The 57,671-nt window shown below is 39.9% G+C and carries 50 protein-coding genes and 1 tRNA gene (2 of these 51 cut by a window edge); 26 read left to right on the top strand and 25 right to left on the bottom strand.

Translation table 11 applies throughout. The features are described from left to right. The 3 genes in view from HZB59_13715 to HZB59_13725 are tightly spaced (at most 9 nt apart) and all read left to right on the top strand, a layout consistent with a single transcriptional unit that may run on beyond the window. Positions 1-1,376, top strand: partial view of a hypothetical protein gene (locus HZB59_13715; GenBank protein MBI5022487.1) — the 3' portion only. It extends 295 nt beyond the left edge of the window; only the last 1,376 of its 1,671 coding nucleotides appear in the window; the start codon falls outside the window, past its left edge; it ends in the stop codon at positions 1,374-1,376. Beyond that, positions 1,373-2,224, top strand: coding sequence for a pantoate--beta-alanine ligase (locus HZB59_13720; GenBank protein ID MBI5022488.1), 852 nt, complete (start codon positions 1,373-1,375; stop codon positions 2,222-2,224). Before HZB59_13715 ends, HZB59_13720 begins: the two co-directional genes overlap by 4 nt. Before the next feature lie 9 nt (positions 2,225-2,233). After that, entirely contained in the window at positions 2,234-3,010 is a 777-nt protein-coding gene (locus HZB59_13725) for an NTP transferase domain-containing protein (protein MBI5022489.1), read from the top strand. 149 nt (positions 3,011-3,159) lie between these two features. Here HZB59_13725 and HZB59_13730 read toward each other — a convergent pair whose 3' ends face one another. The 7 genes from HZB59_13730 to HZB59_13760 form a co-directional block, all read right to left on the bottom strand. Further along, positions 3,160-3,822 carry a rubrerythrin family protein gene (locus HZB59_13730; GenBank protein MBI5022490.1) on the bottom strand — a complete coding sequence of 221 codons (663 nt, stop codon included), beginning with the start codon at positions 3,820-3,822 and terminating at the stop codon, positions 3,160-3,162. Positions 3,823-4,041: 219 nt separating this feature from the next. After that, positions 4,042-6,192 carry a TonB-dependent receptor gene (locus HZB59_13735; GenBank protein ID MBI5022491.1) on the bottom strand — a complete coding sequence of 717 codons (2,151 nt, stop codon included), beginning with the start codon at positions 6,190-6,192 and terminating at the stop codon, positions 4,042-4,044. Positions 6,193-6,296: 104 nt separating this feature from the next. Next, entirely contained in the window at positions 6,297-6,815 is a 519-nt protein-coding gene (locus HZB59_13740) for a hypothetical protein (GenBank protein ID MBI5022492.1), read from the bottom strand. An 85-nt stretch (positions 6,816-6,900) separates the two neighbouring features. Next, complete coding sequence (gene cydB / locus HZB59_13745) at positions 6,901-7,947, bottom strand: cytochrome d ubiquinol oxidase subunit II (GenBank protein ID MBI5022493.1); 1,047 nt, start codon at positions 7,945-7,947, stop codon at positions 6,901-6,903. A gap of 8 nt (positions 7,948-7,955) precedes the next feature. Then, entirely contained in the window at positions 7,956-9,287 is a 1,332-nt protein-coding gene (locus tag HZB59_13750; protein MBI5022494.1) for a cytochrome ubiquinol oxidase subunit I, read from the bottom strand. A gap of 160 nt (positions 9,288-9,447) precedes the next feature. After that, a complete protein-coding gene (locus tag HZB59_13755; protein ID MBI5022495.1) occupies positions 9,448-10,392 on the bottom strand; it encodes an FAD-dependent oxidoreductase in 945 nt (314 codons plus the stop codon). 13 nt (positions 10,393-10,405) lie between these two features. Beyond that, positions 10,406-10,750 carry a thioredoxin gene (locus tag HZB59_13760; protein ID MBI5022496.1) on the bottom strand — a complete coding sequence of 115 codons (345 nt, stop codon included), beginning with the start codon at positions 10,748-10,750 and terminating at the stop codon, positions 10,406-10,408. Between the two features lie 283 nt (positions 10,751-11,033). Between HZB59_13760 and HZB59_13765 the strand changes: the two genes are divergently transcribed. Then, complete coding sequence (locus HZB59_13765) at positions 11,034-11,660, top strand: hypothetical protein (protein ID MBI5022497.1); 627 nt, start codon at positions 11,034-11,036, stop codon at positions 11,658-11,660. 11 nt (positions 11,661-11,671) lie between these two features. Here HZB59_13765 and HZB59_13770 read toward each other — a convergent pair whose 3' ends face one another. The 8 genes from HZB59_13770 to HZB59_13805 all read right to left on the bottom strand — a co-directional run bounded on the left by HZB59_13770 (position 11,672) and on the right by HZB59_13805 (position 23,833). After that, positions 11,672-14,188, bottom strand: a complete 2,517-nt coding sequence (locus HZB59_13770; GenBank protein MBI5022498.1) for a TonB-dependent receptor — start codon at positions 14,186-14,188, stop codon at positions 11,672-11,674. A gap of 99 nt (positions 14,189-14,287) precedes the next feature. Next, positions 14,288-15,589, bottom strand: a complete 1,302-nt coding sequence (locus tag HZB59_13775) for an aminopeptidase P N-terminal domain-containing protein (protein ID MBI5022499.1) — start codon at positions 15,587-15,589, stop codon at positions 14,288-14,290. A gap of 1 nt (position 15,590) precedes the next feature. Next, positions 15,591-16,436: a hypothetical protein gene (locus tag HZB59_13780; GenBank protein MBI5022500.1), complete on the bottom strand. Its 846-nt coding sequence runs from the start codon at positions 16,434-16,436 to the stop codon at positions 15,591-15,593. 111 nt (positions 16,437-16,547) lie between these two features. Beyond that, positions 16,548-18,128 carry a M28 family peptidase gene (locus tag HZB59_13785; protein ID MBI5022501.1) on the bottom strand — a complete coding sequence of 527 codons (1,581 nt, stop codon included), beginning with the start codon at positions 18,126-18,128 and terminating at the stop codon, positions 16,548-16,550. 149 nt (positions 18,129-18,277) lie between these two features. Continuing rightward, entirely contained in the window at positions 18,278-19,960 is a 1,683-nt protein-coding gene (locus HZB59_13790) for a M2 family metallopeptidase (protein MBI5022502.1), read from the bottom strand. Positions 19,961-20,113: 153 nt separating this feature from the next. Further along, entirely contained in the window at positions 20,114-22,291 is a 2,178-nt protein-coding gene (locus HZB59_13795; GenBank protein MBI5022503.1) for a thioredoxin domain-containing protein, read from the bottom strand. 12 nt (positions 22,292-22,303) lie between these two features. Next, on the bottom strand, positions 22,304-23,551 hold the full coding sequence (locus HZB59_13800) for a hypothetical protein (protein ID MBI5022504.1): 1,248 nt from the start codon (positions 23,549-23,551) through the stop codon (positions 22,304-22,306). 209 nt (positions 23,552-23,760) lie between these two features. Then, positions 23,761-23,833: transfer RNA gene (locus HZB59_13805), tRNA-Ala, on the bottom strand. 252 nt (positions 23,834-24,085) lie between these two features. Here HZB59_13805 and HZB59_13810 point away from each other — a divergent pair. The 6 genes from HZB59_13810 to HZB59_13835 all read left to right on the top strand — a co-directional run bounded on the left by HZB59_13810 (position 24,086) and on the right by HZB59_13835 (position 30,806). Then, the gene (locus HZB59_13810) at positions 24,086-24,454 is read left to right on the top strand and encodes a response regulator (protein MBI5022505.1); all 369 of its coding nucleotides are present in this window, start codon (positions 24,086-24,088) and stop codon (positions 24,452-24,454) included. A gap of 73 nt (positions 24,455-24,527) precedes the next feature. After that, on the top strand, positions 24,528-26,741 hold the full coding sequence (gene recG, locus HZB59_13815) for an ATP-dependent DNA helicase RecG (protein MBI5022506.1): 2,214 nt from the start codon (positions 24,528-24,530) through the stop codon (positions 26,739-26,741). Positions 26,742-27,004: 263 nt separating this feature from the next. Beyond that, the gene (locus HZB59_13820) at positions 27,005-28,084 is read left to right on the top strand and encodes a D-alanine--D-alanine ligase (GenBank protein ID MBI5022507.1); all 1,080 of its coding nucleotides are present in this window, start codon (positions 27,005-27,007) and stop codon (positions 28,082-28,084) included. Positions 28,085-28,092: 8 nt separating this feature from the next. Continuing rightward, the gene (locus tag HZB59_13825; GenBank protein ID MBI5022508.1) at positions 28,093-29,175 is read left to right on the top strand and encodes an ATP-grasp domain-containing protein; all 1,083 of its coding nucleotides are present in this window, start codon (positions 28,093-28,095) and stop codon (positions 29,173-29,175) included. Beyond that, positions 29,172-29,663 (top strand): GNAT family N-acetyltransferase, encoded by a 492-nt coding sequence (locus tag HZB59_13830; GenBank protein ID MBI5022509.1) that lies wholly within the window; start codon positions 29,172-29,174, stop codon positions 29,661-29,663. The genes HZB59_13825 and HZB59_13830 overlap by 4 nt, the downstream gene beginning before the upstream one ends. Before the next feature lie 3 nt (positions 29,664-29,666). Beyond that, on the top strand, positions 29,667-30,806 hold the full coding sequence (locus HZB59_13835) for a KamA family radical SAM protein (protein MBI5022510.1): 1,140 nt from the start codon (positions 29,667-29,669) through the stop codon (positions 30,804-30,806). A 7-nt stretch (positions 30,807-30,813) separates the two neighbouring features. Here HZB59_13835 and HZB59_13840 read toward each other — a convergent pair whose 3' ends face one another. Both HZB59_13840 and HZB59_13845 read right to left on the bottom strand, forming a co-directional pair. Then, positions 30,814-31,458, bottom strand: coding sequence for a response regulator transcription factor (locus tag HZB59_13840; GenBank protein ID MBI5022511.1), 645 nt, complete (start codon positions 31,456-31,458; stop codon positions 30,814-30,816). Beyond that, complete coding sequence (locus HZB59_13845; GenBank protein MBI5022512.1) at positions 31,451-33,700, bottom strand: PAS domain S-box protein; 2,250 nt, start codon at positions 33,698-33,700, stop codon at positions 31,451-31,453. Before HZB59_13845 ends, HZB59_13840 begins: the two co-directional genes overlap by 8 nt. A 307-nt stretch (positions 33,701-34,007) precedes the next feature. Here HZB59_13845 and HZB59_13850 point away from each other — a divergent pair, with 307 nt between their 5' ends. From HZB59_13850 to HZB59_13910, 13 genes are all read left to right on the top strand, one after another. Further along, positions 34,008-35,876 carry a DNA primase gene (locus HZB59_13850; protein ID MBI5022513.1) on the top strand — a complete coding sequence of 623 codons (1,869 nt, stop codon included), beginning with the start codon at positions 34,008-34,010 and terminating at the stop codon, positions 35,874-35,876. 434 nt (positions 35,877-36,310) lie between these two features. Beyond that, positions 36,311-36,790 carry a hypothetical protein gene (locus HZB59_13855; protein ID MBI5022514.1) on the top strand — a complete coding sequence of 160 codons (480 nt, stop codon included), beginning with the start codon at positions 36,311-36,313 and terminating at the stop codon, positions 36,788-36,790. Between the two features lie 53 nt (positions 36,791-36,843). Beyond that, positions 36,844-37,914, top strand: a complete 1,071-nt coding sequence (locus HZB59_13860) for a glycosyltransferase family 9 protein (GenBank protein ID MBI5022515.1) — start codon at positions 36,844-36,846, stop codon at positions 37,912-37,914. Then, positions 37,911-38,780 carry a DUF3108 domain-containing protein gene (locus tag HZB59_13865; GenBank protein MBI5022516.1) on the top strand — a complete coding sequence of 290 codons (870 nt, stop codon included), beginning with the start codon at positions 37,911-37,913 and terminating at the stop codon, positions 38,778-38,780. Before HZB59_13860 ends, HZB59_13865 begins: the two co-directional genes overlap by 4 nt. A gap of 10 nt (positions 38,781-38,790) precedes the next feature. After that, positions 38,791-39,744 (top strand): hypothetical protein, encoded by a 954-nt coding sequence (locus HZB59_13870; protein ID MBI5022517.1) that lies wholly within the window; start codon positions 38,791-38,793, stop codon positions 39,742-39,744. Between the two features lie 2 nt (positions 39,745-39,746). Further along, positions 39,747-40,733, top strand: a complete 987-nt coding sequence (locus tag HZB59_13875; protein ID MBI5022518.1) for a CPBP family intramembrane metalloprotease — start codon at positions 39,747-39,749, stop codon at positions 40,731-40,733. Further along, complete coding sequence (locus tag HZB59_13880; GenBank protein ID MBI5022519.1) at positions 40,726-41,673, top strand: phosphatidate cytidylyltransferase; 948 nt, start codon at positions 40,726-40,728, stop codon at positions 41,671-41,673. The genes HZB59_13875 and HZB59_13880 overlap by 8 nt, the downstream gene beginning before the upstream one ends. Next, positions 41,673-42,977, top strand: coding sequence for a 30S ribosomal protein S12 methylthiotransferase RimO (gene rimO, locus HZB59_13885; protein ID MBI5022520.1), 1,305 nt, complete (start codon positions 41,673-41,675; stop codon positions 42,975-42,977). The genes HZB59_13880 and rimO overlap by 1 nt, the downstream gene beginning before the upstream one ends. 13 nt (positions 42,978-42,990) lie before the next feature. Beyond that, the gene (locus HZB59_13890; protein ID MBI5022521.1) at positions 42,991-44,298 is read left to right on the top strand and encodes a GWxTD domain-containing protein; all 1,308 of its coding nucleotides are present in this window, start codon (positions 42,991-42,993) and stop codon (positions 44,296-44,298) included. A gap of 11 nt (positions 44,299-44,309) precedes the next feature. Then, positions 44,310-46,028 carry a BamA/TamA family outer membrane protein gene (locus tag HZB59_13895; GenBank protein MBI5022522.1) on the top strand — a complete coding sequence of 573 codons (1,719 nt, stop codon included), beginning with the start codon at positions 44,310-44,312 and terminating at the stop codon, positions 46,026-46,028. A 34-nt stretch (positions 46,029-46,062) separates the two neighbouring features. Next, positions 46,063-46,668 (top strand): ribonuclease HII, encoded by a 606-nt coding sequence (locus HZB59_13900; protein ID MBI5022523.1) that lies wholly within the window; start codon positions 46,063-46,065, stop codon positions 46,666-46,668. 4 nt (positions 46,669-46,672) lie between these two features. Then, positions 46,673-47,023, top strand: a complete 351-nt coding sequence (locus HZB59_13905; protein MBI5022524.1) for a YraN family protein — start codon at positions 46,673-46,675, stop codon at positions 47,021-47,023. Positions 47,024-47,201: 178 nt separating this feature from the next. After that, entirely contained in the window at positions 47,202-49,055 is a 1,854-nt protein-coding gene (locus tag HZB59_13910; protein MBI5022525.1) for a carbon starvation protein A, read from the top strand. Positions 49,056-49,207: 152 nt separating this feature from the next. Here the strand turns inward: HZB59_13910 and HZB59_13915 are convergent, their stop codons facing one another. After that, positions 49,208-49,486 (bottom strand): hypothetical protein, encoded by a 279-nt coding sequence (locus HZB59_13915; protein ID MBI5022526.1) that lies wholly within the window; start codon positions 49,484-49,486, stop codon positions 49,208-49,210. A gap of 45 nt (positions 49,487-49,531) precedes the next feature. Beyond that, positions 49,532-49,795, bottom strand: a complete 264-nt coding sequence (locus tag HZB59_13920; GenBank protein ID MBI5022527.1) for a hypothetical protein — start codon at positions 49,793-49,795, stop codon at positions 49,532-49,534. Between the two features lie 334 nt (positions 49,796-50,129). Here HZB59_13920 and HZB59_13925 point away from each other — a divergent pair, with 334 nt between their 5' ends. Together HZB59_13925 and HZB59_13930 are read left to right on the top strand one after the other, a co-directional pair. Further along, positions 50,130-50,684: a methylphosphotriester-DNA--protein-cysteine methyltransferase family protein gene (locus HZB59_13925; protein MBI5022528.1), complete on the top strand. Its 555-nt coding sequence runs from the start codon at positions 50,130-50,132 to the stop codon at positions 50,682-50,684. Then, a complete protein-coding gene (locus tag HZB59_13930; GenBank protein MBI5022529.1) occupies positions 50,662-51,177 on the top strand; it encodes a methylated-DNA--[protein]-cysteine S-methyltransferase in 516 nt (171 codons plus the stop codon). The genes HZB59_13925 and HZB59_13930 overlap by 23 nt, the downstream gene beginning before the upstream one ends. Before the next feature lie 42 nt (positions 51,178-51,219). Here HZB59_13930 and HZB59_13935 read toward each other — a convergent pair whose 3' ends face one another. After that, positions 51,220-52,392, bottom strand: a complete 1,173-nt coding sequence (locus HZB59_13935; protein ID MBI5022530.1) for a peptidase C1 — start codon at positions 52,390-52,392, stop codon at positions 51,220-51,222. Positions 52,393-52,499: 107 nt separating this feature from the next. Next, on the bottom strand, positions 52,500-52,823 hold the full coding sequence (locus HZB59_13940; protein MBI5022531.1) for a heavy metal-binding domain-containing protein: 324 nt from the start codon (positions 52,821-52,823) through the stop codon (positions 52,500-52,502). A 250-nt stretch (positions 52,824-53,073) separates the two neighbouring features. Here HZB59_13940 and HZB59_13945 point away from each other — a divergent pair, with 250 nt between their 5' ends. Continuing rightward, the gene (locus HZB59_13945; protein ID MBI5022532.1) at positions 53,074-53,859 is read left to right on the top strand and encodes a T9SS type A sorting domain-containing protein; all 786 of its coding nucleotides are present in this window, start codon (positions 53,074-53,076) and stop codon (positions 53,857-53,859) included. A gap of 187 nt (positions 53,860-54,046) precedes the next feature. Here the strand turns inward: HZB59_13945 and HZB59_13950 are convergent, their stop codons facing one another. The 4 genes from HZB59_13950 to HZB59_13965 form a co-directional block, all read right to left on the bottom strand. Next, positions 54,047-54,481, bottom strand: coding sequence for a hypothetical protein (locus HZB59_13950; GenBank protein ID MBI5022533.1), 435 nt, complete (start codon positions 54,479-54,481; stop codon positions 54,047-54,049). 202 nt (positions 54,482-54,683) lie between these two features. Further along, on the bottom strand, positions 54,684-56,570 hold the full coding sequence (pepF, locus tag HZB59_13955; GenBank protein MBI5022534.1) for an oligoendopeptidase F: 1,887 nt from the start codon (positions 56,568-56,570) through the stop codon (positions 54,684-54,686). 239 nt (positions 56,571-56,809) lie between these two features. Next, positions 56,810-57,490 carry a DUF1573 domain-containing protein gene (locus HZB59_13960; protein MBI5022535.1) on the bottom strand — a complete coding sequence of 227 codons (681 nt, stop codon included), beginning with the start codon at positions 57,488-57,490 and terminating at the stop codon, positions 56,810-56,812. A gap of 3 nt (positions 57,491-57,493) precedes the next feature. Further along, a protein-coding gene (locus HZB59_13965) for a DUF1573 domain-containing protein (GenBank protein ID MBI5022536.1) crosses the window boundary here: on the bottom strand, positions 57,494-57,671 show its end. Its footprint extends 515 nt past the window's final position; only the last 178 of its 693 coding nucleotides appear in the window; the start codon falls outside the window, past its right edge; its stop codon occupies positions 57,494-57,496.

Here is a 57,671-nt window from a genome sequence, read left to right on the forward strand (position 1 = left end):
CGCTTCCACGATATGAAGAATCGTTCGTACCGTTTCATCTTTCTGCACAAGGTTCGTTCGGGAGTTTTGCGACCCTTCATGGCAGCATTTACGCTGATTATAAAAAACATAATTGGGGATTATACGGTAACGGTGAATTGAAAACTTCGAACGGGCATGTAACCAATGCGGATGGAAAATCGATTGATCTGAATTTCAAAGCTTATGCACTCGTTGAAACCGATAACGCATTTCTAGGTTCATTCCGAACGCTTGGTGGCTTAAAATTCTACCACGATTCATACGGTTTGTACGGTATTAAAAATTCATCCGTTGATAGGTCGAGAACCGCCGTTAATTTTTCCGCAGAATTACATTCGGTAGAACGCGAATCCGGATATCTCGATTTGAACCTGTCAACTGATATTTGGTCGATCAAAGACATATATCCGTTGAACAATTTTTCCAGCTCAACGGTCTCACCTAAATTTGAAGGAACGTATGGGATCAATTTTGGACAAGTGAATCTGAATACAGGATTGCATTACCAGAGTTCATCGCTTAATTTCAATTACCCGGTTCAAACACCATCCCTGCTGAGTGTATTGATCGGCGCTCAATGGAATTTAACTCCAATTTGGAAATTAGAGTTAGGCGGATCGTTTATCGAAGGAAGTAATTCTAACGGCGGCAGTCGGACATTCATTCGTCCTTTCGCATCATTGCAATGGCAAATTGACCGAGATAGACAATTGAGCGTTTGGTTTAAACCGGAAATGAATATTGATTCATATAATGAATTGATGAATTCTAATCCATATCTTATGCGCCAAATTATAGTTAATCCCGAGGAAAGATCGGTAAATTTCGGAAGCCGGTTCTGGTACAACAGTGAATTATTTACGGTAGAAATTAAAGGCAATGCCTTGGTTTCTTCCGGCAAACCGGTTCAGGTGTCGAACCTCGGACTTGTTGATTTGGTATATGTGAATTCTGAACAATTCATTCTCAATCTGGATGGAATTGTTTATCCTACCGAACCAATTCAGATTCATCTCTCCGGTGTGTTACAGCCATCGTACGAAAGGGGAAAAAGTACTCAACTTCCGATGATACCTTTAGCAAAGATGGGTGCAAGGGGAGAGATAAGTTTAAATTACCCTGTTACACTTTGGTCGGGCATTGAATTTTGGAGCAGGCAAAATGCAACACTCAATGGTTCAACCAAATTGAAAGAAAGATTGCTTCTAAATGCGGGCGTATCAACAACGATTATTCCCCGGATTTTAATTTCTTTAGAAATTTCGAATATCTTCAACAGAAAATATGAATGGTGGAGCGGCTACATCGCTCCCGGTATATCTTTCCTTATCGACGCAAAATTTAACATCCGATGAAAATTATTGAAACAATCGGCGCAATGCAATCTGAGGCAGATGAAATCAGATTGAACCACAAGATCATCGGAGTTGTTCCAACTATGGGATATCTTCATGACGGCCATTTAAGTTTGATAAAAGTAGCGAAGCAAAATGCCGACATCATCATCGTTACAGTTTTTGTCAATCCCACTCAATTTGCACCGCACGAAGATTTTCATTCATACCCTCGCGATATTATTCGTGATGCACGATTAGCCGAAAGTGCCGGAGCCGATATTCTTTTTGTTCCATCCACGAGCGAGATCTATCAGTCTGATTTTCTAACGAAAGTAAATGTTGAATACCTTAGTGCGAAGTTAGAAGGTAAATCGAGACCGGGACATTTTCAGGGTGTGACCACGATTGTTGCGAAATTGTTTAATATAACGAAACCGCATATCGCGATATTCGGACAAAAAGATGGGCAGCAAGTTATAATGATCAAGCGAATGGTTCAGGATTTAAACTTTGGTGTTAAAATAATCATTGCTCCCACAATGCGGGAACCCGACGGACTTGCAATGAGTTCACGAAACACTTATTTAAGGCCGAGCGAGCGATCTGAAAGCACGGTTCTTTTTGCCTCTTTGAAAGAAGCTGAAAATCTGATAAATAAAGGTATACGAAATTGCTTGACCATCAAAGAGAATATGAGTAAATTGATATTGTCCAGGAAATCAGCGGATATCGATTATATTTCAATTGCCGATCCTTCAACTTTGGACGAATATGAAATACTTGAAGAAGGTCGGCAGGTGTTGATATCGCTCGCTGTTCGAATTGGAAAGACCAGACTTATTGACAATATTTTAATAAATATTTAAATTTATTGTATGCCCGAAATTCAGAAACAAAGACCATTAGCTGTTGTTATTCTTGCCGCGGGAAAAGGAACAAGAATGAACAATACTGAAAAAGCAAAGGTGATGTACGAGATTGAAGACAAACCGATGGTGGAATATGTCGTTGAACTCGCATCAACTCTCGGCGCGGCTAGAATTCTGATTATTGTCGGCTGGCAAAAACAGATGGTTATCGATCACTTCGCGAAATTAAGTTATAAGGTTGAATTTGTTGAACAGGTAGAACAACTCGGGACCGGACATGCCATTCAGCAAACAATTGACCCTCTCAAAGATTTCGAAGGTGATATTTTAGTCTTATCCGGAGATGCTCCTTTGCTCACGGAAAAAACAACTAAAGCATTGATCGGTTATCACTATTCAAGCGATGCCGTTGCTACAATCCTAACTGCCGATTTGACCGATCCAACCGGTTACGGTAGGATTGTTCACAACACAGATGGCAGTGTGAAGAAGATCGTCGAGCATAAAGACGCCACACCGAAAGAAAGAGCCATTCAGGAAATCAATTCCGGTATTTATATTTTTGATAAGACGAAACTGTTCGAATCTCTTCCGAACCTCAAACCGAATAATGTTCAAAAAGAATATTACCTCACCGATGTGTTCGAGATGTTTTGGAAGAACGAATGGTTGGTGTCTGCCGTGAAAGCGCTTGATCCTGTTGAAGTCGGCGGTATCAACGACGCGAAGCAATTAGAGGAAGCGCGTAAAATTCTTCAATCGCGGATGTCGGCTGAAAAATAATATTATTAAGTATTGGAGACATCTGAAAAAAAGCATAGCAGTCATGGTGAGCCTGTCGAACCATGACGTTTTGATTCAATTTCACGCTTCGACAAGCTCAGCGTTACAAAGTTTCTTTTTGTCAAAGAATTTTTCAGAAGCCTCTATTATTAAATCATTTCAAATTTATCAATACCGTTTTTACAAGCCGGACATTCGGTGATCTCTTCGGTCGTCTGCAAATATCCGCAGCAGGGGCAAACTTTGTATGTCAGCAAAGGCATTTCTTTTCCTTGCGTAAGAGCATAGCGTAATAGCTCTGCATGTTTTCGTTCGGCGTCTTGAACTGCGCGAAATTGTTTAACTGCTTCGACACATTTTTCGCAATCTGCCATTTTTATAAGCGTTGGATAAAGAGAATTCACGGCGAATTCTTCCATGCTTAACGCCATCTTAAGTGTTTGCCTCCAAGTTCCCACAATAATATTTTCAGCTTTAGTGGCAGCCGGTTTAATATCATGCTTTTGCATGAGGATTAAATTATTCTGTGAGTGAATTTCTTCCGAACGGAGGAGAGCACGGAACAACTTCGCAATCGAAGATAATTTATTCTTTTCTGCTTCCTGCAAAAAAGCTTTGTAAATTATAGTTCGTTGGATTGTTTTTCCGTAAACCGTTTGAAGCTGTTGAAGAGTTGCTTCTGGTTTGGATTCTTTTTTCAAAACCGCTTCTTCATTGCAGGAACAGTAAAGCACAATTATCAACGGAATAAAAAATAGTGTGGTAGTGACGAGATTGGATTGATTGGCGGATAAGATTCGAATGTGTTTCATACGATACCTCTTTCTAAGAGAAGACGATGAATTAACCCGAATTTCGTTTATTTGTAAGGCAGAGCGATCGATTCAGTAACCATTAGTAACTTAACAACCATTTTTACAAATGTCAACTCTAATTTCCATTATCTCTCAACTCCAAGTAATTTAAATAGTTATAGCCGTGATCAATAATAGAATCACGGCTATTCTGAATATTTTGTAAAATTATACCATTTAGAAATTCCAGCGTAAATCGAACGAACCTATGAAATTTCTGGGAAGTCCCGGTTCGAGGAATATCGGATTCAGTTTCGCCTGATCATAGTCGGGATTTATGAATGCTGAGGCAGCATAAGATTTGTCGAGGATATTATTCACACCGAAGAATCCGTTTACAGATAACTTTTCCGCAATAATCTCGATTGAGTTTATTCCAATAACGGCATTCAAATTATTGTAAGCGGGAACCGAAAGAATGTTGCCGTCATCGGCATAATATTTCGATAATCCCTGTATACTTATTTCAGTGAAGAGATTCGCAAAGAAAGTGGGAGAATACCGCAGGGTGCTCTTGTACATCATTCCGGGAATGCCCGCTATCTTATTATCTTTTAGATTTCTATACTTGCCCGGTTTATTATAATAGGTTGAATCGATAATGTACTCACTGTAAATGTTGTCCGTTACTGTGAACGCACATTGGAGTGATATACCATGTGTCGATTGAACTGTCAGTCCTATCTCCGTTCCCATGCGCCTGCTTTTACCGGCAGTAAAATAAAACCTGCCACCGCTGTACGGGATAATATCATTTTTAACATCTATGTAATAAAATGCTGCGTCGTAAGTGATCGTGCTGAGAAAATTATTTTCAAATGCGATGATATGTTTTGTTCCAACTTCAATCGTGGTTGAACGTGACGGTTCGAGAAGCGGATTGAGCGAGGTGATAGTGTCCTGACCGAACGTGCTTGGCGGATCGGTTTCATTGCCGGCAGGGATTTCAATTCCACCGCCAAGATTGGCGTAGATGCTGTGCATCTGTGAAAACCTGTAGGTGATACCTGCCTTCGGTGTTATGCGTGAGAACGATTTTGTTGCGCTGAGTTTCGGATTCAGATAATCTTCGTTGTAGTATGTAACATCATCGAATCGAGCACCGAGGACAAGACTAAAATTATTTAACATCAACTCATCCTGTCCAAAAATACCAAAACTGTTTGCACCTTCGCGCTTGTTGGTTTTTAAACTACTCCCGCGAGTTCCATCCACCAAGCTGTAAAATAGTATTGAGCCATCCTGATAAGCTTCGTCGGTGCCGAGAAGAAATATATTTTTCATCTTATCATCCATGACCCACCGATTCTGATAAGTGATGTTGCCGCCAACATGATACCTGTTGAAATCGCGGAACGTGTTTCGTTCAGACCGTTGAAGATATTTTGGGCTGACATGAATCGAAAAGGTAATTCCGTTATTATCATCGAGATCGTGAGATAATCGTGCACCTAAGCGCCCAAGCCGGTTGAAGCGCCGTTCATCTCGCTGAAGGTATGTAGGTTTGTAGTTAAGTGTATCGCCTTGAGCTTGTTTCGGATTATTATCGAACTGCTGCTGAGTGAGCGGTCCAGGAATTCTGAATAAATTGCTCGATCCGGTTAGAAAGATACCGAGAGTAGTTCGCTCTCCCAGTAATGAAACTATTCCCGTATTAACGAACGACCGGGTACTGCCGGAGTGCTCACGCCACCCATCGGAATTAATATTCGAGATCGATAAGAAAAACCGTCCGTTCCCTATGAACGTGCCAAGATTCATCGACTCTTTGCGGTAGCCGAAACTTCCGAATGATGATTGCACGTGTGCAAATGGATTTTCAAAAGAGGTGTTCGATGTAAGATTGAGTATGCCGCCAGCCGCGTTCCCCCAGAGGGTGGATGCATTCGAACGAATAACTTCGATACGTTCAATACTTGAGAGATCAATCAGATCGAAAGAGGTTCTTCCGTCGGGTTCGGTTTCGGGAAAACCATCGAGTATGACGCGTATACCGCGCGAAGTTCCGGCGTTCGAACGTTCACCGGCGCCGCGCGCCCCAAAACCGCGAATCGCAATACGCACATCCTGATTTCCGTAGCGTGATTGAGTAAGGACACCGGGAACAATACTCAACACTTCATCTAATCCGTACCCTTTTTTCTTGTTAAGTTCCAATCCGGCAACAGGTGTAACAGCGAGCGGAATTTCAATCCATGGCTCGGTGAGGCGGGTTGCAGTAATGGTTATCGGTTCAAGCGTATATTTAACACTGTCTTTTAATGTCTGTGCGAAGGAATTTTGTAGAAATAAAATGAACAATAATCCTATTAAATATTTTTTTATCATGAAAGCCAATCCTTATTAATAAAAATAATATTCAGTTCTAAATAATCGAATATGATTATTCAATCATTTATCTGATGATGATTTTAATTTAATTCCCGCGTTGGTTAAGGAGGCGGGATTGGAGGGGATTTTATGTAAGATAAATAATGTGAAGAATTATTGAGGGTGAATAATTCGATTGATGGTGAACGACCATGCCATAATGCTCTATCGACAAAAAACAAGGTTGATAAGAAAGAGGTGATTTGTTTGATCTGAGTTTGGTACAAAGGAGAATTTTCGCTCCTCTGATCAGTAAGAGTTTTTAATCTCTTGTTGAGCTTGGTTTCATCGCGATCTTGCCAGCACCAGAACAAGATAGAATCGCTCGATTCTTGGGAAGAAACTACGTCATACATTTCACCATTAATTTCAAATTCATTCTGTTCTTTCCATACCGGAATTATATTTGCTTCAACCTTCGAAAATTGAAAATGTTTCAATTCGGATTTGGGCATTCCATTTATTATTTGCCGCCGTACATCATATTTTATTAAATATTTTTGGAATTGAAGGAATGAAAACGGTCCGCTCAATGGCATAGTGAGCGCAATTAATAGTATTATGGATATTGATCTGTTCACGTTACTAAATTAATCTTTTTTTGATTAACTACCAAAATAATGGAATTTGGTTTGAAATGAACATCATTATAAATCGTAACAGGAATTAATATCCGCTTTGATTCGATGAAATTTTGCCACGAAACGATCTATATAAATAAATAAAATATCCTGATGTCAGAATAATTCCTATAATCCACCAAATTATTCCTACACTCAATCCGTATTCATGCGAAATTGCATTATATGCTGTGATCGAATAGCTTCGATTTGTAGATGCGATGAGAAGATTTGGGAAGTGCCCGAATGCTGTTGCGCATAACATCATCAAAATAAATATCGAGGAAGAAATAAATGCTTTCGTGTCTTTTCCTTTAATAATATACATAAACATTCCAACCAAACCTATGAATCCTCCCAGAGGGAAGATGTACCCTATTGGGTAGGCGGAATAATTATTCCAAACATCGGGGCGGATAGCGGTTGTAGCAACAACGGCGACTATCGATAATAACAAAACACCCCACCAAGATAATTTCGCAGCGGTTCTTGCCCGTGTTTGAAGAACTCCGTCTGTTTTCATCGCGATATAATTTGCCCCATGTGATAATAATGTGAAAAATGCAACAAGTCCCATTATTACCGTGAACCAATCAAGAATGCCGGATTCGGGGATGACAGTGAAAGTTGTCCAGAGCGGTTCAAAAAAATATCCATCCTGATTCAGAGGTACACCGCGAACAACATTCCCAAGCGCGGCACCAAAGAAAATTGCAAGCAAAATGCTTGCGATCGAAAACACACTATCCCAAAAAGATTTCCACATCGGATTTTGGATGAGATGACGAAATTCAATCCCGATGCCTCTCAATATCAATAACCATAGAACAATAATAAGCGGGAGGTAAAATCCGCTGAAGCTCGAGGCATACAATTTCGGGAATGCAAGGTAAAGCGCTCCACCTGCGGCAAGAAGCCACACCTCGTTCCCGTCCCATACAGGTCCGATTGTTTTGATGAGGGCTGTTCTTTCTTCCTCGGTTCTTCCGATAATTCTATGCAGAATACCCACCCCTAAATCGAAACCGTCGAGTACAACATACATTCCCAGCATAAAAGTGATGATGCAAAACCATAATATTTCCATAATCATATTCCTTTTTAATGAGTCTCAGTCGTTGATGATGGACCATTATTAATTGTTCTGATGACTAAGAGTATAAACAGTACGCCCAGTAAAAAATAAATTCCTAAAAATCCGAGTAATGTAAATAATCCGTTTCCGGCAGAAACGGTTGCTGAAGTTCCGACGTCTGTGCGCATTAATCCGTAAACAAGCCACGGTTGTCTTCCGATTTCAGATGTCATCCAGCCGGCAGTGTTAGCGATGTACGGGAATGGAAAGCTTAGCAGGAGAATCCATAACACCCAGCGTGATTCGAAAAGCTTTTTCTTCCAATAAAGAAAAATTGAAAGAATCATGATCGAAATAAAAATTGTTCCCAGACCAACCATTATATGATAACTGTAATAAAGGAGCGGAATGTTGTCGGGCCAATCAGATCGCGGAAACGCATCTAATCCTTTTACTTCCGCGTTCCATCTGTTATAAGTCAGAAAGCTGAGAAGATTTGGGACATGGAGAGGATTATCGAGGCGAAGTTTTTCCATGTCCGGTTGACCGATTATTACAAGTTCCGCGCCCTGCTTGGTTTCAAATAAACCTTCCATAGCGGCAAATTTGGGTCCTTGATGAGTTGCCACATTTTTTGCTTCAAAATCACCCGTTGGAAAAGCAAGAAAAATTGTCGAAATTAATCCGGCTATCATACCGGTTCTGATGAATGTTTTCCCATATTCAAGATCTCTTTTGGAGAGAAGATAATATGCGCCAACAGACATCATCACGAAGGTGGCAGTAACAACTGCGCCGATCATATTGTGTGCGTATTGTGATACTGCCCAAGGATTCAAGATTAATTCCCAAAAACTTGTAAGATGAACTGAACCGTCCGGTGAAAAAGCGTAACCAACAGGGTGTTGCATCCAAGCATTGGTAGCGATTATGAAGTAACCGGAAAGCCATGAGCCGACAAAGATGAGAATTGCAGATATGAGGTGACCGACCTGACCCAATTTCTTTTCCCCATAAAGAAATAGTCCGAGGAAACTTGATTCCAGGAAGAAAGCGAACATTCCTTCCATAGCTAGTGTTTGCCCTATTACACCACCTGCAAATGTTGAGAAGCGCGCCCAGTTGGTTCCAAATTGAAATTCCATCGGAATACCTGTAACAACTCCCATTGCGAAATTGATGCCGAATATTTTAGCCCAAAACCTCGCGGCTTTATTATAATGCTCGTTTTTCTTTTTGACGGCGAGATATTTCAGAATGACAATTAAAAGTGCCAATCCCATTGTGAGTTGAGGGAAGAGATAGTGGAACGAAATAGTGAAAACGAATTGGAGTCGGTCAATCAGCAGTGCATCCATAAATTAAAACCTTCGATGGTGTAACAATGAAAATTTTAATATAATAAGTATAAACCTTTAGTAATACAAAAGTATCACTTTTCGGAAAACGATGTTCGATGCTCGAGAATTGGTCACCGAATAATAGGCAGGATGTGGTTATCGAAAATATATCATTATATCATACAACATTTTTAAACTTCTTAGTATTAAGATACTCAATCGCACCTAACGCGGCTATTGTTCCATCCGCAACTGCCGTGGTTATCTGTCGGTATCTTTTTGCTGTAGAATCTCCCGCAGCATAAACACCTCTTATTTTCGTTTCCATCTTATCGTTTGTGACGATTTCATTTCGTTCATTCAATTCGATTATCCCTTTTAATTTTTCTGTGTTAGGTTCATAACCTATCAGAATAAAAACTCCATCAATCGGTTTTTCAATAATTTCGTTTGATGATTGATTATGAATCTTTACTTTCTCGAGTCTTTCATTCCCGTTAAACTCAATGATTTTCGATTCCATCAGAAACCTGATCTTAGGGTTGTTCTTGGCTTCTTCGACCGCTTGCGGGAATGCCTGGAAGTGATCAAACTGATGCACTACGGTAACCGAATTTGCGTATTTCGTCAACGACACCGCCTCTTCAAGCGCAGAGTTGCCCCCGCCAACAACAATGATATTCTTATCCTGAAAAAAATCACCATCGCATGTTGCACAATACGAAATTCCTTTACCTTTAAATTCTTCTTCACCCGGCACATTCAATGACCTGGATTTTCCTCCTGTCGCCAATATAACCGAATCTGAAGTGAATAAATCTTTCCCATTTATTTCAACGGTTTTGATATTGTTTCCGATTTCAAGTTTTGTGATGCGAACGTTCGATTTTATTGTGCATCCGAAGTTGAGAGCCTGCGCTTTCATTGTTCTCGCAAGTTGAAATCCGCTGATCTTCTCGATGCCGGGATAATTCGCAATCTCGTGCGTAAGAACAGTTTGTCCGCCTACAGCGCCTTCATTCAGTATCAGCGTTTTCATTTTACCGCGCGAAAGGTAAATGCCGACTGTTAAACCGGCAGGACCTGCACCTATTACGATTACATCAAAGTGATTATGATTCATAAATAATCAGCGTTTACTTTCCAAAGTTCGCGTCTAATATTTCGGTTATCTGATCGATCGATTGGATACTGCTTGTTGCTTTAACCACTTTTCCGTTCTTAAAATAGACGGTGAAGGGGAGTCCGTTAAAGTTTTTAGTCTCCGGCAAACTGCGAATTACGTTTCCAGTGACAGAATCAAATTCCATATCTGCGAACTTGACATTCTTATATGTGGGTTGAAGTTCCTCCATAGCTTCGTATACCGGAATACACATCGGTCCCATTCTGCCGCAGCAGACCATTACGTTTTCATTCTCTTTTAATGTTTGGTTGAATTTTTCTTCGGATGTAAGATGAGTGAGATTTGTTTGAAGCATATTATTTCTTTCCTTCTGCAAAAATTTGAATCTAAGAATATTTCAGTAATCTGTGGATTGGATGCGGTAATTTGGATGAAGGATTCAAGTGAAAATATGGGTGGGTGATAGTATTATAACGAGCAAATACCTCCATGGAGCGTTTTCAATTTTAGGTGTGTTGGGAAATATACATTTCCGGGGAATTTCCTTGAGTATTCGGTTATATTCAACATTTGCTGATGGCACAATTGTTGCCTTTTTATTTGATGATAATTTTATTTAATTCTAATAAGTTATTCGAATGAAACCTTCGTATAGAAAAACGATTGCATTTCTTTTGGCAACGATTATATTTCTGCACTCAATGCAGGGTTGCCGAACCAGCAAACCGGTGCAAGACTGTCGAGTTGCCGATACTATCACTTATGTTGATGTGGCAACTTATCCTTTCCCTAAACAAAAAATTATCGGAGCCGTTAATCAATTGCTACTCAAACGAGGTTATGTCGTTTTACCGAACGAATCAAACGATACAACTTTAATTGCAGATTATTGGAGCGATGAGATAATGATAGAAGAATATCGGGATCTAACTGACAAGCAGAATCATCCCACTTTCTTATCTTCGTTGATTACTTTTTTAGGGATAATATTTTTAATAGGACTTGTAGCGGCGAGTTTAAACTCCTCACCGGATGAGGAAGAAGAAATATCTTCGATTATCCCTGCAGATGAAAACGATAAAACCGTTTACAATTATCGTTTGTTTGTGGATGTTAAGGAGCTCAGTGATTCGACTACCGAAGTTGCGATCGATATCCTTAAAACAACATATAAAAATGATATTGAGACAGAATCGGTTTATTTAGAAAATAAATATATAAATCACTCGCTGATTTACGGCATCGATTCATGCCTCAGAAAATAATATTCGAATAATTAAAATTCCGCCTCTAAACCGAACACCGGGAAGAAAGCAAACTGATAAATTGTTTCTACCGTTCCGTCGCTTCTGTAATTTTTGAAGAAAATATTTTTTGTATTCATAACATTCATCACTGCAACGAAAGCATTGATGTTCCATCCATCCATGTAAAACCGGCTTATCCATTGCAAATCAAGACGACTGTAATCGGGATAGCGGTTTGCATTCTCCTGGGTCGAGGGGATCCACGATCCTGCCGACCAATTTACACCCCCCTCACGGTTCTGCTTCCACGTAACAAATTCTTGCGGCGTAAAAGTCCGACCTGTTTGAAAACGGTATTTGAAACTAATTTCCATTTCATTTGATAATGGAAGTATATAAGACGGATATTTTAAAAACGGAGTCGAGTTATCAAGCCAATCTCTGACACCTTTTACAACTTTGCCGGCTAAAGCTGTTATAATAACTGGATAATCATATTCGGAATTATACCAATTTGTATTGGGTGGAATCCGGGGATCTTTCATTTTAGTTTTTGAAAGAGAGAGACTTAATAATCCGTAATAATCCGAGACCTGTTTCTGCTCTAGTAGAAATTCCAAACCGTAAGCATACCGATCGCCTATGGTGAGCATCCGATCCGACCAAAAAGTATCGATGGCTGAATAAATGAAATCTTCTGAAACAGCAATCTGTTTATATTTTTTATAATAAGATTCAACGTTTAATTTTAAACCGTTTCCTAAAATGTGTTCTAATCCCAAAACATAATGTACCGACTTCATATTATCAATATAACGATTCACGCCGGTTTGCCGGTAATCGCCATAAAAGGGAAATGGCTGAGTCTGGAAATATTGTCCGGTGGCGAAAGTCAGAGTTGTCGTTGGTTGTATTATTTGATACGAAATTGAAGCTCTTGGAGAGAGTGATCCTTTCCCGGAGTATGAGAAATAATCGTACCTCAAGCCGTAAGAAAAAGCCAGGTCAGGAAATATTTTAAATTTATCATTCGCGTAAATAAAATATTTATTTTCTTTTCCGAAACCGATTGAATTGATATATCTGTATTGAGGTGTTGAAATAGGACCTGTTTCAAAAATGCCGTCCCGATTCAGATCATATCTCGATGTATCGGCTTCAAGAAAAACATCATTCGTCCATTTATGCGACGTTAAAATTTCCGCGCCTACAGATAAATCGTGTTGAGGATGGATTTGATAAAAAAGTTCATACTTTCCTCCGATGAACGACTCGCTCGAATAATTCTTAAAAAATATTCTACTGTTAAGTAGTTGATAAGAAAGCACTTCGCCATTTGGTCCACGGATATGTGAAGCATAATCTTCCCTAATATCCAAATTGGTGTTAGTGCCGGAGCCGTAGAATGTAAAAACCGAGTATCCTTTTTTGCCATATAAGGTTCTTAGATTCAGTCCGACTGCATATTGTTTTGTGACCGGATATAAATTATGCACGCTCGATGTGTCGTGCATGTTTTTCCTCAATTCATCCTTATCGTTCGGTTTGCCGTTGATATGTATGCGGCTGTCACCATAAAGAAGATTGAAACTCAGTTTTTGGGACGAAGAAAAATCATATGTGATTTTAGATTGAGTATCCCAATATTTGGGAATCGCGGTAAGTGATAATTTTGATAAACCGAAAGTTTTATCGATCAGTTCGAGAAGACTATTCCGGGCTGAGATGATATATGATCCATGTTCGCCCGCGAAACCTCCTTCAATCAATGTCCCGATTCCGGCCATGTTCATCGCAGTTTTAGATGCGAATACTTTACTTCGGTTTCCTTCACGTACTGTTAGATTCATAACCGACGAAATTCTATCGCCGAATTGCGCGGGGAATCCTCCTGTTGAAAATTGTACATCCTCGATCATATCGGCATTTACCATATTGATCGGTCCGGCAGAATTAAATTGGTTGGAGTAATGATTGATCGAGGGAATTTCCATGTGATCCATTATAGTCAGATTTTCGTACGGTGCACCGCCCCGCACAATAAGTTCGTTGATGTTATCGGTTGAGCTTGCCACGCCGGGTAGATTCTGAGCAACCCGCTGAACGTCCTGTATGCCACCAGGTAATCGAAGAACTTCAGATCGCTCTATCACGTTGGCGCTTACAGGACTCATCTCCTGTGCTTTTGAAAAATAACTCACTGAAGTAGTAACTCCTTCAACTTCAACCGCAGATTCATCGAGCGATATGGTTGCCGGTGTGGTTCGGCCGGTTGTAACAACAATATTCGTGATGATTTTTTGCGTGTAACCGACTGCCGATATTTTTAAGCTATAAGTTCCTACATCAACATTTTTAATATTAAAATCACCCTGAACATTAGAAGATGTACCGATGTTTGGTTTCTCGATTATCACAATGTTAACCGACGGAATAGGTTCCATATTCCGCGAATCGATTATTTTTCCCGTAATTTCACCTTTATGAGTTTGGGATGATGATATTTGTAAGAATAAACAGAAAATAATAAAGATTTTCTTGATCATAGATTAATCTCCTGATGAAGAATCATACGTGGAGTTTTTGGGCTGGTTGCACGTTTCCCTTCCAGAGTCCTCAAAATATAACAAATGAGATTCTGAAATTTATTTCATTATTTTTGTTATCTCAGTTATTTCTTTCGGCACACGATCTGTTAACACTTCACAACCAGATTCAGTTACAAGCACATCATCTTCGATCCGTATCCCGAAGCCGCGATAATTTTCCCCAATACTATCAGCATCAACGGGAATATAAATCCCCGGCTCAACAGTTATTACCATTCCGGCACGAAGTGTATCACTTGCCCAAATATCATGGACATCAATTCCTACAGGATGAGTAACACCATGACGGATAAATTTTCCGAATCCTGCATGCACGATTACTTCTTTTGCCTTTTCATCCATATCCTTCATCGTGATTCCGGGTTTGATGATTTTAATAACTTCTTCCTGAGCTTTCAAAACTATATTATAAACTTCTGCCTGTGCTTTTGTAAATTTTCCCGAAACAGGAATTGTTCTGGTGATATCACAAGCATATCCGTCGTATTCCGCACCGACATCCATAACAACGAGATCTCCATTTTTCATCTGCCGGCGGTTATCATCGTAATGTAATATGAGCGAGTTTTCTCCCGATCCAATAATGGATGTCCAACTTGGGAAATCAGCGCATCCGCGCATCATCTCATATTCGATATCTGCTTGTAACTCGTATTCCCACTTATCCGGCTGGCAATCCATCATCGCGCGTTTTAAACCATTCCAGGTTAGCTCGATAGACTTTTGCATAAGCCGCAACTCGGCTTCGGATTTTATTTCTCTGAATTTACCAAACAGCGGCAGTGCATTTTTCACTTTGAGATCAGGGTATCGCTGCTCAAGTTCTTTCTTCGCGTTCTTGTCGAAGAAGATTTTCTTATCGTTGAGCCAGTCGTTCACAAATTGTAAATCCGGGGCAGAGATATAAAGAGTTCTGGCATTTGCCAAAACCGACTTGAATATCTCCTGAAATCTTGAGATGTTGCAAATGATTTCATTTGCTCCTGTTTTTGTTCGTGTGCTTTCTTCCTGACTTGTTGTGAACAAGAAAACATTATTACGCTTACCGTCAATTTCAAATCCTACGGGAGTGAAAATAATATACCGGTTGGTAGATCTCCAACCGGTAAGATAAAGAAAATTACTTTCCTGCCTGTATCTGTATTCGACGTCGTTCGATCGCATTTTATAATCACCTGATCTCATTACCACAATTGCGCCGGAATCTAACGATAAAAGTAATTGCTGCCGCCGATTTGCGAACTCATCTTGTGAAATGCCCGAAGAGTTGTTCCGACAATACACAATCTCGCAAAATATCAAGAGGAGACCGAATATATAAATCAACCGATACCGCATCTTACTTCTCTAAAAGTGTTTTAACTGATTTGCTTGTTACCGACATAGGGATCGTCATATTTTGCTGACCAGTGATTGCCATTGTTTGTTCGTTATCTGTTGTCGATTCTTCGACTACTGTCATGCCGGCTTTCGGATCGAAATACAAGATACCTTTTACTTTGCCGCCACCTTCAACAAACAACTCCATACCGTTCATCATCATTTTTCCGGTGTCCGAAGTAGTGCCGGTATAATCGATTTTAAGACAATCTCGATTTTGTTTTTTCTCTTTTCCGCTGAGAGTATATTCAAAATTCGACGTATGATAAATCTTTCCGCCCATCGATTCAATCGTATCGATAGTTGTTGAATTCCATTTTTCTCCGATTTTCACTTCCTTCTCGGGTAGGCGGGTTATCTGAGCCATACCGCGCTGTGAACCTCCGCCCATAATCCCTTCGTTTTTAATCGTGTCGATAATCTCTCGTGATAAAACGGCTCCGATTTTCGAGACCGTAATTTTCGTGCGCTTGCCGATGAGATTACTGAGAATCATTGTTGTATCCTTCATCGGGCTCTTTGTTGTATTCTTCGCAGAATCGACACTAACAACGAGCCCAAAATTTCCCTCCTTTGTAATATCATCTACTGCAACGCGGATCGTCATATCGCTTGCGTTTGTAATCTTCATTTCTTTGCCCATCATTTCTTGTGTAATGTTGCTGTTTGATATGTGATTGAATCGATATGTTTTCCCTTTTTGAAATTTGTACTCAATCTTGTAGCTATCTTGCGCAATGAGTGAATATCCCATGAACGATATTGCTATCGCTATGAGTGACAGATGTAAATAGAATTTGTTCATACTAACTCCTTGATTATTGGATTTTAAAAAATATTTTTAATCTTACTCTAGTGCTGACATATTTTTTATGTCTCTTTCTGAGAGTGGAAAACTCAAAAGGTGTAACTGAAATTAAAACAATGTCTTTGAATCTATTAATTTATATCTTCTTCCCTCGTTCGCTATCCGCCACGCGGTGCGGAAGACAAGCTGAGCAGCTCGCGCGGCTTTATTTGTATTGATAAATTCGGGATTATCTGAGACTTTGTGGAGATCGGAATGTAATCCGGAATGATAAAACAGAAACGGAATATTTTTCTTCTGAAAATACATGTGGTCGCTTCCGCCTTGTAGCGATTCCTCGTCCAGTAGTGTAAACCCGATTTCTTTATTTTCTTCTTCATTGATTTTAGCAAGTTCAGGACATAATGCTTCACCCACCATCCACAGAGTATCATCTCCGTTCCGTCCCACCATATCAATATTTAACATTGCAACGGTTTCATCAAGAGGGAAGATCGGTTTGTTCACATAAGAGCGCGATCCCATCAAACCTTTTTCTTCACCTGTAAATGCAATGAAAATGACGCTTCTTTTTGGTTTTTGACCGATTGTGCTGAATGCCTGGGCAACTGCCATAACGGTACTTGTGCCGGAAGCGTTATCATCCGCACCATTGAAAATATAATCGACAGTGTCGGTGTGCTGTTTCATATACCCAACGTGATCGTAATGACCACCGATAATGACTACTTCATTCTTAAGTTTCGGATCAGAACCTTCTATGTACCCAATTACGTTCTGGCTTGATTTATCTTCAATAGTTGTTGTTGTCTTTAATGATATCAATGCATCTTTGATTTCGAACGAGTGCTGCTGAAGTGTGTTGTCGATTTTTGATTGAATATTTTTTAATTCGTCCACACTTCCAAAAAGTTTTGATATAACCTCTTCACCGATTTGTACAACAGGGACTCTCTTTTCTGTTTCATCAATCAAAACCATTGGCAGTGCATCTTTGGGTAAAGTTTTGGATAGTGAGGGCCATGGAAAGCCGCGCGGTGTAAGCGAAGTGTGATTAAGCGGCTCTGTTACAACAAGTACCCCAAGTGCGCCATGCTCGATCGCGTTTTTTACTTTTTCACTAATATTTGAATATTGGGTTTCATCGATTCCTTTGAAAACCGAATTCGAATCGTTCTCCTGCGGTTCATGTTTTAGAACGAGAACGATCTTCCCTTTGGCATCGATATCTTTGTAGTCGTCATATTTATAATCGGGGGCGGTGATGCCGTAACCTGCAAATAGTATGGAACCGTTTGCTTCTTTATTTCCTGTCAGATCGAAAGGAGTGAATTCCGATTTTATTTTATACGATTGTTCTGAATTATCTTTTGTAATTTTCAAATAATTATCTTCCCCCAAACTCACGATCCCAAGTCCTACTTTCTGATAATAACTTCCGTTTACTGGTTGAAGCCCGCTCGACTTAAAAATTTCCGCAATGTAAGAAGCGGCTGAATCAAGCTGGCGGCTTGGTGTATCTCTTCCCATCATAGAATCGGATGCTAATGTGAAAATGTGTTTCTTCATCAGATCAGGAGTGATTATATTTTCTCCGGCCAAGCGGTTATCCTGAAGAGAAGTTGAGGCACAGCCAAATAGTGAGATGAATATTAAGAGCGAAAATGATAGCAGAACAGCGGGCTTCATAATTGGATAATTCTCTTGATATTGAAGAAATAAAGGAATTTATATGTGGAAAATATATGATTAATCGGAGGGAATGTCAAATGTGAACTCCGATCTCTATCATAGTTTAATCTTTGACGGAAGTCGGAGTTCTGCGATATGAATCTAGCTTACTTCGCCACAAACTCTTCGGCAAAGTATTTTGCTGTCAATCCTTCGCCGGTGGCTTGTTTCAGGAAATCATTCCACTGATACTTAGAGCCGGGCATGAAAATTTTTTGCTTCAGGTAATCTCCGATCTCCGGCTTACCTGCAAAAGATATTCCGGCAAACGCGTTTTGTTTCTCGACAGTCCGTACGATACTGTTCGTAATCTGAGATGCGGCAAGTTCGCCGAGCGTGTAGTTATGATAGTAGCAAGGATATTGCGCGAGATGAATCTTCGCAGCCCAATCAGGTTCATTACGATTATCCGGACGTTTAACGAATTGATATTGTTCTACCAAATCCCACCACAGTTTGTTCAAATCCTGATCCGGGTTCTGATACATTGCCCGTTCGAATCGCACCATCACCTGTGACCAGCGCGTGAATGCTAATTGCGTCATTCTTAAATTCTCAAAAACTTCTTTGCGGAGAGATTCTTTTTCTTTCTCATCCAAGCCAACCAAAGTTTGCAACCAATCTACATTGTATGCCTGCCTGCCCATCAGATTTGCAATTGCTTCTGTTGTAAATGTATGTGCTTCAGTTCGCAGCAAGAAAGGAAGATTACGGTCAACATTCAATGAATATACACCGTGACCTAACTCGTGTAAAAGTGTTCCCATCCATTCATGATTGTCGGTAATGTTGCACATTGTTCTCACATCGCCAAGCCGGTCTATGTCGTTGCAGAAAGCGTGCTGGTACTTACCTTCGCGCGGGTAAAGATCGCTGTTCTTGAGGATTTCTTCGACGGGCAGATTGATACCTTTGAAAAATTCGGTTCCGAGTTTAACAACATCTTTTCCTGTGAAAAATTTATCAAGATCGACTGTGCCCGCTTCAGATATTTCCTGGAAGAACGGATTCACATAATGCCATGGCATAAGTTTTTCCGGTTTTGTGCCGAGCTTCTTTGCTATCGACGCATCAAGCTCCGATTTTAATTGTTTGAATGGTTCATCTGTTAATTGTTTTAATTCATCGAATACTTTGATGACATCATCTGCATTCTGCTCATCGGTTGCAAGTGCCATAACATAATAGTTATCGAAACCAAGCTGCTTTGCCCCCTGATTGCGAAGCTTAACTAACTCGATGATCAGCGGTGCAACTTCACGCCCGACTTGTTTGGTCGCTTCCCAAGCTTGTTTTCGTTTATCAGAGTTAAGTTCATCTTTCAGCATGCCGCGTAAATCGTTATCAGCGTATTCTTTTCCGTCAATCTTGCCACGGAAGTTGTTGAACTTTTCAGAAATTGCTGCCTGCTTCTCAACCATCTGCCGCATCAGCGTAGTGTCGATCTGATTTTTCAGAAAATTATTGTACAGAACTATTAGCTGTCGCTGGAGAAGAGTATCTTTAATTGTTCCTCTCTCCTTCAACTCCTTGAGGAAAGCATAGTCGGTTTTATTGGAGCGGATTTTTTTAATTTCAATTTCAGCCGCCGCGGATTCGTCGTAAAATTTCTTTTCACCAGTTGCGTTTGCCTGCCAGTCGGCAAGATTCTGCTTTTTCATCAACGGCTCGACTGTTTTGAGATGATTAGTGATGAAGTCACTCAGCTTCTCCTCGTCTGTTGGGGCGGGAGAGCAGGATATCATGAAGATGAACATAGAAAATAATGACATATTTAAAATCAGTTTCATAAAATTCCTTTTGATGTGTAAAATCTTATTTAGCATACGAATTGGGGTGAATTATGTTGTGAAAAATATAAGCTTTCTCGCGTGAAATGTCAAACAATCGTAGAGTTCGACTCATAGTCGATTTTTTCGCTAAGTCCATTTGAGAGATGGACTCTACCCCAGCAACTCGGCAACTTTTTTAATATCATTCGTCGGCAGTTGACAGCGATAATTCTGACAAATATAAGCTGTTGCTTTACCGTCAATCATCGTCATATTTTCGATGAACGGCAGATAGGCGACTAACTTCGATTTCGAATCGTCATCTACAAGCAGGATGATATTATTCGGGAGGAAATGTTTACGGATTTCTCGTAACATTATTTTAGTATCCTCCGCATTTCGATTACCGACTATAATTATTTCCTTCGGAGTTGTGATATCCCAATTCAGAGCAACTAACACTTGCGGCAATCCATCTGGCATTTGGATCAAGCGAGCGCCGAACGATTGAATCGTTTTTTCTGCCATTCCGCGCCAATCACTCTTTATATTTTGCGTAGAGTCCGACTCATAGTCGGACATTGTAGGAAGTCCATCTGCGAGATGGACTCTACCATTCGTTATTTGAGAAAGTTTCAGGAGATTCAGCGCGGCTATGGAGTTGCCTGTTGGCTCGGCGCCATCATAATCTTCTTTTGCTCTTAAAAGAATTGATGGATCGTTTCCGGTTGTGTCAAAAAATCCGCCCGACTCTTTATCCCAAAATAATTCAATCTGTTTTGCCGTTAAAGAAATTGCGTATTCAAGCCATTGGAAATTGAAAGTTGTTTCGTAAAGATCAATTAACCCCTGAGCCATAAAAGCATAATCCTGCAAGCCGCCATCGAATCGGGCATCACCGTCGCGGTAACGGCGATAGAGCGTTTGAGTCGTTGGGTCGTATAGATTATTCATTATGAAGCGTGCAGCAGTTTCTGCGGTTTCAAGGTAAAGATCGTACTCTAGTATTTGGTATGCTTTAGCGAAAGCCGATATCATCAATCCGTTCCAAGCAGTTATTATTTTATCGTCAAGATGCGGGTGCGGACGTTTCTCGCGTTCAAGATATAATTTATGTTTCGCGGCAAGAAGAAGTCGGTTTAACTCATCCGGCGATTTGCCGAACTTTTGCGCGGTCTCATCGATATTATGAGAGACATAAAGAATGTTTTGTCCGTAAAAAACATTCAAGTGATCTTGAAGCGCGTTTCCGTTATCTTCAACTCCGAAATAATAGTTGAAGATTTCGGCATTATCTGTTCCGATTATTGATTCGATCCCTGATTTTGCCCAAACATAAAATGCACCTTCTTCTTTTTCTTTGGGTTTCGTTAAATCTGTAATACTCTCTGCGTCCTCAGCCGAATAAAATCCACCATCTCTATGATGAAGTTTTATCAAAACATAATCTAAAATACCTTTTGCGGTTTCAAGCAGTGTATCGTCCCTAGTGATCTGATATGTTTCTAAATATGAGATTGCAAGCTGTGCCTGATCGTAGAGCATTTTCTCGAAATGTGGAACACGCCATTGCTCATCAACTGAATAGCGATGAAAACCGCCTCCAAGCTGATCGTACATGCCGCCTCGTGCCATTGCGCGCAGTGTGTTGAGAACTATTTTAAGCGACGAGCCATTGCCGGTTCGTTTAAAATATCTCAGGAGAAAATTAAACGCGGATGGTCTGGGAAATTTTGGTGCATTGCCGAATCCACAATATTGAGGATCGTAGTTCTGGAGAAATTGCTGATATGCTTTACCGATGATAGATTCATCTATCAAAATTCCATTCTCTTTTTTCGAGTTTTCAATGAGATGTGCGGTGATTTGATCGCTTGTTGTAACGATTTTATTTCGATCGTTTAGCCAAAGCTCACTGATGCGTTTTACCAGATCAGAGAATCCCGGTTTGCCATGATGTTCCGTTGGGCGGATATATGTCGCGGCATAGAAAGGTTTCAGATCATGAGTAAGAAAAACCGACATGGGCCAACCGCCTTGACCCGTGGTGGCAACAAGTGCGCTCATATAAACGCGATCAACATCGGGGCGCTCCTCGCGGTCGACTTTTATGTTGACCATTTTCTCATTCATAATTTGAGCGATAGTTTCATTCTCAAATACTTCCCGTTCCATTACATGACACCAGTAACAGGTTGAATATCCTATTGATAAGAAAATCGGTTTGTTTTCTTGCCGTGCTTTTTCAAATGCTTCTTCGCCCCATGGATACCAATCTACGGGATTGTGCGCGTGCTGAAGGAGATACGGGCTTTTTTCGTTAATGAGGCGATTTGGAATGTTTATCATTTTATCTTAAAATCAACGCCAGATGATATCATATTGGTTCCCTAATAAATCATCATACCAAACATCAATTTGAAATAATGAAGATATATCCAGTGGTGGATCTATTGAGATAACTGTAAACCCTGTCTTGCTTGTTAATTTTGGATTACTATTATAAAACTGATGCATGAACCTATCTGCGAATTGTACCATAATATTCGTTAACACACTGGCAGGGTTTATAACTGTTCCATCGGCCAATTTATATTCAAAAGAAATAGAGGTGAGTTTGCCTTCGGAATTTGTGTGAATGGTTGGAATAATAATCACCAAGTTATACTTAACATCAATGTTTGAATGAACAATTTTGAATGAGAGGGTTCCGTTTAAAGTTAATGTATAGGTCCCTTTTTTAAAAGGTAAAAAAGCTGATCCCCATGGAGCCCCAGGTTGAGCATTAGTTTCTCTACAAAATGATGCAATAAAACCTCGGTTACCACCACAAGCTGGGGCCATCATATATCCCCAATTTTTAATATCGGAATAAGGATCTTCTACGGGTCCTGATAATACGATATTTCCATCTGAAAAGGTTAATCCTAAGCCGCCGCCAACTTCGACCATAGTATTTACATAATAGTGGGTGCTGTCGCTCGGTATTGGGATGTTGTCATTGAATCCCCAATGGCCAGCATTAACTCCAAATATATTGCATATAACTAATTGTCTGTTGGATAAAACATCGGGAATACTATCATTATCAGCATCAATATTCATTGCTATAGCTTCGTAGTAACTGCCTATAACTTTTAAGCTATTAATTTCTGGTTCAGAAATTTTAATTTCATTTCCAAGTGGATCATGAGAGGGGATAACACTACTGCCAACCAATGTAAGTGTTGATAAATTAATAGATGTATTTTCACCATCAACCAGATTGCCAAGCGGCAGCATATTTAATCCACGCGAAGAGAGATTGCCAATATACTTGTTGTCGGCAGTCAAGAATATTAAAGCAACACCCGTTCCAATTTGACCGGTAACAGAAAAACTTCCATCAACGATATCTGTGAGACTGTAATAGTATTTACTGAAAACGAGAACCTTTTTAGAATCGGATATTGATAATGTATCACCACTTGTTTTGCTTAACGGAATCCTGCCTTTGATACGAATTCCTGTTTCAGAAGGATTATTATTGGAAATACCGTTATCGTCTTTTTTACAATTCGAGAAAAGAAGAAGAAATATCATGCTCGTTAATAAAAATAACTTTTTCATGATCAAATCACTATATCTATAATTAATATTGTTTAGTCAGTTAATTGTTAATATAAAACGATATTACCATAATATCAATTATTCTGAGTGTAGGGTGTGATTTGGGTTCGTCTGATAAACAACTTGAAAGAATATTTTACAATCAGGGATCCGCAATCTGCCAATGAACTTAACTTCTCTTTGTTTATTAAGTGCAGACAAATCGGGTGTGGAGCTGATCGGGATCGAACCGACGACCTCCTCGTTGCGAACGAGGCGCTCTCCCAGCTGAGCTACAGCCCCAGAATATTTCTAATAATCAGTCTATTTTCTAAAATACGAATAAAATATACGAATAAAGTTGAAAGGAATCAAAAATGTGTTAGTCATGAGTTATTAATATAATTGATAAAAATTACGATGCGATATCGGATTAAAACCTGTCTCCCAAAATAAAGATGCGGGATGACATTTAATTCAATTTCGATGATATCTTGTTTATCTCTGTTCAATTTACTACATTTTCTCATCCGCATAATTTGCATGAGGTTGAAGATGAATGGAAAAATATCTGTACTTGTTGCTGAAGATAATGAAAATATCGGGAAAACATTATTGGAACAGTTAACTTCCGCGCAGTATGATACCACTCTGGTTTTTGATGGAGAGCAGGCGCTGGACATACTTATGGAGAAAAAATTCGATTTACTTATACTCGACCTTAAAATGCCAAAGGTCAGTGGTTATGCAATTCTAAAATTCATAAAATCAAGTGTTCCGGATACAAAGGTTATTATCCTGACTGCATATTCGAATCCCAGCAACATTGAAGAGTGCAAAAACCTTGGTGCTGATTATATCATAACAAAACCTTATGATTTGGAATTTCTATTCTGGACGATAGAATTACTAACAGCAAAGTAAATGGTTGTTTGTAAATTCGCTGACTACTCGTTAACAATATCCCATTCACAGTTGAACGTGGATCTTTCCAATAATGAAATCCGCTGACCAACTCAAAAAAGATTTATCGTTCCCTGTTCAATACGTCAAGGGAATAGGTCCGAGACGTGCAGAGGTGCTTGCCGAGCAAGGAGTAAAAACTGTTCATGATCTTCTTTATTATTTCCCCTTCGATTATATCGATTTAAGTAAGGTTGAAAAGATTAACGGATTAAGAGCATTCATCGACTCTGAAAAATGGGTAACAACTATCGGTACCGTTCGATCTTACGAAACGATCGGAAGGATCCCACGGATGAGATTCGTTTTAACATTGGGGGATGATACCGGAACACTTCAATTGATTTTCTTCCAGAGCGTTAACTTCTTTAAAAAAGCATTCACCGAAGGGGAATGTCTGGCAGTATCCGGAAAGGTAACAAGTTTCAATAACAGATTACAGATGATTCATCCGGCAATCGACCGTTTATCAGATGATGATGGTGATGCAGCCGGTGAATTTGTTCATACATCCGGTATTGTTCCGAAGTATTCATCCTCGGCAACTATGAAAGATGTTAACTTGAACATCAAAGGATTTCGTCGAATTATCAAGTCGGCGCTCAACGATTTTCTTGATTTAGTACCTGAATTTTTACCGGCAAATCTATTAACCAATAACAATCTGATTCCGATTCGTGAAGCGTTGAGCAACATACACTTCCCGACCAACGAAGTAAAATTAAACGAAGCCCGCAAACGGTTGAAGTTTGATGAATTTTTTGCGCTTCAACTGATGCTCGCCATCCGGAGGAACCACATAAAAGCAGACTCGCCCGGCATCGCGTTTAATGTTAAAAGTAATTCTGCGAGAGCGTTGATCAACTCGCTTTCTTTTCAATTGACAAATGCTCAGCGAAGGGTTATCAAAGAAATCGCGGAAGATTTATCGTCTGTGCGTCCGATGTCGAGGTTGTTGCAGGGTGACGTGGGAAGCGGAAAAACTATCGTCGCGCTTCTTTCTATGCTGATCGCTGTTGATAACGGATATCAAGCAGCATTCATGGCACCGACTGAAATACTTGCCGAGCAACATTACAAAACATTAAGTGCTCTTCTAAAAGATATACCTATCGATATCGAGCTTCTAACCGGTGCGCAGAGGAGTCGGGTGAAGAAGGATGTTCTGGAAAAAATCGAGCGAGGTTCGGCTAAAATCATTGTAGGAACCCACGCTTTGATTCAGGAGAATGTGAAGTTCTCAAATTTAGGATTAATAGTAATAGATGAACAGCACAGATTCGGGGTTGCTCAGCGTGTTCTGCTCCGTGAAAAGGGAGTTGAATCCCAGAATGGTATAGTCTATCCAGATATTTTAATCATGACTGCTACGCCGATTCCAAGAACGCTATCTTTAACTGTGTATGGAGATCTTGATGTTTCAATAATCGATGAGATGCCTGCAAATCGGAAGCAGATAAAAACTCTTATCCGTTCAGAATCTGAGATGGCAAGCGTCTATTCATTTATCCGCGAGCAAGTAAAGCAGGGCAGGCAAGTTTATATTGTATATCCATTGGTTGATGAGTCACTAAAGTTAGATCTAAAAGCCGCCACTGATAATTATGAACGTCTCAAATCGGAATTATTTACCGATTTAAAAGTTGGATTACTCCATGGACAAATGAAATCAAACATAAAAGATGAGGTGATGCGAGCTTTCAAGGACCGTGAGATTGATATTTTAGTGGCGACCACGGTAATAGAAGTTGGAATTGACGTCTCGAACGCATCCGTAATGATTATCGAACATGCCGAAAGGTACGGCCTTGCCCAGCTACATCAACTTCGAGGTCGAGTTGGTCGCGGTGCCGATCAATCATACTGTCTCTTGATAGCTCCCGATTGGGTGAAGGGACATCTTAATAATAAATTCCGATCTCCGAGTATAGATGGTGAAGTTCAAGATCGAAGTGATATAGTTGAACGGTTACACACTATGATTGAAACTAATGATGGGTTCAAAATCGCTGAAATTGATTTAAAATTAAGGGGTCCGGGTGATTTTTTCGGGACACGCCAGAGTGGTGAGCCGCTCTTACGTATTGCGAACATTCTTACCGATCAGGAAATATTATCTCTCGCTCGTGCCGAAGCGTTTCACCTCATCGAAGCTGACCCGCATCTCCGCAAGGAAGAAAATAAAACTATCCGGGAATATTTCATCAAGCGATTGAAGAGTAAATATAAATTACTATTCGGCGGTTGACTCCTTCCGATCGAAAGAGCTAAGACATCGACAGACGGACAACGATGGAAAAATTTTTTCTTTATGAGGGAAAAATGAATTTTTCGCTTGACAATGGAAGTATAAATTGATTATATTATGAATGTCATGATGACACAAATAAAATATGTCGAACAATTCGAGAGGACTGCACGAGTAAATTGATAACTCTTCCTGCGCACCACAGTCCGATGCGCATCGCGCTCGTCTACAATCAGAAGAAGGAAGAAGCAGTTCAACAATCGATGACTGAAACTGAAAGCGAACCTCCGAGTTCGCGTGGAATTTTCTCCTCAAAATCAAATCTCTCACCCAATTATAATCCAAATTCAGTCAACCTTCATTCATCCGATATTTACGCTGAGTGGGATACATTTGAAACCATCGACGCTGTTCGTTCTGCGCTTGCCGAACACCACTCGGTTACGATGATCGAAGCCGATGAACAAGCATTCTCAAAGCTTCAGAAATTGGCTCCGCAAATTGTATTCAACATTGCGGAAGGATTAAACGGTGTATCGCGTGAGGCACAAATTCCCGCGATGTTAGAGATGCTTGGACTCCCTTATTCCGGTTCCGATCCGCTCACGTTGGCAATATGTCTCGATAAATCTCGTGCTAAAGAAATTTTATCCTATTATAACATTCCCACCGCAAAATTCGCGGTGATACATACCGAATCCGATTTAAACAAATGCAAAATTCCATTCCCTAATATTGTTAAACCATTGCACGAAGGATCGAGCAAAGGAATTTATAACTCGTCAATTGTGCGCACGTCTCATGAATTAAAAGAAGTAGTGACCGCGACTCTTCATAAGTATAAACAACCCGTTTTGGTGGAGGAATATTTACCGGGGCGCGAGTTCACAGTTGCCATACTTGGAAATGGAAATGATCTGCATGTACTACCTATCGTAGAAATCAAATTTGATACTTTACCCGCCGGTGTTAATCCTATATATTCATACGAAGCCAAATGGATCTGGGATCAATCCGATTCGCCGCTTGAAATATTCACATGCCCGGCTGTCCTTTCTAAAGAATTGGAAAAAGAAATCGTTGAAATATCCAAACAAGCGTATAAAATACTCCGCTGCCGTGATTGGTGCCGGATTGACGTCCGACTTGATTCAAAAGGAACACCGAATATAATAGAGTTGAATCCGCTGCCGGGAATACTCCCGAAACCTGAAGATAACTCATGCTTTCCTAAAGCCGCGCGCGCAGCCGGTTTAACTTACAATCAATTAATTCAATCGGTATTATTATTAGCCGCACAGAGGTATGGACTAATTGAATCACCTTCATTTCCATCTAACTGAGAAAAATTATGAGAAAAAAAATACATGTTGCTGTGATATACAACGAACCGGTAACACAAACGGAATCGGAACGAAAGTTCGTTACCGCTTCGGGTGAATTGCTGGAAGGTGGACGTGAGCAAAACGGCGTAACTTCACTTACCGATCTTTCTGAAGTTGGAGTTCTTGAAGAGCGGACGGATATTGCTAATGCTCTGCAATCTGAAGGTTATAAGAGTTCGATATTCAATGTCGACAGCAACATAATGCGGCTTATCGATTTCCTTCGCACTACCCAGCCCGATGTTATTTTCAACTTATGTGAAAGTGTTGGGAACGAAGCAATCCATGAAATGCATGTTGCGGGTATGTATGAATTGATGGGGATTCCTTATACGGGTGCCGGTCCGCTTGCTTTAGGAATTGCTCTGAATAAAGTTCGCGTGAAAGAAATTTTATTGAGCAATGGACTTCCAACACCGCGATACCAATTAGTGGAAAGCCCCATTAAAATTACACTTGATGAGAATATGAATTTTCCATTGATTGTAAAGCCGGCGCGTGAAGATGCGAGCGTGGGAATATCATCAGATTCGGTTGTATACAGTTTGAGTGATATGAAGAAAAGAGTTCGGTTTATTTTTGAACAATTTAATCAACCCGCGCTGGTTGAAGAATATATAGATGGTCGTGAGTTGAATGTCGCCATCCTCGGAAATCGAAAAGCGACAGTTCTTCCGATCTCGGAGATCGATATGTCAACCCTTCCTAAACAATATCATCGGATAATCTCATATAATGCGAAGTGGATGAAGGGAACCGAAGAGTATGAACACACGAAGGGTGTTTGTCCGGCAAAAATATCACCCGAACTGGAAAGTACCATGAAAGAGATGGCGCTTAAAGCGTTCAATCTGGTTGGTTGCAGAGATTACGCACGGGTCGATTTTCGTTTAACAAGTAAAAATAAGCCGTACATACTCGAAGTCAATCCGAATCCTGATATATCAGATGATGCCGGTTTTGCTCGCTCGGCTCGCGCGCAAGGATATAAATTTGAAGAATTAATATCAAAAATTGTCGAATTGGCAATCGAGAGATCAACATTGTGACTATAAGACTGCTTATACAGAGCGATCGTGCATCATTGAAGACGATTCTTGAAGAAACGAAAGTATTTAGCAATGAAGAAATTGACGTGGCGCTTGAATTGATCGATTCTGTTTTAAATCGACCGGAGCAAAAAGATTATATCATATATACCGGCTTAGATGAATCGGCGGTGGTTGGTTATTACTGTCTTGGTCAAACGCCAATGACCGACGGTACTTATGATTTATATTGGATTGCGGTTAAACCGTCTATCCATAACAAAGGTTATGGTAAGAAATTATTGGCACATGCCGAATCGTTTGTTCGTGATAATAGTGGTAGATTAATTGTTGCGGAAACATCATCGCAACCCAAATACCAAAACACAAGAAAATTTTACGTCAAGTGCGAATATACAGAACTTGCTCGCATTAAAGGATATTATAAAATCGGCGACGATCTCGTTGTCTACGGAAAATATGTCTCACAATCAGGAGTACAGATATAATTTATGGAACTTTGGCAAGAGATGCTGCGGCAAAGCGTTGACACGGGGAAAGATTTAGTCGATCGCTTTGGTTTCGATGACGCAGCAGCGAAGAAGCTGAACTCGTTGTTCCACATTCGCATCAATCCCTACTATCTAAGTCTTATCCGATATCCCGGCGATCCAATTTGGCTGCAATGTATGCCGGATGTTCAAGAATTGGCGGAGGACGGTTTACCGGAAGATCCTTTAGCCGAGGATTCTAACAGTCCGGTACCAAGTATCGTTCATCGCTATCCAGATCGGGTACTTTTTCTAACAACCAGCCAGTGTTCAATGTATTGCCGCTTCTGTACCCGTAAAAGGAAAGTGGGTGATTCCTCCAAGATCAACATGAAATACATTCAGGACGGTCTTAATTATATTGAACAACACCCTGAGATTCGGGATGTGATTTTATCTGGCGGTGATCCGCTGATGATCACCGATTTTTTGCTCGAACGGATTCTGAAAGGTTTGAGAGATATTCCACATGTTCAAATAATCCGTCTTGGAACAAAGATGCCGTGTGTGTTACCTCAGCGCGTAACTCCCAAATTGACTAAAATGTTGAAGAAATATCATCCGATATATATCAACACACATTTTAATCATCCGTGGGAATGTACACCGGAAGCAAAGCGTGCATGCGATCTTCTAGCCGATGCCGGTATACCGATCGGTAATCAATCGGTTCTTATGAAAGGTGTTAACGACGATCCGGATGTGATGTTGGAGTTGATGAGAAAACTTTTAACAATGCGCGTGAGACCATATTATTTGTACCAGGCAGACATAACCAAAGGAACCGATCATTTCCGCACACCTGTCAGTAAAGGTTTGGAGATTATGGATAAGCTTAGGGGACACACATCTGGCTTAGCAATACCGGCTTATGTTATTGATGCGCCCGGCGGCGGCGGCAAAATTCCTTTGCTTCCGCAATACGTTTTAGGGCGAGCAGGGAAAAATATTATTCTACGGAATTATAAGTACGAAATATTTACTTATCCGGATCTGGAAGAAGAACCGCCAAATCATCATCCGCCTGTTGAGAAACCGTTCAAGCGGAAAAACGGTAAGAAAAAAGAGATACAAGTGAGTGAGGTGTTAGCAGAAAAATAATTTGATTTTAATTGCGGAGAGGTTCAATCAATTTATGTTTGATAGCATAGTGTGTAAGTTCAATATCGTTTTTCAAGACCATTTTTTCCATCAACCTTTCGCGGTAGGTTCGTATCGTTTTATCACTCAACGATAATTGATCGGCAATCTCGGTGATTGTTTTCCCGGATGCTATTAAACATAATACCTGATATTCACGATTCGATAATCGCTTATGAGGTTCGCTGCCTGAATTGGTTCCCACTGCGATAGCGAGTTTTTCGGCGAGTTGTGGACTTACATATTTACCACCGGTGTGTATTTTGCGTATAGCAGTCAGTAATTCTTTAGGAGCAAATTCTTTATTTAAGAAACCGGATGCCCCTGCTTTTAGTACCCGAACACCCATTTGCTCTTCTGGATATATGCTGAGAATGAGAATTGGCAGTTTGGTGAATTTTTTTCTTATTTCTTTTAACACATCTATTCCATCGCGCTGTGGCATATTTAAGTCGAGAAGTATTACATCCCAATCCTCCGAGTTAATTTTGTCCAGCACATCCTGACCGTTCAAAGCTTCACCACCAATCTTGATGTCGGGTGCTTTGCTTAAGATCTGTTTTAATCCTTCTCTTACAACAGGATGATCGTCTGCAATGAGAACTTTAATCATGAGGATGCTCAGCGGAGGTTGACGAATGTAAGGGTATTATCACCCGTATTGTTGTGCCACGATTAGGTTCGCTCAAAATCTCGAATGAACCGCCTATCAGCGATGTTCTTTCTTTCATTCCCAGAATGCCAAATGAATTTAAATGATCAAGTTCGCTTTTATTAAAACCTCTGCCGTTATCAGAGACCTCAAAAAATATTTTATCTTTATTTCTTTTGAGTTTGACTTCAACGTGCGATGCCTTGGCGTGGCGAATCACGTTTGTCAATGCTTCTTGCATTATTCTGAATAATGCCGTTGAGACTTCTCGGTTTATTTCAAACTCTTCAGCAGGGGAGAAATAGCGGCATGTAATTCCTGTTCGATGTTCAAAATCCTCTGTTTGCCATTCTATGGCGGCAGATAAACCCATGCTGTCAAGAATTGCCGGACGCAATTCAGTTGTTATTTTTCTGACAGTTTGAACTGCTGAGTCTGTTTGATCGGAAATTGAATTTATTTTTTCAACTAATTCAGGATTTTTTTGAAGGTTCAATGTCACAGATAATCTTTCTTCGAGAAATGATATATCCATTTTTATACCGGTTAACGTTTGTCCTAGTTCATCATGAATTTCACGGGCTATCCGTGTGCTTTCTTTTTCACGAATTGATTGCAAACGGGCCGATAATTGTCTCATCTGTTCATAGGATTCGTTCAGTTTTTCTTCGGCACATTTTCGTTCGGTGATATCACGTACTATTGCCCACATTGATTTTGGTTTTCCGTTTTCATCCCGTATAAGAGATGTTCGTAACTCTACCGGGAAAATAGTTCCATCTTTTCTTCTATACTCTTTTTCATAAACATCAGAAAATCCCTTCGGTAAAATCTGTTCGGCAACAATTTTTGCTTCGTACGCATGCCATTTTTCGGGGGTGATATCAGTATAGGAGAGATTGAGTATCTCATCTGCAGTATACCCCAACATCGTTATATAAGCGTTGTTGAATTCAATAATTATGCCATCCATTCCAACAGAAACGAATGCGTCTATCATGCTCTCATGAAGCATCCGGTATTTGTTCTCCGATCGTTTGAGAGCTTCTTCAGCTTCTTTCTGTTTTGTGATATCGAAACCAATGCCGATAGCCGCGGTTTTTCCCATGTATTGAATTGTTCCTGCGTTGAAATCGAGCCAGCGTATTTCTCCATTTTTTTTAACGATCTTTAATTCATAGCGTGATGGTACCGGTTTGCCTTGCAGGCGGGCTCTTCCACGCTCGCGAAGGATATCACGTTGATCGGTGTGGACAAGGTCCCAGAAATTCATTTCCATCAATTCGCATATGTTATATCCCGTAATGATTTCGGATGCCGGATTGACATAAACAAATTTTTCGTCTTGATAGATAACAATAGCAGCCACGCTTGTATCGGTAAGCGCCCGGAATTTTTTCTCATTCTCGATGAGGTTCTCTTCAGCAATTTTTCGCTCGGTGATATCCCTGAAGACACCCATGAGGCATTTATTCCCTTCCCAATAAAACGGATAAGAGTTGATATCTGCATAAAATATCGAACCGTCTTTTCTGATAACGGGTATGTTGAGAACGCTGGTGATTTCACCTCTGGCCTGGCGGTCAAATTCTGAAACTACATGTTCCAGCGATTCCGGAGGATGTATGTCTGCAACCTTCAGTTTTAAAATCTCTTCATTTGAATATCTCAGCATCCGACAAAGATTCGGATTACACAATATGAATTTTTTCGATGAAATATCGGCAAGCAGCATACCGTCGGTTGCTTTATCGAAGATGTCTCGAAACCGGATTTCTGACTCACGTAAAGTTTGAGTTAGTATCTCCTGAGCAATCTGTGATTTATTTTTCTCAAGGGCAATTTTTATTGATATCGAAATGTTTTGGATGTTGTCCGGTGATTTTATCAGATAATCTACAGCACCCCGTTTTATCGCTTTAATTGCGGTCTGATCGTCTAAAACATGTGTAAAAATCAGCACCGGTAAATTTGGTGAAAGCGATTTCACAAGATCGAGAATTTCAAAACCTACATTACTATTAAGCTGTAGATCACTTATCACTATATCATAGTTGCCATTCGTGAGTTCAGATTCAAAATCTTTTACTTTTTTTACCTGCCTCAACTGATACCCGGGATCAACATTTTTCAACGAGGAACGTACCGATTCTACATCGTCAGTATTGGTATCAAAATATAATATTCGAATCGTCTCTAACATGCGCTAATGCTTTTTGCCTAATAAATGATCAGATCGTATTCATTTTTGCTAATCTTCAATTCAAACTGAAAAAAATATAATCGTATCAGTAATCAATTTATTCCACAATATAATAACAATTTATATATTAAAATTGCAACTTGGATAGAATATAGTTAATACGCGCTTAAAATGATTGTTTTGCTTCCTGTAACCATTTTCTGTACATTAATTTTCATTACAGGTAATTATATAAATTGTAACTCACCGTTTTCTAAATTTAACCGATAATCTTGGATTTTGTAACGGTAAAATTATTCTTTTTTAAATGCGAATTCCTCCTGAAATAATAGATGAAATACGGAAATCTATCGATATAGTTGATCTTATCGGTTCTCTGATTCCGTTGAAAAAAAGAGGAAAAAATTTTGTCGGATCTTGTCCCTTCCATCAAGAAAAAACACCATCCTTCAATGTTTCGCCTGAGCGTCAGATGTATCATTGCTTCGGATGCGGTGTTGGCGGAAACGCAATTTCTTTTGTTATGGAATACGAGAAGGTATCTTTCCCCGAGGCAGTTAGGTCGCTTGCCGATCGGTTGGGAATTACTATACCTACAACTTCTGCTGATGATGATGGGAAAGTGAGTGAGCAGGAGGAGCTTTATCAGGTTTGTAAAACAGTCGGATTGTTTTACTATCAATCGATGAAGGAAACCTCTGATGGAAAAATAGCGCTTGAATATTTTCGGAGAAGGGGATTCACCGATGAAACGATGAGAGCATTTGGTTTAGGATACTCGCCGAATAGCTGGGATGCACTTATCAAGTTCGGTTTGGAAAAAAAGATCGGAACAGATATGCTGGAGCGTGCAGGGCTCGCCCGTCGCCGTGATGATGGATCGTACCACGATTATTTCCGAGGCAGAGCGATGTTCCCAATATTTTCTACGACCGGAAGAGTATTAGGATTTGGTGCGAGAAAACTGAGAGAAGATGATCCGCTTGGGAAATATATAAATTCTCCGGAGACGTTGATATACAATAAAAGTAAAGTACTTTATGGTCTGTTTCATGCGAAGGAAGAGATACGGGAGAAAGACTCTGTTATTTTAGTCGAAGGATATGCCGATTTGCTCAGTGTATTTCAAGCCGGATTCCGAAATGTAGTCGCATCAAGCGGAACCGCTCTCACAGTAGAGCAAATTCAACTGATCAGTCGTTATACAAAAAAAATATCAATCATGTACGACGCTGATTCTGCCGGATCAAAAGCCGCATTGCGGGGTGTTGATTTAATTCTCGAAAACGATCTGGACGTTATGGTTGTGCCGTTGCCCGAAGGAGAAGATCCCGATTCATTTATCGTGAAGAATGGTGCGAAAGCTTTCCAGAAATTATTGGATAATTCTATTTCATTTATTGATTTCATCGCTCAAACATTTGAAAAAAATGGGATGCTGAGTACTCCTGAAGGACAGGCGCAAACAGTCCGCACAATAATCAAAACCATCGCAAAAATGAAAGACGAGTTAAAACGAAATTTTTATATACGCAGCGTTTCTGAAAAATATAAATTGTATGAAGCAACTTTATATCGCGAGCTTGAAAAGCAAACAGGTGAGATGAACAAGTTTGCCGCCTTCTCATCAAAAAGAGATGAAAGAGAATCGGGTGAAAATATGCCGGAACGACCTGTGGCAGATTCTGAAACGGTTTCGCCGGTAGAGCGCGATTTGCTTCACTCCCTTCTTGAAGGTGATTCGAATCTGATATCGTTCATCGCGCAGTCTGTTGCACCGAAAGAATTACAGCATCCGGTTGCCAGATCGCTATTCAATTCGATAATTGAAAGATGGAAAGTTGGCAAACCAACAGACCCAAAGATTCTTGTGAATGAGCTTGAAGATAAAGCGCAAATAAAAATGATTACAGAAATAATTTTCAGGTCATATAATTTAAGCAAGGGATGGACCGAGCGCGGAGTTGATGTCGCTCAAGGCGATCCTCAAAAAATAGCAGAAGATGCGATCATAAGCATTCGAAGAAAATCTTTGGAAAAAGAGATTGAAGAAAACCAACACCTTTTACGAATTTCAGCTCAGCGGGGTGAAAGCAGTCTCCCATATCTTGAAAATCATAAGAGATTACTGGCGGAACTGAAAATTTTGGAGAGTTATTCTTTCAAGAATAAATAAAAGGCAACCGGGAGAGCGGTTGCCTTTGGGTTTGAATGTTTCTCCATGTTTTCGAAGTTCCCTATTTAATATCATGAATATAGTCATAAACATCAAAACGGTTGTGCGAAATCTCATATTATACTTGAATAAGAAATATGAGAAATTAGCCGCATTAATCAGGTAAATTGTGGAATGTTGTCTTGAGAAGAGAATAAATTTTATGTAAGTTGAACAAGACTTCATAATAGTCTCCTAATCCACCCAAAGGTAACACAAAAGTTACCTTTTTTATTTTATTCCCGCCTGTTCAGCCCCGATTTGATTCGAGATTTCGCCGGTTTTTATTGATTAGCTTATCTAAAAGATTTTAAACTCATCTTTGCAAGTAATCGATAAGACACGTATATTAGATGAAAATTTAGAATGAAAATTAATTCAGCGGGTATTAACTTATGGCACAAAAAGGTAAAATTTCCAATCCGGATGACGTCGGCACACAGGATGGAATTATAAAAGCACTGTACGAATCTTTAAGTTTTACAACCGGCAGTCAACCCGATTTTGATCGCTTTAAAACTTTATTCAGAGAGCAAGCTTTGCTCGTTCCACCGAAATCGGATAAAGCTTCACCGCTTCAACAGATCGAAGTTGATCTATGGGTGAAGAAGACGGTTGAGAATATAGTACTCGATGGTATGGAGCGAAAAGGCGGGCACGTTACAGAGATTGCACGCCGGACTTCAAAATTTGGTACGATAGTTCAAATATTCAGTACGTTTGAATTACGAATAAAGATGAACGATCTGGCACCCGCGCAACGAGGGATATATAGCATTCAGTTGATGCGCGATAACAATCGATGGTGGATTGTTTCGCTTATGTGGGATTTCGAGCGGGCAGATCTCCCGATTCCACGCGCATATTTAATATAATATTGTCGATTTACATCGATTGCAATTCGATGACATTCAACGTATATTAATTTGTGAGTGCAAATATAAAAAGAAAGCTTGATGATAGGTTCTGGAAATTCTTGATAGTGCGAACCGATCGTATCGGCGATGTCATCCTCACTTTACCGCTGGCTCAAGTTATTAAAAAACATTTCCCTGATGCTCATATTACTATGCTGATTAGAGAATATACATCAGAACTGGTGATGGATAATCCCAATATCGATAACATTATTTATTATGATAGGGATGGAGAACAAGTTCCATTTTTCAAACTATTGCATCAATTACGCCAAGCCCACTTCGATGTCGTACTTCATACTCATCCGCGGGCTCGGCTTGCCTTTCTCACATGGCTCGCGCTAATTCCTATCCGTATCGGAACCGGCTACCGTATATACTCTATGTTTTTTAACAGAAAATATTACGAACATCGTCGCCAAGGATCATATCATGAATTAGAATATAATCTCCATCTGCTTCAAGCGATCGGGTTATCATATGAGGATAAAGATTATCAACCGGTAATGCAGATTTCTGATACATCAAAGAAACATGTGGAAATATTATTAAATGAATATGGTATCGTTGATAAAGATAAATTGATAATACTTCATCCCGGCAGCAAAGGATCATCGCGCGATTGGAATCCGCAAAATTTCGGTATACTCGGAAAATATCTTGCCGGTCTCCCCGATGTGAAAGTTGCGATAACGGGAAACAAAGAGGAACTTGATCTGGTGCTAAGTGTCGCGGAAATTGCAGGACCCGAATGCATCCAGATTTGCAATAAATTATCTTTGGGTGAACTCGGTGCGTTAGCAGCACGTGCCTCTGTATTCGTTTCAAATTCGACAGGTCCAATTCATATTGCCGCGGCTGTAGGAACTTTTGTCGTCGGTTTCTACCCACAAATCCCGCACCTAAGCGCGACCCGCTGGGGACCATACACTTCCAAACGATTAATATTCACACCAAAAGATAAACCTCTGGATTGTACAAAATGTTCCGGCAAAAACAACAATTCATGTGAGTGTATGGATTCTATTGAGGTTGTTGATGTTTTTAATTCTATAAAGACAATTATTAGAGAAAATAAATGATGAACCACGAAGCTTACATAAATTCCAAAAGATTCTTTTTATTAGCAATAATAATTTTACTTTCAACATTAAACTTGTACGGGCAAACACAAGGAGTTGTAAAATCCCAATTGGTCTCCGAAAAAAAGGATACAACGATTGTCACTTTCTCCGATACGGTTCGAAAAATTCAGAATCAGGCATTTGGACCGGGTGAATTTTTCCGGTTCGATGTTAATTATGGATTTGTAACTGCCGGTGAAGCCACTCTTTTTGTGAGAGATACAATTTACAATAATCGCCGTTGTCATTTAGTGGAGTTTAATCTGAATTCAAAGCCGTTCTTTGATGCCTTTTATAAAGTGCGAGATCGTTACATCACAATCATAGATGCAGAAGGATTATTCCCATGGCGTTTTGAACAACATATCAGAGAGGGTGGTTACTCGCGTGATTTCACGGCAGAGTTCGATCAAATTAATCACACTGCAGTAACTACAAACGGGAAATATCCGATACCGGGTTATGTTCAAGATATGATGTCGGCATTTTATTTCACCCGTGTGCTCGATTTTTCCAAGTTCAAACCGGGAGATAAATTACATCTACAAAATTTTTACAAAGATTCCACTTATGAACTAGATGTAAAATACAAGGGAACACAAGTGATAGATGTTGAGGCAGGTGAATTCAACTGTATCATAGTCGAACCGCTCGCCAGAGAAGGAGGATTATTTAAGAATGAAGGAAAGTTGTACGTTTGGATGACCAATGATGAACGAAGGATTCCTGTTCTCGTTACCGCAAAAATATTGATCGGTAAAGTTGAATCGGAATTAATTGAATATCGGGGATTGCTGGGACCTCTAAAATCAAAATTACCATAAGGCAGAAACCATGAAGAATAAATTGAAACCGGTCAATTTAAAAAATGTTCGCACAGTTCCTCTCAACAAAAGAAAGAATAAAGTGAGTTTGGAGAGGTTGGCATATACATATGACCCACACCGTGAAAATTTCTCCGCTTTTATTCTTTCAATGCCGAAATTTCTCGTCGCCAATGATCTGCGTTCACTGGTTGATGATATTGTCGGGTCATACAGAAAAAATAAACCGGTTATAGTGATGGCAGGCGCGCATGTTATTAAAGTCGGATTATCTCCTCTGATACTAGATTTGATCAAGAAAGGCATTGTAAAAGCGCTCGCGATAAACGGTGCCGCTGTAATCCACGATGTTGAACTTGCGATGTGGGGTAAAACATCGGAGGATGTGGAAGAAAATATTCAGAACGGAACTTTCGGCATGTCTAAAGAGACAGGTGAATTTATAAATGGAATTTTAAAACATCAAATTAAAAACAAAGAGTGTGGATTCGGAGAGGCGATAGGAAAAGCGCTTCAAAAAGCCCCTTATCAAAGCATAAGTTTACTTGCCACATGCACGAAATATAAAATTCCTGTCACGGTGCACGTCGGTATCGGAACTGATATTATTCATCAACAACCGAGTATGGATGGAGCGGTTACGGGTGAGATGAGTTTTAGGGATTTCCGGTTGTTTTGCGGTGTCGTACGGCAACTCACGAATGGCGGAGTTGTTTTGAATTTTGGATCGGCTGTTATCTTGCCTGAGGTTTTTCTGAAAGCTCTCACGGTAGCGCGTAATCTTGGTGCCAAGGCAAAAGGTTTTTCAACCGCTAACTTCGACATGATACAGCATTACCGCCCAAGAATGAATGTTGTTCAGCGTCCGACAAAAAATAGCGGTAGAGGATATATGTTCACCGGTCATCATGAAATTATGATACCTCTTTTATGCGCTTCAATTAAGGATAGATTGGATTCATAAAGATGGAAATTCAAAACGATAATAATCAGAATTCTAATCTCCATAATCAAATGAAAGCAAATGATATACCGTTAGTTGAACGATTAGGAATTCATCCGATTCTTTTCGCTTTACTTTCTCTCGGTATCATATTCATTCTTTATCAAATTGTTGGCGGAGTTGTTACGTTGCTTATTTTTGGGTTGAAGCCAACACCAGAAAATTTAAATGGCTACCGTATTGTTACGGGTGCCGGACAAATTTTATTGATTCTTTTACCGACATTGGTGCTGGTGCGGTTTGCCACTTTCGAACCGAAAAAATATCTTCGTTTGTCCCCGCCATCTTTTAAAATGATTATTACTTCGATAGTGGCAATTATTTCGCTTGAACAAATGCTTCAGGTATTTCTCGCGTTTCAGGAAAAATTGCCGTTGCCAACTGAGATGCAAAAATTGATGGATCAATTCAAACAAATGTTCGAAGAGTTGTATAAATATCTTTTATCTTCAACTTCAATTCCTGAATTAATCTTCGTAATCGTAATTATCGCTCTAATACCGGCTTTTGCTGAAGAACTTCTTTTTCGTGGACTCATACAACGAAGTATCGAAAAAGCAACAAGTCCGATGAGGAGTGCTGTTATAACGGGTATCATCTTCGGAGCTTATCATTTTAATCCATTCTCTTTTATTCCGTTGGCGGCAATAGGTATATTCCTCGGTTTTCTTACTGTTCGAACAGGCAGTATCTGGACATCGGTGATCGCTCATTTTATAAATAATTTTCTTGCTTGTCTTGCTGTCTATTTTCATATGGATGATGATTATGTAGGTTTTGGAGAAACATCCTCCATGTCGAACGAAATGCTATTAGTTACATTCTGGTTCTTCGGCGTAATATTTCTGCTTTCAATTTTTTATTTATATAAAATAACCCGATCTAAAAATGTGACACCCGGAGAGGAAATTCCCGAATCAATATCAAATAACGGGGTGAAAGATGAGTAATCATTACCAGCGTCTATTGGTTGCATTTATCGGTATACCGCTTATCGTGATCCTCTGTATGATGGGTGGAATTTATTTCTTTCTATTTATTGCTATGCTCTCGGTGCTCGCTTTGCACGAATTTTACAAACTTACCGAAAAGAAAAATATAAAACCGTCTATCCCGCTTGGAATCATAGCCGGATTCATTTTGAACTTATCGTTTTATTATGTTCCTGTGAGGGAAACCATTGTCGGTTTTGCAACTTCTGTCGGTGTTGGAATTCCATACCCCACACAAACGCAACTCGTGTTCATGATAATACTGATTTTTGTATTTGTTATACTCATTTATGAATTATTCAGAAACCGTGGTTCGGTATTGCTGAATGCTTCGGCAACGATTTTCGGGGTATTATATATCTCACTTTTTCTCGGTACTGTAATTGGTTTACGCGAATTATTTGTTCCTCTCGATTTTCCGATGAGTAGATATTTTAATTCTTTAACAAGCTTCACTGATCCCCAAACTGCGGCGATTGTTTACAGATGGGGAGGATATACCGTGATTGCGATTCTTGCCACAATATGGATCTGCGATTCAGCGGCATATTATGTAGGCAGTGCTTTCGGTAAACATAAATTGTTTCCGCGTGTAAGTCCCAACAAAAGTTGGGAAGGTGCGATCGGGGGATTTATATTTTCGATTCTGGCTGCAATAATCGCTAAATATATTGCGCTGGAATACCTCAGCGTTGCAAACGCCATAGTGATAGGTATGATTGTTGGAGTATTTGGTCAACTTGGTGATTTGTTTGAGTCTGCGTTGAAACGTGATGCAGGTGTGAAAGATTCATCGACACTTTTGCCGGGGCATGGAGGTGTATTGGATAGATTCGACAGTTTGCTTTTTGCAGCCCCCCTTGTTTATTTTTATCTCGATTATATAGCGTTCAGTTGATGCCAAAGATGACAAAAAAAGTTTGCATCATTACACTTGGATGCCCCAAAAACGTGGTCGATTCGGAAATGCTGATGAAGCAATTTCAGGCGAATAATTTGAAACTCGTTCAATCGTCAGATGAGAGCGATGCGACCATCATCAATACCTGCGGATTTATCCAAAGCGCAAAAAAAGAATCGCTCGATACGATAATGCATGCTGTTGAGTTGAAAAAGACCGGCCGAATTCAACAACTTGTTGTCATGGGTTGTCTTGCCGAGCGTTACTCCGCGGATTTAAAAAAGGAGATACCGGAAGTCGATGCTTATGTCGGTGCGAATAAAATTGATCAGGTCGTCAGCGCACTCGGGGCTCATCCCAAATATAATCTTATAGGAGAACGGGTTTTAACAACGCCGCCTCATTACGCATATCTTAAAATTTCCGAAGGTTGCGATAGGCCCTGTTCCTTTTGTTCGATACCTTTGATGCGGGGGAAACATATCAGTAAGCCGATAGAGACAATTCTTCAAGAAGCCCGGAAACTGGCAGAGCAGGGAGTCCGTGAGCTTATAATTATTGCGCAGGAGAGTACTTATTACGGACTTGATCTTTACGGTAAGCGTAAGTTAGCGGAACTTCTTGATAAGCTTTCTTCAATAGAAGGAGTTGAATGGATCAGGTTGATGTATGCATTCCCCACGGGATTTCCTGGTGAGGTATTGAAAGTGATCGCGGAGAATCCAAAGATATGCAAATATCTCGATATTCCTCTCCAGCATATTTCTAATACAGTCCTTGCTTCTATGAAGCGCGGCACTAATTCAAAAGAAATAAAATCTCTCATCAATAAAATCAAAACCGAAGTACCCCGTATAGCACTACGAACAACTCTCATAGTCGGTTATCCGAATGAGAGTGAAAAAGAATTTTTAGAGTTAAAACATTTTGTTGAAGAAATAAAGTTCGAACGTTTGGGTCTTTTCACTTATTCACAGGAAGAAGATACAAACGCGTTCGATCTTGGAGATCCCGTTCCCGAAGAAGTTAAGCAAGAGCGTTTCAACTCGATTATGGAAATGCAACGGGGAATATCACTCGCGCACAACAAGTTACTCGTGGGGAAGAAGATTCGTACACTTATCGACACATTGGAGGATGGAACCGGTATCGGACGCACACAGTATGACGCTCCTGAGATCGATAATGCGGTTACATTGCACGGTGTTGACAATGTTAAGCAGGGGAATTATTATGATGTTTTAATTGATGATTGTGACGCGTACGATTTATTCGGACGACTCGCCAATAAAGAATGTTAAGGAGAATATTATCATGAATTTTCGATTCTTTTTTTTCATTATCAGTTTTCTTCTAATTAATCTGCAAGTTGTAACTTCTCAGGTTGAATTAGCTCCTTCAGAATTAATTGAAATTCCGAAATTTTATATGGATGCCTTATCATTTCAATCATCGGAAGCGGGAGTCAGCCGGCTCGATGTTTTTGTTGAAGTTCCGTATGAAGCTATGCAGTTTACAAAATATAGCGATAATTTCCGGTCTGAATATGAAGTTGCAATCAACATTTACGACACAACAGAAACACTGGTGGCAGAAAAATGGTGGACAGAGAAAGTTGAGGTACCCGATTACAATCAAACGACTTCCAAGACAACCAGTAATTTAAATCAGCGCTCATTTCTGGTTACCCCGGGATTATATTTCGTTACGGTTCAGGTGAAAGACCACGAAAGCGATAGAGGTACGAGAATAAAAAAGAAAGTGAGCGTGAAAAGATACACCGACGTTGATTTCGGGATAAGTGATATTATGATCGCTAACCGGATAGAATATGATTCAGGCAAGACATCGATTTTTCCGAACATCTCCGGGAATGTAGGGGGTGTGCGAGACAGTTTCCAAATATTCTTTGAAATTTATAACTCAATCGGTATCGATTCTTCAAAGTTGTTTGTTCAAATATTCAACATGAAAGGAGATACCGTCAGAGTTGATTCTTTCAGTATCCAGCTCGGAACGAAGAAACGCCACTGCTTCCAGAATATCCATACAAGTGAACTGATACCGGGTGATTATATCCTTCAGACGTATTTAAACCTTCCACAGAATATCGCGGATGAGTCGAAAAAAGAAGTTAGCTCGACATCTTCGCGTTCGTTCGTTGTCCGATGGCGTGGTATGCCTGTATCAATTACAGATTTGAATTTAGCTATCGATCAGTTGGAATATGTAGCAGATCGTGAATCTATTGACGAAATGCGAAAAGCTCCGATGGAGAAGAAGAAAACTCTCTTTCAGGAATTTTGGAATAAGAAGGATCCTTCCCCGAACTCCGATCGCAATGAGTTGATGGAAGAATATTATTCGAGAGTCGCTTATGCCAATAAACATTTCGGGCATTACATCGACGGATGGAAAACAGATATGGGTATGGTTTATTGCATCTTTGGTTCTCCTAGCAACATCGAACGGCATCCTTTCGACATAGACTCGAAACCTTACGAGGTATGGACCTATTATGAAATCAGCCGTGAATTTATTTTTGTTGACGTTACCGGATTCGGAGAATACCGGCTGCAAAATCCTCTCTGGGATTTAAGGCGAACCCGCCCGCGGCGATAATTAGACGGAACATGAAAACTGTTTGTCTCATCGTCGTTTTCCTTTTGAATGTAATCGCGCTCCCGGCGATGACGCAATCAGATCATATGATCCGATCTATCACTTTCACCGGGAATAGAGATATTTCCGATAAAGATCTACTTTCCATGATGCAATCGCAACCTCAGACAATTTACGATTCAATACTTATTCAGAAAGATTTGGAAACAATCCTCGGTGTTTATTTTAAAAAGGGATATTATTTTGTGAGAGCATGGGAAGATTCCGTTTCTCCAATTTCCGATAGCGGATATTTGGATCTCACGATTAATATTGCCGAAGGCGAGCGATGCCGAGTGGGGGAAATAATAATTTCGGGTAACAACAATATTTCCTCAGATACACTTCGATCTGTCGTAAATTTTCATATGAACGAAATATTTTCTCCATCCAATCTCGAAACCGGTATGGAAAACATTTTACAAGTATATGATGAATCCGGTTATCCTTACGCTTCTGTTGAAGTGAAACAAATAAGACCCGGTATCGGGATTGATTCGGCGAAGTTGTCGGTAGAAATAAAAATCGATGAAGGAGCTCTTGTTACGATCGACGAGATAAGGATCACCGGTAACAAAAGCACAAAAGATGATGTGATAATCCGTGAATTGAATTTAAAAACGAACGAGCCATTTAAGTTTTCAAAAATACGAAATATCAAAAGCAGATTGCAACGTTTAAATATTTTCGATCAGGTGGATGAACCGAAACTATTCTCCATGGATAACGCACAAGGGATTCTTATAAAAGTGACGGAAGGAAATACAAACACATTTGACGGAATTCTTGGATATAGTCCAAGACAAGGTGCTAATAGCGCGCTTGTCACCGGATTCATAAATATATCGATGCGAAATCTATTCGGTACCGGAAGGAAATTGCATCTTCTTTGGAAAAAAGAAAGTCGGTTGACGCAGGAAATTGGAATTCGTTACACGGAGCCATGGTTGTTCAACATTCCTCTTTCGCTGGGTGGTGCATTTTTGCAGCGCAAGGAAGATACACTTTTCGTTAAGAGAGCGGTTGATGTTAATTCTGATTTTAAATTTACGGAATCCATTACGGTTGGCGGTTCCGTGAAGCAAGAATTTATCATTCCGGCTGCGGGTGCCTCAAATATCGCCAGTGTGTATCAGATAACCGGAGGATTTAATATAATTTATGACACACGTGATGATAGATTGACCCCAACCGACGGGATATATTATCAGACCGGTTACGATATTGGATCGACGAAAATAAACGATAGAACATCCACCATACAACGGATAGGAATAGACGCGGAAGCATATTATAATCTATTGCCCAGTCAAATTTTCAAAATCGGATTATATGGACGGACTGTTAATAGCGGGAATATTCAATTGTCCGGCCTCTACCGGTTCGGCGGTACAAATACTCTTCGCGGTTACAGGGAAAACGAATTTATTGGATCTCGTATCTTTTGGTCGAATATTGAATACAGGTTTATTGCCGCAACGAGGTCTTTCTTCTACGGTTTTATTGATTTGGGATATTACTATAAACCGGCTATTGCAACCGATGAATTTTTTGAAAAAGGGAAATACGGTTACGGTATAGGCACAAGAATCAAAACGACAATCGGATTATTGGGATTAAGTTGTGCCTTCGGCGAGGGCGATTCGTTCTTACAGGGTAAGATTCATATCGGATTGATAAATGAATTTTGAGATAGCATAGAGCATTGAGTATAGAGAATTGAGTATGATAAGTTTTTATTACGAGATGGAATATTGGAATAATGGAAAGCGTTTTATCGCCGGTGTTGATGAAGCGGGGAGGGGACCACTTGCGGGGCCCGTGGTTGCTGCGGCGGTGATCTTTCCTTCCAATATTAAGATTGATGGAGTAAACGATTCGAAAACACTTTCTGAAAAAGAAAGAGAGAGATTATTTGAGATTATAAATGAGAAGGCGGTAAGTGTTGGTGTTGGAATTATAGAACATACAATTATTGATGAAGTGAATATTCTTAATGCTACTTTCCGCTCGATGCACGAAGCAATCGGTAAACTAACGAATCAACCTGATCATTTATTGATAGATGGTCCGCACTTTACCGGCGCAAACATTCCGTTCACTGCAATCGTTGATGGCGACGCTAAATGTTTTTCTGTCGCCGCCGCCTCGATCATCGCAAAAGTAACTCGTGATCGATTGATGAAGGTGTACGATGAACAATATCCGCAATATGGATTCGCCAAACACAAAGGGTATGGTACTAAAGATCATCTTAATGCCATAAGAAAACACGGACCTTGCGAAATTCACCGTAAAAGTTTCAGAATGCCGGTAAAGTTAGTTGAGTAAAATGATTAGTAAAACAAAAAAAGGAACAATCGGCGAAGATTTAGCTGTTGACTATTTAGAAAAAAAAGGTTATCGTATTCTTCAAAGGAATTACCGCTTCGAGCACGGAGAGATCGACATCATCGCTGAAGATGGAAACGTGCTTGTATTCGTTGAAGTGAAAGCACGCCGCTCGAAAGAATTCGGCGAGCCGGAAGATGCAGTAATTCCGCGTAAACGTGAAAAGATTCGATCAACCGCAGACGGTTATCTCTTTGAAAATAATATTGATGATAAAGAATGTCGGTTCGATGTAATTGCGATCGATTATCAACAGAACAAAACCGAGATTCGCCACATTGAAGATGCCTTTTAACAATTAAAAATTTCCGCCGGAGGCGGATGCGCCTTTGGCGTAAAAAAATATTAAATCTAAATGCTAATAAACTAATGACCAATGACGATTAACGAATGACATTTACCAATTCAAAAATAAAAAGTAAAAAATATTCAATCAATTCTCATATCTCAAATCCCGGATCTCAAATCTATTTATGAACGCTCTACCTCTTATCATTATAACTCTCTGTGTAATGGCAATAGCGTACCGTTACTACAGTGCCTTCATCGCAGCGAAAGTTATCGCGCTCGACGATAGTCGACCCACGCCGGCTCATACTTTAAACGACGGACAAAATTATCACCCAACAAATAAATGGGTGTTATTCGGACATCACTTTGCTGCAATTTCCGGTGCCGGACCGCTCATCGGACCGGTGCTTGCCGCTCAGTTCGGTTATCTTCCCGGTTTTCTGTGGCTATTAGCAGGAGTTGTTTTGGCTGGTGCTGTGCACGATTTTGTTACGCTCGTTGCTTCCATCCGAAGAAAAGGAAGATCGCTTGCAGAAATTGCACGGCATGAGATCAGTCCGCTCGCGGGAATCATCGGCTCAATAGCCATCCTCATTATTGTTGTCATAGCGTTAGCGGGGCTTGGACTCACGGTTGTTAACGCGCTTGCAGATAGTTCGTGGGGGACTTTTACAATTGCAATGACTATTCCGATCGCGTTGTTCGTTGGTTTGTGGATGTACCGTATAAGACCGGGTAAAGTTACCGAGGCAAGTATTATAGGTGTTATCGGAGTGTTTGCAGCGGTGATAGTCGGAAGTTTTATTCCACATTCTTCACTTGCTCCGTACTTTACTTTATCGAGGGAAGGAATTATTATTTCGATGGCGATATACGGATTCATTGCGTCGGTTTTACCGGTGTGGCTTCTTCTATGTCCCAGGGATTATTTAAGTTCGTACATGAAGATAGGAACAATTGCCGCACTTGTAATCGGTGTCATCATTGTTCATCCGGATCTAAAAATGCCTGCACTTACAGAATTTGCCAACGGCGGTGGACCTATTATTCCAGGCAAGCTGTTCCCATTTTTGTTTATCACAATCGCGTGCGGTGCGATATCCGGTTTCCACTCTCTTGTCGCCTCCGGTACAACACCGAAGATGATCAACAAAGAATCCGACACGAGAATGATCGGGTATGGTGCAATGCTTATGGAAGGGTTAGTTGGAGTGATTGCACTTATTGCCGCGTGCTCATTGCACCCCGGTGATTATTTTGCCATCAATGTAGTGCCGGCAAAATTTCAAGCACTTGGGATGTCAACAGTGAATCTTGCAGAACTTTCGGCAGAGGTCGGCGAGTCGTTGGCGGGAAGAACCGGCGGGGCAGTATCGTTGGCGGTTGGATTTGCCCAGATTTTTACAGCCATTCCCGGCATGCGCAGTTTAATGTCGTACTGGTATCACTTTGCAATCATGTTCGAGGCATTGTTCATCCTTACAACCATCGATACGGGCACAAGGGTAGCCCGGTTTCTGGTTCAAGAGTTTGGTGGTCGTCTGTGGAAGCCGTTCGAGAAAACAGATTGGCTGCCGGGTACACTTCTCTCAACGTTTGCAGTGGTTTTTGCCTGGGGTTATTTCATCTGGACGGGAAGCATCAGCACTATCTGGCCCATGTTTGGTACGGCAAACCAATTGCTTGCCGCAGTGGCGCTATCGGTTGCAACAAGCGCCATCATCAATGCGGGCAAAGTGCGATATGTTTGGGTAACGGTTGTTCCAATGTTATTTGTTGCAGTTACTACGCTAACGGCGGGTTGGCTGAATATTGTGAATAATTTCTTGCCGCTTACCCAGAATTCTCAAACAGCTTTGCAGGGATACATTAATTCGATTCTAACAGCGATCATTATGGTTTGTGCTGTGATTGTTTTAGTGGAAGCATTCAGGAAATGGTACAAAGTTTTAGTGAAGAAGGAATACTGTGTTGCCGGAGAGGTTGTATACGCCTCCGACAAAAATTTCACTCCGCCGACGTATGGGTGTTGTTAAAAGATTTCGGATTTGGTATTGAGGATTTAGAAATTTCGTAATTGACTCAACCCCCTCAATCCCACTCTCTTTTAAAAGAAAAGGGGGAAGGGCACAGTTCAGTCAACAACATTTTCACACTCACTAAACCATGGCCTCATAAAAATCCAATGCTAACTCGGTATCCAGATACTTTTTGCAGTCATCAATTCAACGTTACTGCCAAAGTCGAGCGGGGTTCTGGATTTTGTGTAGAATACAAATCCTTTGTAGCCGGTGAGATATTTGTAATGTTTTCCGAAGAAAGTAAATTCAGAAACAAGCACCAAGGGTTTCTCGCTTTTTGTAACTATTGATTGAAAATCTTTTTCCGCTATTCGCACGATTGCCCCGGATGCTTTAATTGCTTCTGCTTCCGCTATTACTGCTGCTATTACTGCTCCATTTGTCATTGTGAACTCATTATTAGTATGTTGTTTAACAACTGATATAAAAAATTAAATCCTCAATAACAATCCAATAATTGCCAGCACTAACGATGAAATCATTGATGCAACGAACGAATTATACAAGTAACCGGGTTCCCCCGTTTCTTCAATCTTGAGTTTACGGTATTGTCCAACGTACTTTGGCAAAAACAATCTCAACAAAATCCAATTGATTTTTACTCCATGATTAGAGAGATATGATACAATCACAATAGAGGAAGCAACTCCCCAGAGAGCACAGACTATCGCCAATGCAATAAATAAATTACTCATACTATTTTACTCCTTGTTTAAATGTTGTATTATTGCTGACTAAACATTTCGCATTCTTATTATTAAATTTCCCTACCAATTTGCAATACACTGCCTGCTCGCGCCGACATGCCCCGGTGGAATCTTCAGGCGCGAAAGCTGAATGCTCACACGCGAAATCACAATAGAGAGGAAGTTGCGGTTTAATTTTAGATATCTTCTTTTTTATCATTAATATAACCGTTTTTGAAGATTGCTTTACCAATATCAGGAAAATAAAACTAATGCTCAAATCGAATAAATTAGTCGCACGAAAATCGGTAGAATTTATCCGACAATTATTGTATCTTTTGTTATGGAAAAAATAACATACGATAAGATGGTGGCGGCTATGCTGACCGATGATGCAGCTTATGACGGTAAGTTTTATGTTTGCGTGAAAACAACCGGAATTTATTGCATTCCATCATGTAAAGCCAAAACGCCTATGCTTAAAAATGTTGTTTTTTTGAGAACGAGGAAAGAAGCAGTTGCCAAAGGGTTCCGTGGATGTAAAAGATGCCGATCGGAATTCTTCCCGGATGTTCAGCCATGCTGGTGGAATAAAGCCCTTGATCTCATGAAGACTGAAATTACACGCAAGATAACAGAAGATGATTTGGCAAGAATAGCAAAAATCGATATTTCAACAATCAGACGATATTTTAAAGCTTACATGGAAACAACGCCGATGGCGTTCCACCGAAAACTTCGCCTGGAACATGCCAGAACACTAATTGAAAAGGGAAATAATTATTTAACCACAGCATACGAATGTGGCTTTGAATCAGCAAGCGGTTTTCGTGATGCATTTATCAAACAATATGGTTATACACCGGGGAAATCAAATGGAAGAAAAAATAGTTTATAAAATTGTAGATTCACCAATCGGGAAATTTATTGCAGGTGCAACATCAAAGGGTTGCTGTATATATGAATTTCTCGATAGAGGAGGAGTTAAACGGATAAAGACACTAGTAGAAAAACGCCACAAAATAAAAATGGTTGAAGGGACAAATAAATTCATTGATAAAATGGAATCTCAGGTGAATGAGTATTTCAATGGTAAGCGGAAGAAATTCTCATTAAAACTCGACTTGCAAGGGACAAAATTTGAAATTTTGGATTGGCTTGAGCTTATGAAAATCCCTTACGGTGAAACCAGATCGTATGGTCAAATTGCCAAGTCACTCGGGAAGCCGGGTGCAGCACGTGCTGTTGGTAGAGCAAATGGTGCAAATTATTTGCCGATCATAATTCCTTGTCATCGCGTCATTGAAGCGAATGGAAATCTCAGAGGATATGGTGGCAAATTGTGGAGGAAGAAGTTTTTGTTAGATTTAGAAAGTGAAAATATCAAATAAGATGGAGCACACCTAAAAGATGTACTCCATCTTGATACAATTTTACTTCACCAATCCTTTAACAGCATCTTTGTGAACCATGAATCCAAGCATCTTGAGTTTTACGAAATCTTCGTGATAAAAATAATAACCGGGATGGTTATTATTACGTGAACCTGATCCGGAATCTTTTATCAAGTACCAATCTTTTCCATCCATTTCTTTGAAACCTACAAGATGAATCCCATGATCATCACCCGTTGTACCGTTGCTGAATCGCATTTGCCGTGCGTTTTCATCTATGGCTGATGATGGTATGTCAAAGCTCGGAACAACCGCCATTCCCGCATGACCATCAATACCCGGCTCAGAGACATCTCCGCCAATGCAAACTGAATAACCATCGCGAATAGCTTTTTTAAGTGATGACATATAAACATCTAACGGTACATTGTAATAATCTTTGCTGTGCCACCAGTTATCGGGGACTTCGTATTCAACAAATTCGTAATAAGGTTTATCCATTAACGACATTAATTCTATATAGTCATCAACATTTAGTTTTACAACTTTTTCAAAATATTCTTTTGGGGTCATTTGCTTGCCATCAACAGTTATCTTAGTCGGTGGTTCGCCGATGTATGAATTCATAATATATTTCACAGTGGAGATAACCGCATCTTCGTTCCAGTTATTGGAAGCTTTAACGGATTGTAGATATGCATTTAATTCGTTATACAATTTACTGTGGTCATGGAATATTTGTCCCGGTTTCATTCCTGTGTATGCTTCTTCCGGTACTACGCCGTACATTTTCCACATTCTGGAAACTGCATTCGATTCGGATCCTTCTGCAAAAGCCGAGTTTCCCTTTTCCTTCACAAACCGCCGGGTTTTTTCAATATATTCGAAATAAACGGTAAACATTTCTGAAAGTTTTACTTTTCGTTTTGTCAAACGATAAATCTCTGATTCAAAAAAAGATGTGGTTGAGAAACACCAGCAAGTATTTGTTGAAGCTTGAGAGATCGGGGGGAAGTGCCAGTATTGAGTAAATTCATTACTCGATGCTGGTCCTTTAATTGAGCTAAAATCTAGTTTGAATGTTTTCTTTGGAGTGTCATCTTTTTTATTAAACTTATCAATAGTTGATTTCACTGAATCCCAAAATTCGTTTTTCGAATCGATAAAGAGAGCTTTATCTTTTCTATCAATCTGAGAAATTGTAACATTCATAAAAACAAATGTTGCAAGAATGACTAATGAATAATTCATAAATGTACACATGATTGGTATCCTTTAAAAATATATTTGATTTGACACAGATATTTTTTTAAGTAAACTCATTCGGAGTAATAGATTGCGGTTCCACTGGCGCTTACCATCAGCATACCACCGGTCTGCCCCACAGTTTCGTAATCGAGATCAACTCCGATAACCGCGTTAGCACCAAGTTCCATTGCCTGTTGTTTCATCTCTGTCAAGGCAATCTCTTTAGCTTTTCTTAATTCTTCTTCGTAAGCAGCGGAGCGGCCTCCGACAATATCACGGATTCCCGCAAAGAAATCTTTAAAAATATTCGCTCCCAAAATAGCTTCTCCGGTAACCAATCCTAAATATTTAACTATCCTTTTTCCTTCGATATTTGGTGTGGTTGTAATAAGCATCATTACTCTCCTAAAATATGTCTGTCGAAATTACAATATCTTAATATAGTCGATGAATGTAAAAGATGCAATTTGTTTTTTATTACACAGAAGCTAAGTTGTTGTCTTGCAAGCTATTAAGCAGACGGAGGGAATTTAAAAAAATATTCAATTAATCATGATTTGGTGGAACATTTAAGAGGCTTAAACTGTTTATAATTAAAATGGCATCGTTTATGAAACTTATTATTAATCGAAAGAAAGAAATAGTATGAAATTGTCTCGATATCGTGGAAATACGCTGGCGTTTGTTGTTTTGAGCGTTATTATGTTTATTCCGGTAGCCTTATCTGCCTATCCAACGGGAATTGCTTCCCGTACTTTAAAAATAACCGCATCAGGATGCGGAAGCTGTCATGGTTCTTCAGCTTCTCCAAGTGTTGTCGTTACAATAACTGGTCCGGATACCGTGGTCGCAGGCCAAGCGTATTCCTACACGATTAACGTAACCGGCGGTACAGGAACGACTGGCGGAATAAACATTGCTACATCACGCGGACGGCTTGATAGTGTTTCATCATTTCTGAAACGGTTAAGTGGTGATTTGGTGCATAAACAAAGAGTTGCGGTACCTTCGACATATCAATTTCTATACACAGCTCCTGCTTCTTCAGGTACCGATACAATTTATGCTACTGCCAAAGGGGGAGGATTTAACAGTTGGAATTGGATGCCGAATAAGAATCTGGTGGTTTTACTCCCAACCAATGTATCGGACGGAAACTTGCTACCGGCAGGATTTTCGTTGTCTCAAAATTTTCCTAATCCATTTAATCCGATAACCCGGATACAATATTTCATTTCACAATCCAAACCTGTTGAATTGAAGGTATATGACATTGATGGACATGAAATCAAGAGACTTGTCAGCGAATTACAGCAACCTGGTGATTACACCGTTGAGTGGGACGCAAGCTATGTTGCGAGCGGTATCTATTTTTACCGTTTAACGGTCGGAAATTACACCGAAACCAAAAAAATGATTTTGACAAGATAAATTAGTTTCATACACTAACTCCTTAAAAGCTCCGGCAGTTGTCGGAGCTTTTTTGTTTAATAAAATATTTTTGCGGCTTTCTTGCGATGTATCTACAGGTACAGGCCCATAAGTATCTATGGCATAAAAAAGGACAGGTTGTTCGCCTGTCCTTATCGATTTACGTTTTCGAGAACTCCGATAATGCTTAAGGGGTATTTTCTTTTTCCCTATCCCAGGCGAGATACGAGCAGATTTGTTTAAGCCGCTCATCTTCGGTGAAGCGGGCAGTCCTTTTTATAGCAAAATCGCCTCTTTCTGACTTTAGTGCATGAAGTGCAAGTGCTGCAGTTACACGTGTGGTAGAACAGCACTGTTCGCTTTTCACAATTCCCATCAATGGAATAATCGTTTGGGAGAATTCATATTCAGGAACGATTTGTTTTATCTGTTTTAGTACAATTGCCGCCGAGGTTTGCATTCCTGAATTATTGCTTTTTAAGGCGGAAATGAGATTTGCTTCGATTTTTGTAAGTTGGTTTTCAAGATGTTTGGCTGATAAGTTCCTAAGATCTAAGGCATTCAGATTTCCCGTTAAACCAACCAATGAGAGCAGCAGTATGATCATATAAAATTTTTTCATATAAACTCCAAGATAATATGTAAGACTTAATTTTATATTTGGGACGCTCTGCGGTAATCATAATCCCTACAGATATATTACGATGATATTTTTCAAATGTTTCAAAATCGTAGTTGAAAAATATGGCTACATACTTACAAATAAAAAAAGGCAAGTCACTCGTGACTTGCCTTCTGCATATTTATTGTGTGATATTAATTTATTATTTCATGCGATCGAGAATTATTTCCATCTCATCAATAACCCGGTTCATCTTTTTCATTGATAGTTCAAACGGTTCAGTTGTAGTCAGATCAACACCCGCATATTTAAGTAGTTCAATCGGATAATCCGAACCGCCGGCAGATAGGAATGCCAAATATTTTTCTGTTGCTTCCTTATCTCCGGATATTACTTTCTCGGATAAAGCTGCCGAAGCAGTGTATGATGTTGCATACTGATAAACGTAATAAGAATAGTAGAAGAAGTGCAAGATATTTGCCCATTCGGCTTTTATTTCGTCATCTACCACGCAAACACCTTTATCGTGTCCGTAATATTTTTTTGTCAATTCAATATAAATTTCGTTCAGGCGGTCACCGGTTAAAGACTCACCCTTTTCAGCCATCTCATGAATGCGTAATTCAAATTCTGCAAATTGAGTTTGGCGGAAGAGAGTGCCTTTAATTCCTTCAAGATAGTTACCGAGTATCGATAGTTTTACTTTGTCATCTTTTATTTGCTTGAGGATGTAATCGATCAGTAACGCTTCATTGAATGTAGAGGCGACTTCTGCCGTAAATATTGGATATTGTGAAGTTGGGTAGGGTTGATTAGTATTAGAGAGATAGCTTTGCATTGTATGGCCCAGTTCATGAGCCAGAGTGCTCATATCATCATATTTGTTATTGTAATTCAAAAGCATATAGGGATGCACATCATACACGCCGCCGTTCGAATACGCGCCCGCTCTTTTTCCATCTGAGGGATAAAAATCAATCCATCGGTCCGTAAATGCCTTCTTAATAACATCGACATACTGTTTTCCCAGAGGTTGGAGCGCCGATACAATATTTTTCTCTGATTCTTCTACCGAATATTTTAGATCCACACCCGGGACCAGCGGGGCATAAAGATCGTAGTAGTGAAGTTCGTCTAAACCCATCATCCGTTTACGGAGTTTTAAATACCTGTGAAATGTTGGTAGATTTGCATTAACGTTATCAATCAATGCGTGATAAACTTTAACGGGAATATTATTTGCATCGAGAGAACTTTGCAAGCATGATTCGTAATTTCTGGAGCGCATATAAAACATATCACTCTTAACTTTCTCGTAAAGTTGTGTACCGAAAGTACGCCGAAAATCGTTCAGCTTTCCCATATATGTTTCGAAAACTTTTTTGCGGTCTTCACGAACAGGTAATGTTCGGTATAAACTGAATCCAGCTTTATCAAGTTTCACCGAATTTCCGTCGCTTAGCGTGATATTCTCATAAGGGAAATCAGCATCTGAGAATATTCCATAAACGCTTGGTGCTGCCCCCGACATCAATCCTGCGTCTGCAATTATCTTTTCTTCACCAACCGTACCTGTATGAGATTTTCTCCGCAGTACATCGTCGAGTTGATGCTTATATATTACCAGTTTATTTTCTTTACTTATGAATGATTCAATTATCGCACGGTCTATCATCAATATTTCCGGCTCGATATAAGCGGCTTTCGCTCCGAATGTAGAGCCGATTTGATTTATCTCCTGACTCATCGCGAGGTACTTCGAATCTCGTGTGTCTTCATCCGAAGCTAATCCGGCGTATATCGATAACCGGCTGAACTCTTTTGATAGCTTACTCACAGTTTCCAAACAGTTTAACAGATTTTGCGGTGACTTATCTAATGTTCCTTTAAATTGGTCGATTGAAGATAATTCAGAAACAAACTGATCTTTCGCTGTTTTCCATGCCGCATCATTAGCGTAAATATCGGTTAGGTTCCATTTAAATTTATCGGGAATCTTTGCGCGATCCTTTTCTTGACCATTCATAGTTGATATGATTAAGATTGTGGAAGAAAGTAGTAAAAATATTACGGGTTTAATTAACTCCATAAGTGATCCTTTAATTTATAATGAATAGCTAAAATATAACGAAAAATATTGAAGCATAAAAAGATGGAGGAGATGCTAATGTTACAAGATTGAAGGTTAGTAGTTTATAGGTAATCTGGAATAATTTATCTACGTTGACCATTATGATAAATCATGCGATTTCAATTATCCGCATTCCATCGATATTTTCAAGCGAAACATTCTATCGTAGCAAATGAGATAAAATGCTTTTTATAGAGCTAATTCTTTTCTTTAGCCCAGCAAAAAAAGCGAACAGTCAGAGAGGGTGCTCCGGGATGTGTGGTTTTAATTTCGATGTTCCCGTTAGTAGTTCCTGCTTTGATGGGTGCAAATTTCGCAACTAAATCACCGGATTCACCCGGTTTAATTACTTTTGGAGAAAATTCAACTGATATATCTTTACCTGTTGGAATTATTGATGTGAACGAAATCGGTTCTGTAGAAAGGTTCTGAATTTTTAATGTTTGTGTGGCAGCAGAATCAATTGATGTCCGGAAGAATAAATATTCCGGTTGAATCTCGAGTATCTTGACGACATTTGCTGTGAAAAATATTTCTACATGCCGGTGGGTTGCGTCGTTTGTGTTCATAGAAATTTTCTTCTCAACTTTTCCATCAAACCTTTTCGCATCAAATGTGAAAGTAAGTATACCGCTGTCGCCCGGAGGTATACGATCTATGGAAAGGAGTGTGGCTGTGCAACCGCATGATGCACCTACATCGCTTAAAATCAACGTGTCGTTCCCCGTATTTTTAATCGTGAGTGTTTGTTTATGCGGAACATAATTTGGAACATCTCCGATATCGAATCGTTCTGGACCCACCAATTGAAATTTAGGTTGACCGAAAGCGGCAATCGAGGAAATAAATATGGAAAATAAAATTAATATACGCACCATCGGTTACCTGTTCCTGTTTATCCAAGCGAATGTTTTTATTTCAAATTTTTTCTGAAGAGGATGATCGGTTTCCAATTGTATAAAACCGTTATACGTCCCGGCTTTCTTCGCGACGTATTCTGCCTGAAGCTGCACTTCTTCACCCGGCATAATAGAGTTTTTCATTAGTGTAATTTTTAGA

Source organism: Ignavibacteriales bacterium (genome assembly GCA_016214905.1).
GTDB lineage: Bacteria > Bacteroidota > Ignavibacteria > UBA10030 > SZUA-254 > PNNN01.

What these genes read in the sequence shown, in the direction of transcription:
- HZB59_13720 (MBI5022488.1), top strand. Translation starts at nt 1,373, where the DNA reads ATGAAAATTATTGAAACAATCGGCGCAATGCAATCTGAGGCAGATGAA.
- HZB59_13725 (MBI5022489.1), top strand. Translation starts at nt 2,234, where the DNA reads ATGCCCGAAATTCAGAAACAAAGACCATTAGCTGTTGTTATTCTTGCC.
- HZB59_13730 (MBI5022490.1), bottom strand. Translation starts at nt 3,822, where the DNA reads ATGAAACACATTCGAATCTTATCCGCCAATCAATCCAATCTCGTCACT.
- HZB59_13735 (MBI5022491.1), bottom strand. Translation starts at nt 6,192, where the DNA reads ATGATAAAAAAATATTTAATAGGATTATTGTTCATTTTATTTCTACAA.
- cydB (MBI5022493.1), bottom strand. Translation starts at nt 7,947, where the DNA reads ATGATTATGGAAATATTATGGTTTTGCATCATCACTTTTATGCTGGGA.
- HZB59_13750 (MBI5022494.1), bottom strand. Translation starts at nt 9,287, where the DNA reads ATGGATGCACTGCTGATTGACCGACTCCAATTCGTTTTCACTATTTCG.
- HZB59_13755 (MBI5022495.1), bottom strand. Translation starts at nt 10,392, where the DNA reads ATGAATCATAATCACTTTGATGTAATCGTAATAGGTGCAGGTCCTGCC.
- HZB59_13760 (MBI5022496.1), bottom strand. Translation starts at nt 10,750, where the DNA reads ATGCTTCAAACAAATCTCACTCATCTTACATCCGAAGAAAAATTCAAC.
- HZB59_13765 (MBI5022497.1), top strand. Translation starts at nt 11,034, where the DNA reads ATGAAACCTTCGTATAGAAAAACGATTGCATTTCTTTTGGCAACGATT.
- HZB59_13770 (MBI5022498.1), bottom strand. Translation starts at nt 14,188, where the DNA reads ATGATCAAGAAAATCTTTATTATTTTCTGTTTATTCTTACAAATATCA.
- HZB59_13775 (MBI5022499.1), bottom strand. Translation starts at nt 15,589, where the DNA reads ATGCGGTATCGGTTGATTTATATATTCGGTCTCCTCTTGATATTTTGC.
- HZB59_13780 (MBI5022500.1), bottom strand. Translation starts at nt 16,436, where the DNA reads ATGAACAAATTCTATTTACATCTGTCACTCATAGCGATAGCAATATCG.
- HZB59_13785 (MBI5022501.1), bottom strand. Translation starts at nt 18,128, where the DNA reads ATGAAGCCCGCTGTTCTGCTATCATTTTCGCTCTTAATATTCATCTCA.
- HZB59_13790 (MBI5022502.1), bottom strand. Translation starts at nt 19,960, where the DNA reads ATGAAACTGATTTTAAATATGTCATTATTTTCTATGTTCATCTTCATG.
- HZB59_13795 (MBI5022503.1), bottom strand. Translation starts at nt 22,291, where the DNA reads ATGATAAACATTCCAAATCGCCTCATTAACGAAAAAAGCCCGTATCTC.
- HZB59_13800 (MBI5022504.1), bottom strand. Translation starts at nt 23,551, where the DNA reads ATGAAAAAGTTATTTTTATTAACGAGCATGATATTTCTTCTTCTTTTC.
- HZB59_13810 (MBI5022505.1), top strand. Translation starts at nt 24,086, where the DNA reads ATGAATGGAAAAATATCTGTACTTGTTGCTGAAGATAATGAAAATATC.
- recG (MBI5022506.1), top strand. Translation starts at nt 24,528, where the DNA reads ATGAAATCCGCTGACCAACTCAAAAAAGATTTATCGTTCCCTGTTCAA.
- HZB59_13820 (MBI5022507.1), top strand. Translation starts at nt 27,005, where the DNA reads ATGACTGAAACTGAAAGCGAACCTCCGAGTTCGCGTGGAATTTTCTCC.
- HZB59_13825 (MBI5022508.1), top strand. Translation starts at nt 28,093, where the DNA reads ATGAGAAAAAAAATACATGTTGCTGTGATATACAACGAACCGGTAACA.
- HZB59_13835 (MBI5022510.1), top strand. Translation starts at nt 29,667, where the DNA reads ATGGAACTTTGGCAAGAGATGCTGCGGCAAAGCGTTGACACGGGGAAA.
- HZB59_13840 (MBI5022511.1), bottom strand. Translation starts at nt 31,458, where the DNA reads ATGATTAAAGTTCTCATTGCAGACGATCATCCTGTTGTAAGAGAAGGA.
- HZB59_13845 (MBI5022512.1), bottom strand. Translation starts at nt 33,700, where the DNA reads ATGTTAGAGACGATTCGAATATTATATTTTGATACCAATACTGACGAT.
- HZB59_13850 (MBI5022513.1), top strand. Translation starts at nt 34,008, where the DNA reads ATGCGAATTCCTCCTGAAATAATAGATGAAATACGGAAATCTATCGAT.
- HZB59_13855 (MBI5022514.1), top strand. Translation starts at nt 36,311, where the DNA reads ATGGCACAAAAAGGTAAAATTTCCAATCCGGATGACGTCGGCACACAG.
- HZB59_13865 (MBI5022516.1), top strand. Translation starts at nt 37,911, where the DNA reads ATGATGAACCACGAAGCTTACATAAATTCCAAAAGATTCTTTTTATTA.
- HZB59_13870 (MBI5022517.1), top strand. Translation starts at nt 38,791, where the DNA reads ATGAAGAATAAATTGAAACCGGTCAATTTAAAAAATGTTCGCACAGTT.
- HZB59_13875 (MBI5022518.1), top strand. Translation starts at nt 39,747, where the DNA reads ATGGAAATTCAAAACGATAATAATCAGAATTCTAATCTCCATAATCAA.
- HZB59_13880 (MBI5022519.1), top strand. Translation starts at nt 40,726, where the DNA reads ATGAGTAATCATTACCAGCGTCTATTGGTTGCATTTATCGGTATACCG.
- rimO (MBI5022520.1), top strand. Translation starts at nt 41,673, where the DNA reads ATGCCAAAGATGACAAAAAAAGTTTGCATCATTACACTTGGATGCCCC.
- HZB59_13890 (MBI5022521.1), top strand. Translation starts at nt 42,991, where the DNA reads ATGAATTTTCGATTCTTTTTTTTCATTATCAGTTTTCTTCTAATTAAT.
- HZB59_13895 (MBI5022522.1), top strand. Translation starts at nt 44,310, where the DNA reads ATGAAAACTGTTTGTCTCATCGTCGTTTTCCTTTTGAATGTAATCGCG.
- HZB59_13900 (MBI5022523.1), top strand. Translation starts at nt 46,063, where the DNA reads ATGATAAGTTTTTATTACGAGATGGAATATTGGAATAATGGAAAGCGT.
- HZB59_13910 (MBI5022525.1), top strand. Translation starts at nt 47,202, where the DNA reads ATGAACGCTCTACCTCTTATCATTATAACTCTCTGTGTAATGGCAATA.
- HZB59_13915 (MBI5022526.1), bottom strand. Translation starts at nt 49,486, where the DNA reads ATGACAAATGGAGCAGTAATAGCAGCAGTAATAGCGGAAGCAGAAGCA.
- HZB59_13920 (MBI5022527.1), bottom strand. Translation starts at nt 49,795, where the DNA reads ATGAGTAATTTATTTATTGCATTGGCGATAGTCTGTGCTCTCTGGGGA.
- HZB59_13925 (MBI5022528.1), top strand. Translation starts at nt 50,130, where the DNA reads ATGGAAAAAATAACATACGATAAGATGGTGGCGGCTATGCTGACCGAT.
- HZB59_13930 (MBI5022529.1), top strand. Translation starts at nt 50,662, where the DNA reads ATGGAAGAAAAAATAGTTTATAAAATTGTAGATTCACCAATCGGGAAA.
- HZB59_13935 (MBI5022530.1), bottom strand. Translation starts at nt 52,392, where the DNA reads ATGAATGTTACAATTTCTCAGATTGATAGAAAAGATAAAGCTCTCTTT.
- HZB59_13940 (MBI5022531.1), bottom strand. Translation starts at nt 52,823, where the DNA reads ATGCTTATTACAACCACACCAAATATCGAAGGAAAAAGGATAGTTAAA.
- HZB59_13945 (MBI5022532.1), top strand. Translation starts at nt 53,074, where the DNA reads ATGAAATTGTCTCGATATCGTGGAAATACGCTGGCGTTTGTTGTTTTG.
- HZB59_13950 (MBI5022533.1), bottom strand. Translation starts at nt 54,481, where the DNA reads ATGAAAAAATTTTATATGATCATACTGCTGCTCTCATTGGTTGGTTTA.
- pepF (MBI5022534.1), bottom strand. Translation starts at nt 56,570, where the DNA reads ATGGAGTTAATTAAACCCGTAATATTTTTACTACTTTCTTCCACAATC.
- HZB59_13960 (MBI5022535.1), bottom strand. Translation starts at nt 57,490, where the DNA reads ATGGTGCGTATATTAATTTTATTTTCCATATTTATTTCCTCGATTGCC.